This window comes from Nocardia albiluteola (assembly GCF_018860155.1).
Classification (GTDB): Bacteria; Actinomycetota; Actinomycetes; order Mycobacteriales; family Mycobacteriaceae; genus Nocardia; species Nocardia albiluteola.
In genome coordinates, this window is the sequence record NZ_JAHKNI010000022.1 from 1 (window position 1) to 57671 (window position 57671).

Below are 57671 nucleotides of genomic sequence, written 5' to 3' on the forward strand. Positions count from 1 at the left end.
TTCGGTTGACCGGTGAGCTGGATGTGGAGGCGTTGCGGGCGGCGGTGGGCGATGTGCTGGAGCGGCACGAGTCGTTGCGGACGCGGTATCCCGCGGATGGTCTGGGCGGGTTGCCCTATCAGCAGATCCTGCCCGTCGCCGACGCTCTGCCGGGTGGTCTGGTCGTAGAGCCCGCAGCCGACCCGATCGCCCGGATCGGCGCGCTGATATCCACGGGATTCGATGTGACCCAGCAGGTTCCGGTGCGCGCACTGCTGCTGCGGAACGGCCGGGATCACCTGCTGGCGATGGTGGTTCATCACATCGCCGGCGATGCCGAATCGCTTGCCCCGCTGGCGCGCGACCTGGTCACCGCCTACCTCGCCAGAAGTGTGGGCGGCGAACCCGGGTGGGCGCCATTGGAAATCCAGTACGCGGATTACGCGGTGTGGCAGCGCGAGGTGATCGGCGAGGACAGCGACGAGAATTCCGTCGCGGCACGGCAATTGGCGTATTGGCGCGAACGGCTTGCCGGCTTGCCGGCCCGGCTCGCGACCGATCGCCCCCGCCCGGCAGTGGCCTCTCTGCGCGGCGCCAGGACCGTATTCGCCCTGCCGGCGCAGGTGCATTCCGGGCTGATCGACATTGCCCGCGAACACAAGTCGTCGCTGTTCATGGTTGTGCACGCGGCGCTGTCCGCGATGCTGGCCCGGGTCAGCGGCGGCGTGGAGATCGCGGTCGGGACGCCCGTCGCCGGACGTGGTGAACGCGCCCTGGACGACCTGGTCGGCATGTTCGTCAACACTCTCGTGCTGCGCACCACGGTCACCCCGGAAGGGAGCTTCGCCGACCTGGTCGACCAGGCCCGCGAGACCGACCTGTCGGCGTTCGCCAACGCCGACATCCCGTTCGAGCGAGTCGCGGAGGTGGTGACCGGTGGCCGCGCCCACGAGCAGAACTCGCTCTTCCAGGTGATGCTGTCGTTCCAGAATGCGACGCAGCCGGTGCTGGAACTGCCGGGGCTGACCGTGGCGCCCGTCGATACGGACGCGGTGGTGGCCAAGTTCGATCTGCAGGTGATCGTGGAGCCGCAGCGCGCGGCCGACGGCTCGCCGGGCGAACTCGCCGTCGCGCTCAACTACGCCACCGATCTGTTCGACGACACCACGATGCAGGCCCTCGGGCGCGCGCTGGAGGGTGTGTTCGCCGCGGTGGCCGCCGTCCCGGGCGTGCTGATCGGCGAGATAGATCTGCTCGACGCCGGGATAGCGGCCACCCAGCCCGCAGCGGTGATCGAGGCGGAGGCTCCCGACGGCCAGACCGCCGCGGTCGACAGTGCGACCGCCATCTCCCGCGGCACCGCGTTCAGCCAGGCGCTGGCGGCGATCGCGGAGGACGACCCCGACGGTCCGGCAGTGGCCTCGGGTGACGACGAGATCAGCTACGCGACCCTGCAGGCACGCGCGTCCAGGCTGGCGCGGGTGCTGATCGGGCGGGGTTGCGGTCCCGGCACGGGTGTCGCGGTGCGGCTCGGTGGAGGCGTCGATTCGGTCGTCGCGATCTGGGCGATCCTGGCCGCGGGCGCGGCGGTGGTGCCGGACGGCGCGGCCGTTGCGAGCCCGGTGGGCGTCGCGCTCGGCCTGATCTCGGGCCCGGACGATGCCGCCGAGGACACCGCGGCGGCACGCCCGGCCGAATGGCTCCGCCTCGACGACCCGGCGCTCGCCGCCGAGATCGCCGCCGCGTCCCCGCGCCCGGTGACCTACGCGGACCGCACGCGCGATCTGGCCGGCGAGGATCCGGCCTTCCTCGCGGGCGAGACGGTGACCTTCGACGAGCTCGCGGTGCTGGTCAATCGCTGCTGCGCGCGCACCGGGCTGACCTTCGAATCACGCACGCTGCGCCACGGCGGCGCCGGTGACCTGGCCACGGTCGTCGAGGTCGCCGCCGCGGGTGCCGTCGGCGCCACGATCGTGACCACGTCCGCGCCCGCCGGTGAGCTAGCCGACGTCCTGGCGCAGGAATGGGTGACGCACCTGTTCACGGGCCCGGGCGCCACGGCCGAACTAGACGGCGAACCGATCGAGGATCTGCATGCCATCGTGCTCGACGGCGGATCGGCGGCCGTGGTGCTGGACGAATTACCCTGGGTGAATACCGTTGTCGCACTGAGTGATCTGCGGTAAGGCCGGGCGCAGTTCCGGTCGGACCCGACCGCGCGGCATCACCGGCATCCCGCCGCGGTCTGCGGTCGCGCCACCGGGCGCCCGGACGGTCCGTCGACGAGCGAGCACGGATGCGGTTCGGATTCGGGCGAACCTCGTTCACATCCACTGCCGAGGAGCCTGCGGCAGCGGAACAGTACGCTGGTTCGGGCACTCATCGACGACACAGAGGATCCATGGTCAACCTGATCAACCTGGAACAGGTCAGCAAGAGTTTCGGCATCACGCCGCTGCTCGACGACGTCTCGCTCGGTGTGCAGGAGGGGGAGCGGATCGGGGTCGTCGGCCTCAACGGCGGCGGCAAGACGACGCTGCTGGAGGTGCTGACCGGGATCGAGGAGCCCGACGGCGGGCGGGTGAGCCGGGTGAACGGCCTGCGCATGGCGGTGGTCACCCAACGCGGTTCGCTGCCCGCGACCGCCACGGTCGGGGATGTGGTGCTGGCGGGGCTGGCCGATGACCAGATGACCGACGGTGTCGCCGAGCACGAGTGGGCGTCCAACGCGCGCATCCGTAACGTCATCGAGGGCATCGGCATCGCCGATCTCGGCATGGACTCCCCGGTCGAGAACCTGTCCGGCGGCGAGCGCCGCCGCGTCGCGCTCGCCGCCGCCCTGGTGCGCGAGCTGGACCTGCTGGTCCTGGACGAGCCCACGAACCACCTCGATGTCGAGGGCGTGCAGTGGCTGGCCGAGCACCTGCTGGCCCGTCGCAGCGCGCTGGTGGTCGTCACCCACGATCGCTGGTTCCTGGATACCGTCGCCACCCGCACCTGGGAGGTGGTGGGCGGCAAGGTCGAAAGCTACGAGGGCGGCTACAACGATTGGATCTTCGCCCGCGCCGAACGCGCCCGCCAGGCCGATGCCACCGAGGCTCGCCGTCGCAACCTCGCGCGCAAGGAGCTGGCCTGGCTGCGCCGCGGCCCGCAGGCCCGCACCTCCAAGCCGCGGTATCGGGTCGAGGCGGCCGAGGCGCTGATCGCCGACGTGCCCGCCCCGCGCGACACCGTGGAGCTGGCCGCGTTCGCCCGAAAGCGCCTGGGCCGCGTGGTGATCGAGCTCGAGGACCTCACGCTCGCCACTCCCGATGGTCGCGAACTCGTGCACGACCTGACCTGGCGCCTGGCGCCCGGCGAACGCGTCGGCCTGGTCGGGGTGAACGGCTCGGGCAAGACCACCCTGTTGCGCGCGCTGGCCGGTGACGCGGATCCGGCCGTCGGCAAGCGGATCCAGGGCCAGACCATCCGGATCGGCTGGCTGCGCCAGGAACTCGACGACCTGCCCGTGAATATGCGTGTGCTGGAGGCGATCTCCGATGTCGCCGAGCGAATCATGCTCGGCGACAAGGAGGTCAGCGCCGGTCAGATGGCGGAGCGGCTGGGATTTTCGCCCGCCAAGCAGCGCACCCCGGTGCGGGACCTGTCCGGTGGCGAGCGCCGCCGGCTGCAGCTCACCCGGATCCTCATGGCCGAGCCGAATGTGCTGCTGCTCGACGAGCCCACCAACGACCTGGACATCGACACCCTGCAGCAGCTCGAGGACCTGCTCGACGGCTGGGCGGGCACTCTGGTGGTGATCAGCCACGACCGCTACCTGATCGAGCGCATCTGCGACTCCACCTGGGCGCTGTTCGGCGACGGCAAACTCACCAACCTGCCGGGTGGCATCGAGGAGTACCTGCGCAGGCGCGCGGCGCTCGCTGGGGCGGGACGTGCCCCGGCCGCGGGCGGTTCGGCGGCCGCCTCGGCGAATTCGCCCGCCCCCGCGACGGATTCGGCCGCCTACCGGGCCGCCCGCAAGGAGTTCTCCCGCCTGGAACGGGCCCTGGAGAAGCTCACCGAGCGCGAGGAGCGCCTGCACACGGCCCTGGCCGAGGCCGCCACCGATCCGGATCGGCTGGTCACCCTCGGCGTCGAGCTCAAACAGGTGCAGGCGGAGAAGGACTCCACCGAGGAGCGCTGGCTCGAGCTCGCCGAAGAGGTCGGCTAGCCAGGCGCTGGTACCTAGATCATGGTGGCGGGAATGGCGTTGACGAGCCCGCCGTCGATCAGAAGGTCCTGCCCGTTGACGTAGCTCGCCTCGTCCGAGAGCAGAAATGCCACGGCGGCGGCGACCTCCTCGGCCGTGCCGACCCGGCCCGCCGCCACGAGAGTGCCTGCCGCGTCATGCGCCTGTTCGGACACCTCCGCCCGGTACGCGGGGGTGTCGATGTAGCCGGGACTCACCGAGTTGACTCGAATTCGCCGGGGCGCCAGCTCTGCGGCGAAGGTCCGCGCCAGATTGTGCACGGCCGCCTTGCTCGCCGAGTAGAGAGCGGTGGCGGGCGCGCCGCGATGCACCGCGAAGGACGCGTTGATCACCACCGCGGCCCGATCCGGCAGCAGCGGAAGCGATTTCTGGATGGTGAAGTAGACGCTCTTGAAGTTGGCGTCCACGACTCGATAGAACTCGGTCTCGGTGACGGTATCGGCGGGCTGGAACGCGCCGATACCGGCGTTCGCGAAGACCGCATCCAACCGGCCGAAACGCTCCCGGACCATCTCGAACAGCGCGTCCAGATCGGCGAGATCGGTGGCATCGCCCGCAATTCCGGCAGCGCCCTCGCCGAGCTGCGCGGCCGCGTCGTCCAGCCGGACCCTGTCGCGGCCGGTGATGATCACCCGGGCGCCCTCGGCCCGCAGCCGCCGCGCCGTGGCCAGCCCCATCCCGCTGGTACCGCCGGTGACGAGGGCGATCTTGCCGTCGAATCGAGAATTGTTGTGCGTCATGCTTTCAGCCTGCCGACGCTCGCACGCGGCAAACAGAGCGGACTTATCGTGGGTGTGGCACCACCCGGCTCAGGCCAGCCGGGGTGCGGCCAGGCGCAGGCGTCGCAGACCGTCCAGCCGCTCTACGGTCGCGGTCCCGGCGTGCGGGTGATAGAGCACCAGATGCCAGCACGGGTGGTCGGCGACCGTGAGCGTGGTGGCGTCGAAGAACAGTTCCCCGGCTTCGGGATGCCGCAGCGCGTTGATCGCCTGCGCGGCGACGCCGACCTCGTGGCGGTCCCACAGCCGCGCGAATTCGGGACTCAGATCGCGGAGATCGTCTACCACCCTGCGGAATTCGGGATCCTCGGGGGCGCGCGCGGCATCCGCGCGATACGCGGCCACCACCGCCGGCGCCTCGGCCGCCCAGAATTCGCGCATCGCGGTGTAGCACGGGTTGGTGAAGTAGGTGACCAGGCAATTGTTCCCGGTGCCACCGTATCCGAACACGGACCGCGCGGAGTCGTTGAACGCCAGCACATTCCAGTACCGATCTCGCAGCACCGCGGGCCGCGGCTCCCAGGCGTCGAGCACCTGGCGGATCTCCGGGGTAATCGCGGTGGGCGAATCTTCGCCCGGCAGTGGCGGATTCATTCCAGCCAGCACATACAAATGCGCCCGCTCCGGCCCGTCCAGCCGCAGGGCCCGGGCGACAGCATCGAGCACATCGGCCGAGACGCTGATGTCGCGGCCCTGCTCGAGCCACGTGTACCAGGACACTCCGACCCCGGCCGTCAGAGCCACCTCTTCACGCCGCAATCCGGGCGTGCGCCGCCGCCCGGCCGAGGACAGCCCGACGTCCTCGGGCGCGAGCCGGGCGCGCCGGTTTCGCAGGAAGTCGCGGAGTTCTTCGCGCCGTGTGGAGCCGACGGTCACAGCCAGACCTTGGCCACGTCCGAGCCGAAGATCAGCAGGTGGGCGTAGCCGGCGATCAAGCCGAGCGCGCCGCCGTGCACGAACAGCAGCCACTCGTCCTGCTTGATCGCCGCGCGCAGCATGTCCACGAAGTTCTCCGGTGACAGCGCCGCCATCTGCTTGGCGATGTACCGGCTGACCTGGGTGCTCTGCTGGGCGTTGAAGGCCGGATCGGCGAAGGCGACCGGCGCCAGGCTCTTGGCCTTGTCGGCGAAGCTGTCCTGCAAATTCTCGTAGTCGCGGTTGCCGATCATGAATTTGAACGGTGCGCGCACGGGCCCCAGCGCGCGGTCGGTGGCCGGGCGGAGGGTGTCCTCGAGCACCTGCATGGTCCGGTCCGAGCGCGGCCCGTTCAGCAGTTCGTCGCCGACGTTGGCGATCGTGATGATCTGGGTCGCCACCAATTCCGCATAGCCCTCGGTGATTTCGGGCTGGCGCTTGATCAACAGGCCTTGCCGCCACGGGCACCACCATTTCGGCTGGGCCGGGGCGAAGATCATGTTGATGCCGATCCAGTTCACCACCCAGCCGATCACCACCCCACCGATCGGCAGCACCGCCAGCGGCGACCAATGCGTCAGATGCAGGATGGCGACCAGCACCGCACCCATCGGCGCGCCGAAGTAGAAGCCGAAATTCTGCATGAATCGCAGTTCCTTGGCGCCCAGGACCTGAAATACCGTGTTGAGCAGCTGCGGGCGGGTCTGGAAATAGCGGATCACCATCTGCTTGACATCGAGCAGCTGCTCGATGTTGGTGCCCAGCTCGACGGTCAGATCGCGCAGCACCTCGGGAAGTTGCTCGCGCACCCGTTCGTGCACCATCTCCCGGACCGGGGTGGGCAGATTGAACCAGAGCTGGGGATGCTCGCGGCGCGCGATTTCCTCGACGATGTCGCGGATCTGCTCCTCGGCCAGGGTGGTGAGGTGTTCGGCCAGGGCGTCGGGCTCGAGCTCGCGGTAGAAATCGCTGACGCTGCCGAGCTTGGCCAGGCCCTTGTCCACGGCGATGGAGGCCATCTTGTCCGCGCGCGAGGGCACGATGCCCTGCCAGCCCATTCGGCCGTCATACCGCAACAACGGCAGCACCTGAACTCGTTTGGGCAGGAAGTGGAACAGTGATTTCAGCCCCGGCACCGAAATGCCGTGGAAGGCAAGTGGCTTGAACAGCATCAGGACGCCGGTCCAGTTGGTGATGTAGCCGATGATGCCGGTGAACAACGGGATCGTGATCAGTTCCATCAGGATGGACGGCTCGATATGAAAGAAACTGACTAGCACGACACCCTCCTGCCGAACCCGTACCGGTGACCGCCGCCTCACCGGTACCTCAAAGTACCCCGTCGGCATGCTGGACCTTACTGCGAATTTGCGATAAGGATCCACTTTGACGCCGAATGTGGCCCACGGCGCGCCGAGATGAAAGACTTTCGCGCAGAGACCCCAGTCACACCCGCCACGCGGTGGCCTCCCCGGACGCGGGCGCGGCGGCCTCCCGGCGATAATCTGTGGGCGGTTTCGTTCACCTGGCGAGGTTCGGAGAATGACGTGGCAGACGACAGGACCGGACACGAGGTGGTCCGCCCCGGGTCCCGATCCGTGGAGCGCAGCTCGGATGTGGAGCAGCGGCAGATCAGCAACGAGGCGCGGCTGATTCGCGGCGTCTTCCGCGCCGCCGGGCTGGCGGCGGGGACGGCGGTGCGCAGCGGGCAGTGGGCCGTGGGCACCACCTTCGAGGTCACCAAGCAGATCACCCAGGCGGCACTGGACGGCGATTCGTCGGCCGACATCGCCGAACGCACCGGCGCGGCGCTGCAGTCGATCGCCCGCAGTGTGCTGGGGGTCACCGAGGGGTCGGTGCGCGAGATCGTCAGCTACGTGCCCACGTCGAACGGCCATCAGCCGCAGGCGATTACCGGTGGCTATGTGCGCTCGGCGACGATGGACGAGCTGCGGCGGCGCGGCGATGCGCTGCTGGCGCGGTCGGCGGATGTGTATTTCACCGAGGAGGTGCATCCGGCCTACGACCGCATTCTGGATCAGCTCGCCCCCGACGAGGCGCGCATTCTGCGGTTCATGGCGCAGAACGGCCCGCAGCCGTCGGTGGACGTGCGCACCAACCGCCCGCTGGGCATCGGATCCGAACTGGTGGCCGGGGATCTGACCTCGGTGCCCGAACAGGCGGGCGTCCGGTATCCCGACCGCGCGCGGCACTACCTGATCAACCTGAACCGGCTCGGGCTGCTGGCGAACTCCGACGATCCGGTGCTGCTGAGCCGCTACATGGTGCTCGAGGTGCAGCCGATCGTGGAGACCGCCCTCAAGGCCGCCGGACGAGTGCCCAAGATCGTGCGAAAGAGCCTGCGGCTGACCGAATTCGGCGAGGATTTCTGCCGCACCTGCTTCAGCCTGCCCCCCGCCTGACCTCTCCCCATCTCTTCGTGGCTCCCGCAGGGGCCACGCGACAACTGATCTCGCAAGAACATGGGTAACTCACCGGGGACGGGCCCACCGGGAGCGGGCCGTCACCCGCCGGCCCGAGGAGCAAAGCGCGTGGCCAGCAGCGGCACGCTAAAGTCGCGGAGAGGCGGAACAGTAACACATCTCCCAAATCACGGAGAACCGGGTGTTCTGATGGGATTGTTGAGGTATGGATTCCGATGCCGTCTCCGCGATCAGCCGGCTGAAGTTCCGCTACCTGCGGGCGCTGGATACGAAGTCCTGGGACGACTTCGCCGACACGATGATCCCCGACGCGACCGCAACCTACAGTGAATACCTGCAGTTCGAATCCCGCGACGCGTTCCTGGCGTTCATGCGCAACACCCTGGGCCCGCACGTCATCACCGAGCATCGCTGCGACCATCCCGAGATCGACGTCGAGGGCGACACCGCCACCGGCACCTGGTATCTGGCCGACACCGTCCTCATCCCGGGCCACAACATGCTGCTGCGCGGCGCGGCGTTCTACTCCGACCGCTACGTCCTGTGCTCCGACGGCCAGTGGCGCATCTCGCACACCGGCTACGAGCGCACGTACGAGGTGGTCCTGTCCCTCTCCGACCTCCCGAGCCTGCGCCTGACCTCCAGCCGCTGGGGCCTGATCGCCCGCGAACCGGGCATGGAAGGCCAGCCCCCGGACTCCGCGGAAACCATGGGGTGAGGGGTCTTCCACCTCACCCCATGGCAGCGGAGGCCGGCGCATCCTTCCCGGCTGTGCCTAGTCGGCGGTGGCGACCAGGGGCTCGAGGGTGAGTTTCGGCAGTTCCTTCTGGATGTACTGCAGCCGCCACTTGTCGCTGAACAGGGCCAGGATCGCGCCGTCGGTGCGGGTGAAGACCTCCACGCCGCGCTGGCGGTCGAGTTCGGGGGCGGAGTCGGCGTCGGTGCGGCGGGCCAGCTGATAGGGCAGGAAGTCCAGCTGCGTCTCGACGTTGAATTCCGATTGCATGCGGGCGGTGACGACCTCGAACTGCATCGGGCCGACCGCGGCCAGCACAGGGGAGGCGTCGCCACGGCCCTCGTTGCGCAGCACCTGCACCACGCCCTCGGAGTCCAACTGGTCGATGGCCTTGCGGAACTGCTTGTACTTGCCCGCGCTCTGGGCGCGCAGCGTCGCGAAATGCTCGGGCGCGAAGGACGGGATCGGCGGGAATTCCACCTTCTTCTCCACGAACAGCGTGTGCCCGGGGGCCAGCGCGGTCGCGTTCACCAGGCCGACCACATCGCCCGGATAGGCGGTGTCGACCGTGGAGCGCTCGCGGCCGAAGACGGTCAGGGCGTATTTGGTCGCGAAGGGCCGCCCGGTCTGGGCGTGGGTGACGACCATGCCGCGCTCGAACTCGCCGGACACGATGCGCATGAACGCCAGCCGGTCGCGGTGCGCGGTGTCCATCCCGGCCTGCACCTTGAACACCACCGCGCTGAACGGGTCGGTGGTCGTGCGCGCGGAACCGTTCACGTCGTCGCGGGGGCCGGGCGGGGGAGCCAGGGCCATGAGGGTCTCGAGCAGCTGCCGCACCCCGAAGTTCAGCATCGCCGAGGCGTAGATGACCGGCGAGGTCTGCCCGGCCAGGAACATCTCCTGGTCGTGGTCCTGCCCGGTGGCCGAGAGCAGTTCGCTCTCCTCGGCCGCGGTGGTCCATACCTCGCCCTCGCGCGCGGCGGCCTCGTCCACCTCGTACGACTCCTCCGGCGCGATGGTCGCGCCGCCGGCGGTCCGGGTGAAGTGGATGTATTCGGTGGCCGCGCCCTCCTCGCCACGGCGCAGCAGGCCGCGGAAGTCCCCGGCGATGCCGACCGGCAGGAACAGCGGGGTCGGGGTGAGGCCGATGCGCTCGGCGATCTCGTCCAGCAGCTCCAGCGGCGCGCGGCCGGGGCGGTCCCACTTGTTGATGACGGTGATTACCGGGATGCCGCGGTGCCGGCACACCTGGAACAGCTTGAGGGTTTGCGGCTCGAGGCCCTTGGCGGCGTCGATGAGCATGACCGCGGCATCGACGGCGGTCAGCACCCGGTAGGTGTCCTCGGAGAAATCGGAGTGACCGGGGGTGTCCACCAGGTTGATCACGCAGTCGCCGTATTCGAACTGCAGCGCGGTCGAGCTGACGGAGATGCCGCGCGCCTTCTCCATCTCCATCCAGTCCGAGACTGTGGACTTGCGCCCGGCCTTGCCGTGGATGGCGCCCGCCTCGGAGATGACCTTGGCGTGCAGCGCCAGCGCCTCGGTGAGCGTGGACTTGCCCGCGTCGGGGTGGGAGATCACCGCGAAGGTGCGTCGTCGCGCGACTTCCTGCGCCAAGCGCCCGGACGTGGTCGCGCTAGGGGACGGGGAATTCACGGGGGGACGCTCCTTCAGCAGGGTAGGCAACCCCCTCAGCGTACTTGACCGGGGCGGTCCGGCCTGAGCACGCACTTTCCCGGCATTCGCAACATCAAAAGGATCTGCGCGAATCGTTGGGATGGTGCATGATTGGGCCGGGACCGTCGGGCGCTACTCGGCCCAGAGTGTCGGTACCCCGCCCGTGCAGGGCCGTTTCTGATTCGTGCTATCCTCTTCAGGTTGTCTCGGCGAGGGTGTGAGGCACGAAAGTACATCACACCGTGATCGACGCGGCTCGGCTTTCCGGCCGTCCTCGTTCGTATCTTCGCCCGACGAGCAGACCCTTTGCCAGGGCAGTCCCTGGCCAGTTAGGTAAAACCGCCCGGAGAGCCGTAGGAGCCCATCAGTCATGTCCGACGCCAGCCTTCTCGAAGCCACCGTCCGTACCGAGTTCGGCAAGGGTGCCGCCCGCCGCACTCGCCGCGACGGCAATGTTCCCGCCGTGCTGTATGGCCACGGCGAGGCCCCCAAGCATCTGGCGATCAACGCCCAGGCGTTCGCCGCCATCCTGCGTGAGCACGGCACCAACGCCGTGGTGAACCTGGAGATCGAGGGCACCAAGCAGTTCGCGCTGACCAAGTCCGTGGTCGTGCACCCGATCCGCCGCTACATCGAGCACGCCGACCTGCTGATCGTCAAGCGCGGCGAGAAGGTCGTCACCGACGTTTCCGTCGTCGTGAGCGGCGATGCCGCCCCGGGCACCCGGGTCGCCCAGGAGGCCACCACCCTGTCGGTCGAGGCCGATGCGCTGAACATCCCCGAGCAGATCGAGGTGTCGGTCGAGGGCGTCGAGGCGGGCACCCAGATCACCGCCGGTTCCATCGCGCTGCCCAAGGGCGTCGCCCTGGCCGCCGACGCCGACACGCTGATCGTGAACGTCATCGTCGCCGAGGCGGCCGAGGCCGAGGCGGGCGCCGAGGCTGCCGAGGGCGAGAGCGCCGAATAAGACTGCGTTCCACGGTTTTTCGATGGCCGAACTGAGCCCCGCGCTCGTGGTCGGGCTGGGTAATCCCGGATCCGAATACGAGCGCACCCGGCACAACATCGGTTTCATGGTCGCCGACGTGCTCGCCGAGCGCGTCGGCGGCCGTTTCACTGTGCACAAGAAGTCCGGCGCGGATCTGCTCGAGGCCCGGCTCGACGGGCGCAAGATACTGCTGGCCAAGCCGCGCTCGTACATGAATCTTTCGGGCCGCCCGGTCGCCGCCCTGGCCCGGTTCTTCTCGGTGCCGCCGACCGAGGTGATCGCCGTGCACGACGAGCTCGATCTGCCCTTCGGCAGCATCCGCCTCAAGCGCGGCGGCGGCGAGGGCGGCCACAACGGGCTGCGTTCGCTGTCCAGCGCGCTGACCACCAAGGACTATCTGCGGGTGCGCATCGGTATCGGCCGCCCGCCGGGGCGCCAGGATCCGGCCGACTACGTGCTCAAACCGTTCGCGACCGTCGAGCGTAAAGAGCTTCCGGTAGTCGTCGAACAGGCCGCCGACGCGGTCGAACTGCTATTGCGCGTCGGGCTCGAGCCCGCGCAGAATCAGCTGCACTGAGCCCAGACGGAACAACTGATTTCGTAAGAACATGGGTAACTCACCGGGGACGGGCCCACCTCGAGCAGGCCGTCATCCGCCGGCCCGACGAGCAAATCTCCTGGCATGCAACGACACGCTGAAGGCGCGGGGAGGCGGGACAGCGGCTCCGGGCACCGCGTGGAAATATCCGGAAAGTTGCCGGGATAGGCCGGTAAGGCGGATTTCACTTCTCCAGACCTGAGATGATCTGTCCCGTGCAGGATTACACGCAACTTTTCGACAGGGTCCGTGGCACGCTGCTGGGCGGGGCGATCGGCGATGCGCTGGGCTGGCCGATCGAATTTCTTCAGCTGGAGCAGATTCGGGAACGATACGGTCCCGGCGGCGTCGAGGATTTCCTGCCGGGACGCGATCCCGGTGCGCCGCAAGAGATCACCGACGACACCCAGATGACGCTGTTCACCGCCGAGGGGCTGCTGCGGCTGCCGCCGGGAGTCGATCCGGCGCCGGTGCTGCAGCACGCCTACCTGCGCTGGCTGCGGACCCAGCGCGAGGACGGTCCCGGCCCGGCTTCCGACGGCTGGCTGGCGAGCCATCCGTTCCTCTACGCCCGGCGCTCGCCGGGGCAGGCGTGCATGTCCGGCCTGGACCTGCAGGAGCGGGAATATCGCGCTCCCGGGCAGCTCGGCGAGCGCGGCCCGGTCAACTCCGATTCCAAGGGCTGTGGCACGGTGATGCGGTCCGCGCCGTTCGGGCTGGCCGGATTCGGGCCCGACCTCGCGTTCACCATGGCCGCGCGCTGCGCGCAGCTCACCCACGGTCATCCGACGGGCTACCTCGCGGCGGGCGTGTTCGCGGCCCTGATCGATCGCGTGCTGGCCGGGGTGGAGTTGCGAGTTGCGGTGCAGCACACCATCGCTCAGATCGAGGGTGGCCCCGCGTCCGACGAGACCGTGGCGGCGTTGCGCCGCGCGGTCACCGTGGCGGACGAGGGTGAGCCCTCGCCCGAGCGGGTCGAGCAGGTCGGTGCGGGCTGGGTCGCGGAGGAATGCCTTGCGGTAGCGGTGTATTGCGCGCTGGTGGCCGCGCGGACCGCGGATCTGCGTGGAGCGCTGCTGCTTTCGGTCAACCACTCCGGCGACTCCGACTCCACCGGCGCCGTGGCGGGCAATCTCCTCGGCGCCGTCCACGGCCTGTCCGCGTTGCCGATGGCGTGGGCCGGGCGCGTGGAGGGCCGCGACGAACTGGTCCAGGTGGCCGACGATCTGGTCATGAACTTCCATCTCAAGGACCGCACCACCCTGGCCCCCCGCTACCCCATCGACGCCGGGGCGCACAGGTAGGCCCGAGTGGAAGATATCCGCAGGGGCGGCGGGCTGCTGATCGCGTTCCACGTCGCGATGAATGCCCCGCTCGTGGTGGATGCGGGCACCCGGAGAACGGGCTTCCCGGAATCGGTCGAGCAGGTGCGCGACGAGGTCACCCGGATGTGCCTGGGCTATTTGTGCGGTGACCAGCGGTGAGTTCGACTACCCGTGCTGCTTCTCGGCCGTCCAGAACGACGCGCGGTTGCGCAGCGCCGCGAGTTCCGGGGGCAGATCGGGCATGTCCGGCATCGGGCGGTCGTAGGAGGCGAACAGCTCGGGCACAGTGATCCCGCGCACCGTCCAGCCGCGCTCGGCCAGCCAGTCGATCGGGTCCGCGCGCGCGTCGTCGTACCAGAGGTCGAACGGTGCGTCCGAGCCCCACGGGCCGGCCTGCATGCGGGCCTCGATGAACGTGCGGAATCGCTGCAGATCGCCCGGGCCCGCGGGGCCGCTGTGCGCGCCCAGCCGGCTGCCCCCGGCCGACAGCTCATCGATCCGTTCGAACAGCGAATCCTGCGCCACGCCAGGCAGATACGGGAGCAGGCCCTCGGCCAGCCAGGCCGTGGGCGTCGCGGCGTCGAAGCCGGCGGCGGTCAGTGTGGCCGGCCAGTTCTCGCGCAGATCGGCGGCCACGGTCCGCCGGTCGGCCCGGGGCTCGGCGGCGTGGTCGCCCAGCACCTTGTTCTTGAACTCCAGCACCGTATCCCTGTCGATCTCGAAAACGGTGGCGCCGGCCAGCCAGTCGAGGCGGTATGCACGCGCGTCCAGCCCGGCGGCCAGGATCACCGCCTGCCGCACGCCGTGTGCCGCCGCGTCGGTGAAGTAGTCGTCGAAATAGCGGGTGCGCGGGCCCATCATGCGGAGGAAGAAGTCTTGCTCGTCGATTACCGACGGATCGGTCAGGATCTCGGCGAACCGCGGCTCCCCGGCCGCCTCGACGAACCAGCGGGCGAACTCGTCGTGAATCAGCGGGTCGCGCCGCTCGGTCTCGACGGCGCGAAACGTTGCCACGCCCAGCGCGGTGCGTCCGACGCTGCTGACGATGTCCCAGGTATCCCCGTCCGATCGCATGCCAGCCACCTCGCTGTCGATCTTCCCCGTGTCCTCGACGGTACGCCCGATCGCGGTCTCGGGGCAGGTCCGAAGGGCACCGTCAGGCCGGGGCCAGAGCGGCCACCGCCTCGACGAAGCGGTCGAGTTCGTCGGGGGTGACGAAGCAGTGCGGGGAGGCGCGGACCACCGAGTCGAGGCGGCGGGCGGACATGTCCAGCAGCGTGGAGCCGCGGTGGCTGACGGTGACGGTGATGTCCTGTGCCAGTAGGTGATCGCGGATGTCGACCGGTATCGCGCCCTCGATGGTGAACGAGACGATGCCGCCGTGCCGGGTGCCCAGATCCCGCACGGTCACCCCCGGGATCTGCGCCAGCGTCTTGCGCAGCTGCTCGGCGTTCGCCGATATGGCCGCGTAGACGTCGTCGGGGCCCAGCTCGAGCAGGTGCCGCACGGCCGCCCCGAGGCCCAGGCGGGCGGCGACATCGCATTCCCACAGCTCGAAGCGGCTGGCGTCGGCGGCTAGGCGATATTCGTCCGGACGCGTCCACGACGCGCTGTGCAGATCCAGCCGGGTGGGTTCCATGGTCGCGGCCAATTCCGGTCGCACATACAGGAATCCGGTGCCGCGCGGCCCGCGCAGCCACTTTCGCCCGGTCGCGGACAGTGCGTCGACGTCCAATTCGGCGACGTCCAGCGGTACCTGCCCGGCGGACTGGCAGGCATCCAGCAGCACCAGCGCGCCGACCCGATGCGCGATGCGCGCGGCCTCCCCGACCGGGTTGACCAGACCCCCGTTGGTCGGAATGTGTACCAGCGACACCACCTTGACCCGCTCGTCGAGCATCGCTGCCAGCGCGTCCACGTCGAGCTGGCCGGTGTCGTCGCTGGGGATCTGCTCGACGACGGCCCCCGTCGCCTGGGCGCGCTGCAGCGCGGCGATCGCATTGCTGGCATAGTCCGCCCCGGAGATCAGGATCCGGTCCCCGGCCTGCAGGGGGATCGCGTAGAAGAAGTCGGTCCACGCCCGGGTTGCGCTGTCGCTCAGCGCGATAGCCGAGGCGTCGGCGTTGACGAGCGTGGCGATGGCGATCTTGACCGACTCCAGATCGTCCAGGCGCTCGTTCGCGGCGCGATAGCCGCCGATCTCGGCCTCGCGGCGCAGGTGCCCGGTGACCGTGTCGAGCACCGCGCGCGGGGGCAGCGACGATCCGGCGCTGTCCAGGAATACCGGCGTCGGCCAGGTGACGTTGTCGTAGGCCGGGATATCGGCGCGAAGTCGGTTCAGATCCAGCACCTCACCGACGATAGAAGATGACCGCGGGCGGCGGGGCGGCGAACGCACCGATCGGTGGGGGCGGTGTGGATCCTGGCCGATTTGGGCAGGTCAGGGCCTAAAGTTGACCGTTTGTCACCATTTCGTCAGATTCTTTTGTCAGTGGGCGCCGCTACTCTGGTTCGGTCGGCGAAAAAAGGGTCTGGCTCGAGCAGACGTTTATGGCTCGTGCTGCCCACCCACGACACAGCTACAAACGGCACTGCTGCCGCACGGTCGATACGACGGTGCGGCGGAGCGGAGGTTGTCATGGCAGTCACGGCGTTTCGCGCCCTTCTCGGCGCGGGTACCGAATTCAGCTCACGGGCCGCGGCCGAGGCCTATATCGGCGGGGTGTGCTTCAAACAGGGCCCGCCCAGACTCATCGGCGCCGAACTCGAGTGGCTCACCGCATCCGGTGAACCGTCGGCGCCCGCCTCGCGTCCGGAGCTGACGGTGCTCGCGGATGCGCTGGGGTCCTATGCACCGCCGTCTATTTCGCCAGACTCCCCAGCTCTACCACTGCCCGGGGGCAGCCGCGTCACCGTGGAACCCGGCGGGCAGGTCGAACTCTCCAGCGCCCCGTTCGAGTCCGCCGCCGAACTGTGCGAGCGCCTCCGGGCCGATGCCCACCATCTCGAACGACTCCTCGAATCCCGTTCCATTCGGATCCTCTCCGCCGCCGCCGATGGCGTTCGCCCGGCCCGGCGGGTCCTGCAGCTGCCGCGATACCGCGCGATGGAGCGTTCCTTCGCCGCCATCGGCCCGTTCGGCAAGCTCATGATGTGCAATACCGCGGCCACCCAGGTCAGCGTCGATGCCGGCGCCGATCCCGCGGAGGTGGCCGCGCGCTGGACCGCCCTCAATACCATCGGTCCCGCCCTGTTGGCGGCCTTCGCCTGCTCCCCGGATCTGCACGACGCCCCCGCCGGTGCGTGGGCCTCGCAGCGCATGCGGGCCTGGTTGCGACTGGATCACGCCCGGACCAGGCCCCCGGCGCTGGACTGGTCGGATCCGGTCACCGCGTACGCCCGCTGGGTGCTCGACGTGCCGCTGTTGTGCGTGCGCAGACCCGCGGGTGAGGCCGACTGGGCGGCGCCGCCCGAGGCCACCTTCGCCGACTGGCTGTGCGGCGCCCTGGACGACGAGATCGGCCGCCGTCCCGACGCCGCCGACCTCGACTATCACCTGACCACGATGTTTCCACCGGTGCGGGCCGCGGGCCATCTCGAGGTGCGCTACCTCGACGCGCAGCCCGGCGGCGGGTGGACGGTGCCGATCCACGCGATCGATGCACTGATGTCCGCGCCCACGGTCGTCGCCGAGGCGACCGCGCTGGCCGCCCCGGTGGCCGGCTGCTGGCTGGAGGCGGCGCACTACGGCCTGTCCGGCGCCGATATTCGCTCGGCCGCGGTGGACCTGCTGAGCCTGGCCGCGGCGCACGCCTCGGATCCGGGCGCCGAAAGGCAACTCGTCGCCGCGGCACAACGATGTCGCGACGGCCGACCACCCACCGGTGAGGCGCTGCGCCTCACGGATTCGGAGGCGGAAAGGTAATGCGGCACAGCGCATATCGCGATGTGCCGGATTGTCCTCGACACCCGGACCGGAGTCCCGCCGTGCTCCGGCTCACGGGCGGGCCGAGGGCGCCCGCCCCGTTCGCTGCCTCTGTGTGGTGTCGCGGCTGTGCCGTGTGCCGCACGGGCGGCGGCATCCAGCTGCCGCGGCGCCTCGAGACTGCTCGGTCGCGCCGGTGTACCCGCCCGCCGCGCTGTGGGCCGGTGGCCTCGACCCGTGTCAGCCGTATCGAAGCGCCGATCATCTTCGGCGCGAACCACATTGGAGTTCTCCCATGACCGTTCATCTACCCGGTACCGACCATGCCGAGACCGAGCGCCTGCGCGAGCGCATCGCGCAGGTGCTCGTCCGGGCGCGCGATCGGACCGCGACACTCACCGAGTGCCTCGACGAGGCCGAACTGGTGGCCCAGCATTCGCGCCTGATGAGCCCGCTGGTGTGGGATCTGGCGCATATCGGGAATCAGGAGGAATTGTGGCTGGTCCGCGATGTCGGCGGCCGGGAACCGGTGCGCGAGGACATCGATCGGCTCTACGACGCCTTCCAGCATCCGCGGGCGGATCGGCCCGCCCTGCCGCTGCTCGCGCCCACCGAGGCCCGCGCCTACACCGCCACGGTGCGCGAGAAGGTCTGGGATGTGCTGGCGGACAGCGATTTACGGGGCGGCCGGCTGATCGCGGGCGGCTTCGCCTTCGGGATGATCGCCCAGCACGAGCAGCAGCACGACGAGACGATGCTGGCCACGCACCAGCTGCGTACGGGACCGGCGGTGCTGGCGGCGCCGCCCGCGCCCATGGCGGCCGTGCCGGTGTCGGGTGAAATCGTCATCCCGGCAGGCGAATTCGTCATGGGCACCTCGACGGACCCGTGGGCCCTGGACAACGAGCGGCCCGCGCACCCGGTCCGGTTGCCCGGCTTCGCGATCGACGCGGCGCCGATCACCAACGCGCAGTATCTGGAGTTCATCGACGACGGCGGATACCACCGTCCGGAATTGTGGTCCGAGCGCGGCTGGGCGCATCGGCGGTCCGCGGACCTGTCCGCACCGCAGTTCTGGGAGCAGGACGGCGGGGGTGCCTGGTGGCGAAGGGTTTTCGGCACGATGACCCGGCTGCGCCCGCGGCAGCCGGTGGTGCACGTGTGCTGGTTCGAGGCCGAGGCGTACGCGAACTGGGCGGGCAAGCGGCTGCCGACCGAGGCCGAATGGGAGAAGGCCGCGCGCTTCGATGCGGCGACCGGGCGCTCGCGCCGCTATCCCTGGGGCGACGCCGATCCCGGCGACGCCACGGCCAATCTCGGGCAGCGGCACCTGGAACCAGCCGATGTCGGCGCCTATCCGGCCGGGGCCTCGCCGGCGGGCGTGCACCAGCTGATCGGCGATGTCTGGGAGTGGACCGCCTCGGGCTTCGAACCGTATCCGGGATTCGAGGCGTTCCCGTACCGCGAATATTCCGAGGTGTTCTTCGGCGGCGACTACCGGGTGCTGCGCGGCGGGAGCTTCGGCGCCGATCAGGTGGCCTGCCGCGGCACCTTCCGCAACTGGGACCATCCGATTCGCCGCCAGATCTTCTCCGGCTTCCGGCTGGCCCGAGACCTGCGATCGGACGAGTGCTGATGTGCCGCCACCTGGGCTATCTCGGGCCTGCCGCGCCGGTCGGCGAGATCCTCACGCGCGGCACGCATTCCCTGCGCAACCAGGCGTGGGAGCCGCAGGACATGCGCGGCGGCGGCACCATCAATGCCGACGGGTTCGGCGTCGCCTGGTGGCTGCGGGACGGTGGCGTCAGCAGATATCGCAACCCCGCGCCGATGTGGACCGACCCCGCGGTGGATGAGGTGCTGCCGCAGCTGCGTTCGACGGCGGTGCTGGCCGCGGTGCGCTCGGCCACCGTCGGTGCGCCCGTCGAACGCAATGCCAACGCCCCGTTCACCCACGGCCGCTGGGCATTCAGTCACAACGGCCGGATTCCGGACTGGCAACCTGCGCTCAGCGAGATCGCCACCGAATTCGGCTCGCCCCCGCTGCTCGAGGCCGAATCCCACACGGACTCAGCCGCGCTCTGGGTAATCGTGCGCGGACTGCTGGAAACTGCTGATACCACAACCGGAGCCCGCGCTGGTGAGGCCGACGGTGCGGAATCCTTCCCGCACAGCGAAAGTCTCGTACCGACAGAGAAAAACGCTGCCAATGGTGCGCATCCGGATGGTCGGTCTGCGGAGGGGGCCGCAACGACTGCTGTCGCGACCGGACCGGGTTCGGTGCAATCCGCCGTTGGTCGGCGCCCCGCGAACCCGGCGGCGAATGATCCCGCGCAGGTGCTGCCACGAGTTATCCGCGCAGTCCTCGCCCGTTCACCCCGATCGCGCCTGAACCTGCTGTTGGGTGACGGCGAAACGCTCTGGGCCACCACCATTCACCACGCACTGTCCGTCCTGGTGACCGACGAGTTCGCGGTGGTGACCTCCGAACCCTACGACGACGATCCGCGCTGGCAGCACATTCCGGACCGGCGGCTGGTGACGCTGCGGCCGGGCCGGTTCTCGATCGTCACGCTCGACTCCGAAGAATCCGAAAGGGCACTGGCATGACCGCACCGATGGTGGACATCCATCTGACCGACCACGACCTGGCCATGGCACTGCGCGCCGATGCCCTGCGCGGGCTGACCTCGAGCCCGAAGACGATGCCGCCCAAGTGGTTCTACGACGCGCGCGGCAGCGAGTTGTTCGAGGCGATCACCGAACTGCCCGAGTACTACCCGACGCGCACCGAGCGCGCCCTGCTCGAGCGGGTGGTCGGCGAGATCGCCCGTACCGCGCAGGCCGAGGTGCTGGTGGAGCTCGGCGCGGGCTCCGCGGCCAAGACCCGCCTGCTGCTCTCGGCCCTGAGCGCTGAGGGGCCATTGAAAACCTATGTGCCGCAGGATGTCTCCGAGTCGGCGTTGCGCGGCGCCGCCGAGCAGATCACCGCCGAGTTCCCGGGCCTGGCGGTGCACGGCGTGGTCAGCGACTTCACCGACACCCTGCACAATCTGCCGGGCGGTGGCAGGCGCATGATCGCCTTCCTCGGCGGCACCATCGGCAATCTGGTGCCCGCCGAGCGCGCCGAATTCCTCTCGAGCGTCGCGCAGGTGCTGGAGCCGAGGGAGCAGTTGCTGCTGGGCGCCGGGCTCGTCATCGATCCGGCGGTACTCGTCCCCGCCTACGACGATGCTGCCGGTGTCACCGCCGAGTTCAACCGGAATGTGTTGCACGTGTTGAACTCCCGGCTGCATGCCGATTTCGATCCGGACGCGTTCGCGCACATCGCGCTGTGGGATGCGCGGAACGAATGGATCGAGATGCGCCTCGAGGCCACCCGGGACATGACCGTTACGGTGGCCGATCTGGATCTGACCGTCGAATTCGCCCGCGGTGAGCAGATGCGCACGGAGATCTCCGCCAAGTTCCGCGTCGACGGGCTCACCGCCGAGCTCGACGCGACCGGATTCCGGGCCGAACAGGTGTGGACCGATCCGCAGCACCGATTCGCGTTGATACTCGCCGAACGTCGCTGACGTTCGTTGCCGCAGAGCCGGCGGCGCCCGCCGGGGGGCGGCGCCGGCTCTGCGCTGTCACGGTGCGCCGAGGGGGGACCGCAGGCCGGTGAACACGCGGCTGATCACCAACTCGATCTGATCGGTGGCGCGATCGATCGGGCCGACCGGCTGGAACAGGTGACTCAGCGTCAGCCGCACCAGGATCTCGACCATCGTTTCCAGGTCCTCATCGGACATGGCGGGCACCTCGTACTGGGCCCGCAAGGCGGCGGTGAGCGCCGTGACCGCCCGGCCGAGCACGGGTTCGGGCTCGGTGACCAAGGCGGGCAGCAGTGTCGTATCGCCGCTGTGACGGCCCGACAGCACCGCCTTGAGCAGGGTGTTGTCCGCGCCGGTGCGCAGGGTGTACTCCGCGGCGCGGGCCATACCGGTGACGGGGTCGTCCGGATGTTCGGCCACCGTGGCCACGATTCCGCTCAGGAAGGTGCCGAGCTCACGCTCGATGAGCGCGTCCGCGAGCGCCTGCCGGGTGCCGATCTCCTTGTACAGCACCGGTCGGCTGATCCCGACGTCCTTGGCGATGCGGGACATGTTCACCGCACCCCACCCCTCGGTACAGACCACGTCACGGGCCGCGTCCAGGGCCCGTTCACGCAGCAGCAGACGCATCTCGGTCTGAAAGTTCGGCGCTTCAGCCATGGGGGCCATCCTACGTCAGCGGTAGATGTGACTCTGTTATTGACAACTCTACCTGAGTTGTATTCACTGGATACACATTCGCTGAAAGTGTAAACGGAGTCTGACATGACGACATCTCGAATCGGGGAATCGGAGCGCTCGGAGGCCGAGCCCCGGCCGTGGCGCGATCGAAAGCGATACCTGTGGCTGCTCGGGCTGGTGGCGCCGACCGCGCTGTTCATCGCGACCGCGCTGGTCTGGGCGTTCAATGAGCTGGGCTGGAACCTCGTGGCGCCGGTCTGGTGGTGGGTCGGCCCCCTCCTGGTCTACGTGGCGCTGCCGCTGCTGGATCTGTTCTTCGGCCCCGACGGCCACAACCCGCCGGAGGAGGTGATGAAGCAGCTGGAGAACGACAAGTACTACCGGTACTGCACCTACGCCTACATTCCGTTCCAGCTGGTCGGCCTCGGCTTCGCCTGCTACCTGTGGACGGCCTCGGACCTGTCCTGGCTGGGCATCCACGGTGGCCTGGGCCTGGTCTCCAAGATCGGGCTGATGTTCAGCGTGGGCGCCATGGGCGGCATCGGTATCAACACCGCCCACGAACTCGGCCACAAGAAGGACGAGCTGGAGCGCTGGCTCTCGAAGATCACGCTGGCGCAGACCGCCTACGGCCACTTCTACATCGAGCACAACCGCGGCCATCACGTGCGGGTGGCGACGCCCGAGGATCCGGCCAGCGCCCGTTTCGGCGAGACGTTCTGGACGTTCCTGCCCCGCAGCGTCTGGGGCAGCCTGTCCTCCTCGTGGGAGCTGGAAAAGGCTCGCCTACATCGAATGGGCAAGAGCCCGTGGACGATTCACAACGACATCCTCAACGCCTGGCTGATGACCGTGGTGCTGTGGGGCGTGCTGGTCGTGATCTTCGGACCGATGGCGCTGCCGTATCTGATCGGGCAGGCCATCTATGGCTTCACGCTGCTGGAGACGGTGAACTACCTCGAGCACTACGGGCTGCTGCGGCAGCGGACCGCGAGCGGCCGGTACGAGCGCTGCACCCCGGTGCACAGCTGGAACTCCGATCACATCGTGACCAACATCTTCCTGTACCACCTGCAGCGGCACAGCGACCATCACGCCAACCCCACGCGCCGGTATCAGACGCTGCGCAGCATGGACGGCGCGCCGAACCTGCCCAGCGGTTACGCCAGCATGATCACGCTTGCGTACTTCCCGCCGCTGTGGCGCCGGGTGATGGACCACCGGGTGCTGGACCACTACGACGGCGACATCACCCGGGTGAACATCCAGCCCCGCAAGCGGGACCGCGTGCTGGCGAAGTACGGAGCGTGCTGATGTCCGCCTATCGCTGCCCGGTCTGCGACTACCTCTACGACGAAAAATCCGGCGCGCCCCGCGAGGGATTCCCGGCCGGCACCCCGTGGTCCGCGGTACCCGACGACTGGTGCTGCCCCGATTGCGGAGTCCGGGAAAAGCTCGACTTCGAAGCCGCCACCACCTGAGGAAAGGACTCCCCGATGAGCATCGACTACAAGCTGTTCCGTTGCCTGCAATGCGGTTTCGAGTACGACGAGGCGCTGGGCTGGCCCGAGGACGGCATCGCGCCCGGCACCCGCTGGGACGACATCCCCGACGACTGGTCCTGCCCGGATTGTGGTGCGGCCAAGTCCGATTTCGAAATGGTCGAGGTCAGCCGGGCATGAGTAGACGGATCGTTATCGCGGGCGCCGGCGTCGCCGGTGCCACCGCGGCCAAGACCCTGCGCGCCGCGGGGTACACCGGCCGGATCGTGCTCGTGGGCGCCGAGCACCACGGACCCTACCGGCGTCCGATGGTGTCGAAGGATCTGCTCGCGAACCCCGACGCCGCCGCCCGCAGCCTGCTGGAATCCGAAGGGTCCTGGGCCGAACGTGATATCGATCTGCGGCTGGCGACCACGGTCGCCGACATCGATACCGACCGCCGCCGCGTCTGGCTGAGCAGCAGCGAGGCGCTCGACTACGACAGCCTGCTGCTGGCGACCGGCGCGCAGGCGCGGCGGCTGGAACACCATCACCATCAGCCGATGCGGGTCCGCACGCTGCGCGGCGTCGCCGACGTCGAACCGCTGCGGGCTGCGATCGCGTCCGGACCGCTGCTCATCGTCGGCGCGGGCCTGGTCGGACTCGAGGTCGCGGCCACCGCGCGCGGGCTCGGCGCGTCCGTGCGCGTTCTGCACGCCGGCTCCGCGCCGCTGGATCGCATTGTGCCACCGCAGATCTCGGACCTGGTGCGGGACTTGCACGCCGAACACGACGTGCTGATCGACAACGATGTGCGCCTGGCGGGACTCGAGCAGATCGACAGCGAGGGTGTCGTCGCGACGGTCGCCGACGGGCGCACCTGGCACGCCTGCTCCGCGCTGGTCGCGATCGGCGCCTCCCCCGACACCGCCCTGGCCCGCACGGCCGGAATCGCTGTGGACAACGGCATTATCGTCGACGAGCAGTTCCGGACCTCGGCCCCGGGAGTCTTCGCCGCCGGCGATTGCGCGAATGTGTTCACCCCGCATCGCGACCGGCACGAGCGCAGCGAACACTGGAACAGTGCCCAGGCCCAGGGCGCCGCCGCCGCGAAAGCGATGCTGGGACAGCCGATCACCGGCATCGACGTGCCGTGGGGCTGGTCCAGTCAGTACGGGCTCAGCCTGCAATTCGCCGGATGGCCGCATCCGCACGACGAACTCGTCGTCCGGGGCTCGATCGAGGCGCGGAACTTCACCGCGTTGGCGCTGACCGACGGTGCGCTCGTCGGCGCGGTCGCGGTCGGGCGCCCGAAGGACATCCGGGCGGCACGGGCACTGATCGCCGCGGGCGCGGTGCGGCCGGGTTCGGAATGGGCCGACGAATCGGTCGACCTCGTCGCCCCGGAGCCGGTCCCGTTGCCCATGCGGGGCTGAGCGTCAACCATCCACGCCCGTAAGCCGTTTCGCCCGCCTGGTGGTTGCCGCCCGAACGCGACGTAGCGTGCGGCGAGCTCCGGCGTCACGCGGCGCCGAATGCCGACCGCGCCGGGATGTCAGTCGCGGATACCGCTCGTGACGGCGGCGATCCACTCCATGACCGGGCGCATGGTCTCCCAGGACTTGCGAATCTCCTTGGCCGCGCGCGGAGTTGGCAGCCAATCCGGCGCGCCGAACTCCCGGCTCACCACCAGGGATTTGTGCCGGAGCAGATCGATGCGCGGGTGGTCGGCCGGATAGCCCTTGGGGCGGGTTTTGAGCTTGTCGCCGCCGACGGTGTACCCGGCGGACGTGACCTTCGCGAGGATCCGCTCCAACTCGTGCCCGCGCACCTCGTCTGCGATCGTGGTGCGTAGCCGCGCGAGCTGATCGGGTGTGGCGGCGTAGATTCCGGCGGCGACGAACAGCCCGGCCGCGCCGATCTGCACGTACCACCCGGCCCCGGGCGCGGCGTGCACCACCGCGCCCTGATGGTCCTTGTAGGGCACCTTGTCCTTGGAAAATCGCACGTCCCGGTACGGCCGGAAGAGCTTGGCCGGGCCGAAATCGGGCTCCAGCTCGGCAATCAGCGCGGCCATCGGCTCGCGCACCGCGGAGTCGTAGACCTGCTTGTGCGCGGTCCAGAACGCCTTGGAATTGTCCGCCTCGAGGTCCTCGTAGAAATCCAGCCCCGCGAGCGGGAATCCCATGAATCCACTCATAAGCAGAACCCTAGCGCGGTGCTGTGACACCTAACGGTGGTGCCGGTGCAGGTGCAGCGACGGCGCGACCCAGAAGATGACGACCAGGCCGACGACCGTGGCCGCCACCGAGGCCAGCGCGGCCCACTTGCCCAGGCGTTCGCCGCGGCGATGACCGATCGCACCCAGCACCAGACCGATCAGGCCCAACGGCCAGATGCACGAGACGAGGGTGATCGCGGCGCAGACGAAGCCGACCACCGAGAACACCGAGAACGGCTTTCGGGTGGCGGGCGCCTCGGGCTCGACCGGCGGGCACCGGCACGGAACCGGGTCGGGGCCGAGACGTTTCCAGCTGCCGGACGTCTCGTCCTCGGGCGGATGCGGGGGGTGCGGACCGGGAGTCGGCTGTTCGTCCGGACCCTGCCGGGCTCCCGGATACTTCCAACTGCCGGGATCGTCGGAGAACTCGGGTCCCATGACACGTCCCCCTTCGCTGTCGATGTTCCCGTGCAACGTACTGGTTACCACGACAGCGGCGTTCGCGCGCGGCGACGGGCCCTCGGGGTCGGTGGGCCGGTGAGTCGGGCGGTCGCAGGGGCGGTGAGCGGGGTCAGTCGCGCGGCTCGTCGACGACTTCCATGGCTGCGAGCTCGGCCGGACGGTCGTCCTCGGCGCGCTGCTCGTCCCGGCGGCGGCGCTTGGTCCACGACTGTTCGAGATCGGCGGTGATGCCCTGGCGGCCGTCGTCCTGGTGGTAACCGATGACCAGATTTCCCGGAGGGTCGGCGATATAGCGCTCGTACTCGCGGACCTCGTCGGCCTGCTCGTCGTCGCCCAGGTCGTAGTCCAGGTCCGGCTCGGCCTCGTCCATCTCGAGGACCTCGTCGATCAGCGGATCCTGTTCCTGCTCCGGGGTCATGTTTCACCGCCTCTCCGCAAGAGCGCAACGTCGGTAATTAGCCCCAACGCTACAGCCGAACGTGCACGAAGAGAATGGGTGCGCGGTGTCGATGCGAGTCGTGCCGCGGTGTGCGATCACACCGCGGGCACGGCCCGGTTCTCAGGCGTTGCCGTTGAACAGGCCGGTGACGGACCCGTTCTCGAAGACCTCACGGATGGTGCGGGCCAGCAGCGGAGCAATCGAGAGCACCGTCAGCGAGGGGAACTTCTTGTCCTCGGTGATAGGCAGCGTGTTGGTGACGATGACCTCCTTGGCGCCGCAGGAGGACAGCCGCTCGGCGGCCGGGTGCGACAGCACGCCGTGGGTGGCGGCGATGACGACATCGCCCGCCCCGGCCTCGCGCAGCACGCGCACGGCCTCGGCGATGGTGCCGCCGGTGTCGATCATGTCGTCGATCAGGATGCAGGTGCGGCCCTCGACGTCACCGACGGGGCGGTGCGACTTGACCTGGTTGGGCACCAGCGGGTCGCGGGTCTTGTGGATGAACGCCACCGGGGCGCCGCTGAGCGAATCGGCCCACTTCTCGGCGACCTTGACCCGGCCCGCGTCGGGCGAGACGACGGTGACGTTCTCGGTGCTGTAGTGCGTGCGCACGTACTCCGACAGCTGGATCAGCGCGTGCATGTGATCGACAGGGCCGTCGAAGAAGCCCTGGATCTGGTCGGTGTGCAGATCGACGGTGATGATGCGGTCCGCGCCGGCGGTCTTGAGCAGATCGGCGACCAGGCGGGCGGAGATGGGCTCACGGCCGCGGTGCTTCTTGTCCTGGCGGGCGTAGGGATAGAACGGCAGCACCGAGGTGATTCGCTTGGCCGACCCGCGCTTGAGCGCGTCGATCATGATGAGATGCTCCATCAGCCATTCGTTCAGCGGAGCCGGAAAGCTCTGCAGCACAAAGGCATCCGAGCCGCGCACCGACTCTTCGAACCGGACGAAGATCTCGCCGTTGGCAAAGTCGCGCGCGGTTTGCGGGGTAATGGAGACGTCGAGTTCCTTCGCGACCTGCTCGGCCAACTCGGGGTGAGCGCGCCCCGAGAACAGCATCAGGTTCTTCTGGTTGTCGGTCGAGAACGCGGTCACTCTGTGTTGCCATCCTTTTGCTCGATTGCCTGACTCGCCCTGTCGGCGGCCGCGATTGCCTCGGCCGCGGCCTGCGCTGCAGCAGTTCCGGGACGGTTCCGCTGCACCCAGCCCTCGATATTGCGCTGCGCCCCGCCCGACACGGCCAGGGCACCCGGCGGAACGCTTCTACGCAGCACAGTACCCGCCCCTGAATAGGCTCCGTCACCCACCGTGATCGGCGCGATGAACATGGTGTCGCTGCCGGTGCGGACGTGTGAGCCGATGGTCGTGTGGTGCTTGTGCACGCCGTCGTAATTGACGAACACGCTGGACGCGCCGATGTTGCTGTACTCGCCGATCGTCGCGTCGCCGACGTAGGTCAGGTGCGGCACCTTCGAATGCGCGCCGATGGAGGCGTTCTTGGTCTCGACGAATGCGCCGAGCTTGCCGGAAACCCCGACGACGGTGCCCGGCCGCAGATACGCAAAGGGGCCGATGGCCGAATGGGGACCGATGGTCGCGCCCTCGCCGTGGGTGCGCACCACCCGCGCGCCGTCGCCGACCACCACATCGGTGAGCGTGCTGTCGGGCCCGACCTCGGCATCCTCGCCGATCACCGTGTTGCCCAGCAGTTGGACGCCGGGCCGCAGCACCGCGTCGCGCCCGATCCGCACCCCGACGTCGATCCAGGTGGTGGCGGGGTCGATGACGCCCACCCCGGCCCGCATGTGCCGCTCGACGATGTACCGGTTCATGGTGCGCGCGGCCGCGGCCATCTGCACCCGGTCGTTGACCCCGGTCACCTTGGCCGAATCGATCAGGCGTGCGCCGTGCACCGGATGCCCGGCCTCGCGGGCGAGCTTGAGCACGTCGGTCAGGTACAGCTCGTGCTGGGCATTGGCCGTGGTGAGCCGGGAGACCATCGTGCGCAGCACGGTCACGTCGAAGACGTAGACGCCCGAGTTGACCTCGGTGATCGCGGCCTGCTCGGGGGTGGCGTCGGCGTGCTCGACGATCTCCCGCACGCGCCCCTGCGCGTCGCGCACGATGCGGCCGTAACCGTTGGCGTCGTCGGGCACGAAGGTCAGCACGGTGACCGCGGAGCGCTCGGAATAGCTGCGGTGATCCGCCAGCAGCGCCGAGAGGGTGTGCCCGTCCAGCAGCGGCACGTCGGCGGAGGTGACCAGCAGATCGCCGGTGAAGTCCTCCGGCAGGGATTCCAGGGCGCACTGCACCGCGTGCCCGGTGCCCAGCTGCTGTTCCTGGATGGCCGGGGTGATCTGTCGATTCAGTTCCGCCGCAACGGCATTCACCGCGGCGCCGACCTGTTCGCGGTCGTGGCCGATGACGGGGATCAGGTAGGAGGGGTCGATCTCGTGTGCGGCGTGCAGGGCATGCGCGAGCATGCTGCGGCCGGCCAGCGAATGCAGGACCTTGGGCGTCTTGGACCGCATCCGGGTGCCTGCCCCGGCCGCGAGAACGACGACGGCGGTCTGCTGTGGCATGGATCTCCCTCGGCTGGCGTCGTCGGGCTTCATCGTCGTACGTACACTGTTCGGGCCTGCTCGCCCCGGACGGGGACCAACCATAGTCACCGCGTCCCGCGCTCCGCCGCCAGGACTCGAACCTGGACTAACTGAACCAAAATCAGTGGTGCTGCCATTACACTACGGCGGATTGTCACACCGGCGGATCGTCGAACCCACCGCTGCGCCACGGCATGCGGGATAGATCCTCGCATGCGAGAGCCCGATAGGGCTAGTCAGTCCCGCCTCCCCGAGAATTCAGCCTGCCGATGCAGGCCGCGAGCCTTGCTCGTCGGGCCGGTGGTTGACGGCCCGGTCGGGGTGGGCCCGTCCCCGGTGAGTTGCCCATGGGCTTACGAAATCAGTGCTCTCGCTGGCACATCGTCGCCGGATCGCCTGCGCCGAGAAAGTCGGCGAGTTGTGAAGGCGTACAGCGCGGATACAGGGTACCTGGAACAGCGAACAACTTCGTCTGCAAGAGTTGTCGGAGCAGATCTGATGGATGCGCATGGGAGGTGTTGCGATGACCACCGGTGAGCACGGCCGGTCGGGGCGCCCGCGCATGACCGGGACACAGCGGCGCCAGCAGCTCATCGAGATCGGGCGGGCGCTGTTCGCCGAGCGCGGCTACGACGCCACCTCGATCGAGGAGATCGCGCAGCGCGCGCAGGTGTCCAAACCCGTTGTCTACGAACATTTCGGCGGCAAGGAGGGGCTCTACGCGGTGGTGGTGGACCGCGAGATGTCCTCGCTGCTGGACATGATCACCTCCTCGCTCACCCGCAACCGCTCCCGGGTGCGGCTCGAGCAGGTGGCGCTGGCGTTGCTGACCTACATCGAGGAACGTACCGACGGCTTCCGCATCCTCATGCGAGACCAGCCCGCCGCCGCGGCCGAGGGCACCTACTCGAGCCTGCTGAACGAGGCGGTGAATCAGGTCGCGCACATCCTCGCCGGCGATTTCGAGCGGCGCGGCTTCGACACCAGCCTGGCCACGCTCTACGCGCAGGGGCTGGTCGGCATGGTCGCCACGGCGGCCACCTGGTGGCTGGACGAACGCCAGCCCTCCAAGGAGGTGGTCGCGGCGCATCTGGTCAACCTCTGCTGGAACGGCCTGACCCATCTCGAGGCCGATCCGCAGCTGGCGTCGGAGTGGCCCGACCGGAGCGCCGCGCGGAGGCAGGGTGCAATGGGGCAGGAACTGGACAGTTAACCCAAAATTAGCGACGGAGGCTGGTCTGAATGCTCGATTCCACTGGCGGGCGCCGGTCGGGTGGTACGGTTCACCCATCCTTCAAGTGCTGTTCGAGCTGTGATGTCGGTCAACTTCGGGATGTCGGTCTACTTCGGGATGGCTGGTTTGAGGACAGGCGGATCTGATGGCTAGGCAAGCGCGCGCGGAGATTACGCGCGATTCCGTCCTCGCGGGCGCGGCCGATGTCTTTCTGCGCCTGGGCTACGCGAACGCGAGCCTGAGCGAGATCATCGCGCAGTCGAACGTTACCAAGGGCGCCCTGTATTTCCACTTCGGCTCCAAGGAGGAGCTGGCGCGCGCCGTGGTCGATCAGGGTAACGAGCGACTGGTCAGTGCCTGCCAGGGATTCTTCGATCCGCGCGTGCCCGCGCTCGAGGCGTGCATCGGAATCACCTATGTGGTCGCCGATCTCACGATGAACGACCCGATGGTCGGCGCCATGCTGAAGCTCACCCATCAGATCGGCGACTACCGCGGCGCCACCGGCGACAACATCGCCAAGACCTGGGGCGAGACGCACCGCGTACTGTCCGAGCGCGCCATCGCGCAGGGCGACCTGAAGCCGGATCTGGACCCGGAGACCATCGGCCTGCTGCTGCAGGAGATGACCGCGGGCGTGCACATCACCGCCGTCGGCACCGAGTCCATCGATCAAATGGCCGTGCGCATGGAACGCGTCTGGTACTTCCTGCTGCCCTCGATCGTGCCCGAGGAGAAGGTGGCCTATTTCCGGGAGTTCGCGGCCCGCAGGCTCCGTCGCTACGTGCCCTAGACCGCGGGTGGAACTCCTGTCGGTGGCGGTGACTAGACTCGTTTCGCCGCCCTAACCGCTTAGCTGCGCCAGGAGTCTGTTCATGTCCACCCAACGTCCACCTCTTGCGGGACTGGCCGCGGTGGCCGGCGCCGATGCGGCGCTCGCCCAGGTCGAGAGGCTGATCGGCCGCACGCCCGTGCAGTTGGTGGCGCCCTCGGCGGTGCGGCCGTTCGTGGCCGCGGCGATGGCCGGGCAGCGGCCGCTGGTGGTGGTGACGGCGACGGGGCGTGAGGCCGACGATCTGACGGTGGAGCTGGCCGAGATCGTCGGCGACGGAGTGGCCCTGTTCCCCTCCTGGGAGACGCTGCCGCACGAGCGGCTCTCGCCGAGCGCGGACACGGTGGGGCGCCGGCTGCAGGTGCTGCGGCGCCTGGCGCATCCCGACGACGCGTACTCCACCCCGCTGCGCATCGTGGTCACCACGGTCCGGTCGCTGATGCAGCCGATGGCCTCGGGCCTGGGCGATATCGAGCCGGTGGTGCTGCGCATCGGCGCGGAATTCGATTTCGACGAATTGGCCGAGCGCCTGGTCGAATTCGCCTACGAGCGCGTCGACATGGTCGGTAAGCGCGGCGAGTTCGCGGTGCGCGGTGGCATTCTCGACATCTTCCCGCCCACCGCGGATCATCCCGTCCGCGTGGAGTTCTGGGGCGATGAGATCAGCGAGCTGCGGCCGTTCTCCGTCGCCGATCAGCGCTCGCTGTCCGAGGTCGCGGTGGATGTGGTTGTGGCGCAACCGTGCCGGGAGCTGCTGCTGACTCAGGAGCTGCGCATGCACGCGGCCAAGGTGGCCGCGGAGAATCCGGCCGACGCCGCGCTGGTCGAGATGCTGGACAAGCTGGCCGAGGGCATTCCGGTCGAGGGTATGGAGGCGTTGCTGCCGGTGCTGCGCCCGCAGGGCCTGCAACTGCTGACCGAGGTGCTGCCCGCGGGCACCCATGTGCTGCTGTGCGATCCGGAGAAGATCCGTACCCGCGCCGCGGACCTCGTCCGGACCGGACAGGAATTCCTGGAGGCGTCGTGGACGGCGGCGTCGTTCGGCGGCGCGGCCCCGCTCGGCGCGCACGGGCTGGATCTGGCGGCCTCGGCGTATCGCGGGCTGGATGTCGTGCACGCCAACGCCGACGAGCGCGAGATGCCGTGGTGGACACTGAGTCCGCTGTCGTCGGGAGATCCGGCCGAGGTGGTGCTGCCGGTCATGTCCGCGCCTGCCGCGCGCGGCTCGCAGGAGTTGGTCGCGACGGTGTTCGCCTCGCTGCGGGCGCACGTGACCACGGGCGGGCGCGCGGTGATCGTCGTCGCGGGACACGGTACGGCGCAACGCTTTCTGGAGCGCCTCGGTGAGGCCGAGGTGCCCGCGGCCACGCTGGAGCCCGGCGCGGAGCCGGTGCGCGGGCTGGTCGGGGTGCTGTGCGGGTCGCTGCACGACGGCATCGTGTTCGACGACGCCAAACTGGTAGTCATCGCCGAATCGGATCTGACCGGCAACCGGGTCACCGCGCCCGGCGAGGGCAAGAAGCTGCCCGCGCGCCGCCGCAACCAGGTCGATCCGCTGGCGCTGAGCTCCGGCGACATGGTCGTGCACGATCAGCACGGCATCGGCCGCTTCGTGGAGATGATCGAGCGCACCGTCGGCGGGGCTCGGCGTGAATACCTGGTCATCGAGTACGCGCCCGGCAAGCGCGGCCAGCCCGGCGATCGGCTGTTCGTGCCGATGGATTCGCTGGATCAGCTCTCGCGCTACGTCGGCGGGGAGATGCCGAGCCTGTCCAAGCTCGGCGGTTCGGACTGGACGAATACGAAACGCAAGGCGCGCAAGGCCGTTCGCGAGATCGCCACCGAGCTGGTGCAGCTGTATGCCGCGCGCCAGGCCGCGCCGGGGCACGCCTTCGGCGCCGACAGCCCGTGGCAGCAGGAGATGGAGGACGCGTTCGCGTTCACCGAGACCCACGATCAGCTCACCGCCATAGCCGAGGTCAAGGCGGACATGGAGAAGGCGGTCCCGATGGACCGGGTGATCTGCGGCGACGTCGGCTACGGCAAGACCGAGATCGCGGTGCGCGCGGCGTTCAAGGCGGTGCAGGACGGCAAGCAGGTCGCGGTGCTGGTGCCGACAACCCTGCTGGCGCAACAGCATCTGCAGACCTTCGCCGAGCGCGTCGCCGGATTCCCCGTGACGGTCAAGGGCCTGTCGCGCTTCACCGATCCGGCCGAATCCCGGGAAGTGCTGGAGGGCATGACAACCGGCGAGGTCGACATCGTCGTCGGCACGCACCGCCTGCTGCAGACCGGCGTGCGGTGGAAGGATCTGGGCCTGGTCGTCATCGACGAGGAGCAGCGGTTCGGCGTCGAGCACAAGGAGCACATCAAGGCGCTGCGCACCCATGTCGACATGCTGACCATGTCGGCCACGCCGATTCCGCGCACCCTGGAAATGAGCCTGGCGGGCATCCGCGAGATGTCCACCATCCTCACCCCGCCCGAGGAGCGCCATCCGATCCTTACCTACGTCGGCGCCTACAACGACAAGCAGGTCGCCGCGGCCATCCGCCGCGAGCTGCTGCGCGACGGCCAGGTGTTCTACGTGCACAACCGGGTGTCCTCGATCGACAAGGCGGCCAAGCGGATTCGCGATCTGGTGCCCGAGGCGCGGGTGGCGATCGCGCACGGCCAGATGAACGAGGACACCCTCGAGCGGACCGTGCAGGGCTTCTGGGAGCGCGAGTTCGACGTGCTGATGTGCACGACCATCATCGAGACCGGCCTGGACATCTCCAATGCCAACACGCTGCTCGTGGAACGCGCCGACACCCTCGGCCTGTCGCAGCTGCATCAGCTGCGCGGGCGCGTCGGGCGCAGCCGCGAGCGCGGGTACGCGTACTTCCTGTACCCGCCCGAGAAGCCGCTCACCGAGACCGCCTACGACCGGCTGGCGACCATCTCGCAGAACTCCGATCTCGGCGCGGGCATGGCCGTGGCGATGAAGGACCTCGAGATCCGCGGCGCGGGAAATGTGCTGGGCGCCGAGCAGTCCGGGCATGTGGCCGGGGTCGGCTTCGATCTGTACGTGCGGCTGGTCGGGGAGGCGGTGGAGGCGTATCGCGCCGCGGCCGACGGGAAGCCGATCGTCACCGAGGAGGAGGTCAAGGAGGTTCGCATCGACCTTCCGGTGGATGCGCACATCCCGCCCGACTACATCGGCAGCGACCGGCTGCGCCTCGAGGCTTATCGCAAACTCGCTGCCGCCCAGGATGATTCGGCGCTGGCGAAGGTCGTCGAGGAGCTGGTCGACCGGTACGGCCCGCTGCCGGTGGAGGTCGGGCGCCTGGTGTCCGTCGCCCGGCTGCGGCTGCTGTGCCGCGAATACGGGCTCACGGAGGTCGGCGTCACCGGCACCACGCTGAAGCTGTCCCCGATGCAGCTGCCGGACTCGAAACAGTTGCGGCTCAAGCGTTTGTACCCGGCGGTGACCTACCGCCCGACCACCGGCATCGTGCAGCTGCCGCTGCCGCGCGTGGAGGACAGCGTGGGCGCGGCCCGCGTGCGCGATGTGCAGCTGCTGCAGTTCATCGCGGATCTGCTGCTGGCGCTGGACGGTAAGCCGCAGGGGATGGTGGACCTGCGGGTGGCGACGGAGATGTCGGAGCGGTGAGCGAGGCGGATTCCGCCCGGATGGCGCGCAGCCTTTCCGAGGCCGTCGAGGTGATGGACCGGCTGTGGAATTTCGGCGGCTGGGAGGTCACCCAGACCCACGATTCGCTGCGCCCGTACCTGCTCGAGGAGACCTACGAGCTGCTGGATGCCATCCAGCACGAGGACAGCGAGACCATCCGCGAGGAACTCGGCGACCTGCTGCTGCAGGTGCTGTTCCACTCCCGCATTGCCGAGGCCGCGGGCGAATTCACCGTCGACGACGTCGCCGCGGCCCTGGTCGCCAAACTCGTCCACCGCAGCCCCCACCTGCGCGATGCGCCGATCGACCGGGCCGCCACCCTGCAGGAGAAGATCGCCGCCCAGGAAAAGGCCTGGGAGGAACGCAAAACCAGCGAGAAGGCCCGCCGCTCCTGCCTCGACGGCATCGCCATGGCCCAGCCCGCCCTGGCCCTGGCGGAAAAGATCCTGTCCCGCAGCCGCCGCGCGGGCCTGCCGGACGAGTTGATCCCGGCGGATTTGCGCACGGTTCACCTGGGCGGCGAGGACAGCGCCGAGGAGCGGTTGCGCAAGGCCGCGCTGAGCTTCGCGGCGCAGATCCGCGCCGCCGAGGATGCCGCCGAGGCCGCGCGCGGCGCCCGCCTCCCTCTGTCGGCCACCGATTGGTGCACGTACTGGCCTCGCTGACCCTCTACACTGGCTGTGAGCGGGGATCTGAGCACGCCGTTGGACGGAAAGGGTGGTGAGCCGGTCATGGCGCATGCGTTCGCTTATGACGACGTGGATCCCGAAGCGGCGCTCAAATACGCGGTGCAGATCATGGATGAGCGGGCAGAGGTCGTGGAGGGGCGGTTCGTACTGGTGTCACCGACGTGGGATCACGAGAACCTCGTAGACCTGATTCGAAACCAGCTGTATCAGCGGGTGCGGGAGCTGGGGTGCCGGATGGGTTCCGGCAATCTGGATTTGCCGCGGTCGTCCAATTGGTACGTACCCGACTTGGCGGTGGTTCCGAGCGAGCTTGCCAAGGGCGGTGGTGCGCTCCTTCCCGATCAGACGTTGCTGATCGTCGAAGTAACTTCGAAATCGAACGGTGATACCGACCGTAAGGTCAAGCGCGAGCGATATGCGCAGTATGGCGCGCCGCTCTATCTGCTGGCGGACCGTCAGGAGCGGAGCTGGACCCTATATTCGGACCCGCACGACCTCGGGTTCGCCGAGCAGGACGGCCCGCATCTGTTCGGTACTCCGATCGTGCTACCGGATCCGTTCGGGATCACGGTGGACACCTCCGATTTCTGACATCGGTGAACGGCATGTCCCGACTGCATCGGATCAATTCGGACCCGGGTATCTGCCACGGCAAACCAGTCGTGCAGGGGTTGCGTTATCCAGTCGGGATGCTCCTCGAGCTGCTGGCCGCCGGGATGAGCATTGATGAAATCCTGGCTGACTATCCCGACCTCGAGCGGGACGATGTGCTCGCTGCCCTCGAGTATTCGACGCTTGTCACCGCGAGGCGGACAACAATTCCGTTCAACGCGGAATAAGGTTCTTCGTCGGCTCGCCGAAGGTGGGCGATTCGGTTGGGGCGTAATACTTTTCGCGATAGCGGCCGGGGGTGGTCCCGAACTGCCTCTTGAACGCGTGCGAAAAGGCATAGGGCGTGGCATATCCCACCTGTTCGGCGATCGTGGCCAGGGGTTCACTGGTGTCGCGCAGCGACGCCGCGGCCAGCGTCAGGCGCCACCAGGTCAGATAGCCCATCGGTGGCTGGCCGACGAGTGCGGTGAAGCGGCGGGCCAGGGTGGCGCGGGAGACGGCGGTCTCCGCGGCCAGCCGGTCGGTGGTCCAGGCGGCCGACGGGTCGGTGTGCAGCGCGCGCAGGGCCGCGGCGGTCACCGGATCGTTCAGTGCCGCGGGCCATACGCCGGTCCGATGGTCGTCCATCCACGCGCGGAGCATGTAGATGAGGAGCAGATCGAGCAGGCCGGGCACGGCGATGCAGGACCCGGGGCCGCGCCGGTCCAATTCGCGCCCGAGCAGATCGATGGCCGCGCGCAGCTCGGGGTGTTCGCCGATGCGGGCGGGCAGGTGGATGAGCGCCGGCAGCTCCTCGACGAGGGGATGCTGCCCGCGCCGGTCGAGCCGGTACTTGCCGCAGAGGATCTCGAATCCGGCTGTCCGCGAATCCACTTCGACGATCTCCTCACGCCAGCGCTCGAAGGGGATCGCCCGCGCCGCGGTGGCCGGATCGGCGGGAGAATCGGCGATCACATGCCCGATCCCGTGGGGCAGCAGCACCGCGTCGCCGGGGCCGAGCAGCACCGGATCGCCGCCGTCCGGCAGCACCCAGCAGCTGCCCCGCAGCATGATGTGGAAACCCGCACCGTCGTACGGATCCAGGCGCGTGCACCAGCCGCCGCCGCGGGACCGCAGCCGGTTCGACGACGGTTGCCCCAGGCGCATGGCGGCGATCGCATCGCTGAGTACGTCCATGCGTTGATGATAACTCCGATACTCATCCATGAGACGATCCAGTATTTCTGCGAGCCGAATAAGCATTGATCAGCGCACAGTCGCGTTTTTAAGCTCGAGGACATGGAGAGTTCGAAGAGCATCGTGCTGGGGGATGTCGAGATCTTCCGGGTGATCGAATTGCAGGGCCCGCTGCGGCCGGGCCCGGATCTGGTGCCGGGTATCGACGCGCAGACCTGGCGCGACAATGCGGAGTGGCTGGCGCCGGGGCACTGGGACCCGGGCACCGAACTGACCCTGGGCGCCGTGCAGACCTGGGTGCTGCGCAGCGGCGGCCGCACCATCCTGATCGACACCGGCGTCGGCAACGGGCGCGAGCGGCCCAGCAGCGCGATGTTCCACCAACGGCAGAGCGATTTTCTGGAACGCCTGGAGCGGGCGGGGGTTCGCTCCGAGGACGTGGACATCGTGGTCAACACCCACATCCACGGCGACCACGTCGGCTGGAACACCCGCGACTCCGACGGCGAGTGGATCCCGTCATTTCCCAACGCGCAGTATCTGATTCCGGCCGCCGACGACGCCTACTACGGCCCCGCCGGCGGCTACGCCCACGCCCGCCGCCCCGACGATCGCCTCCTCTACGAGGACAGCATCGCCCCCATCCACCGCGCCGGCCTGTCGACGCTCTGGGACGGCACCCACCGCATCGACGACAACCTCACGCTCGAATCGGCCCCCGGCCACACCCCGGGCTCGGCCGTGGTGCGCCTGGCCTCCGGCCCCGACCGCGCGGTCTTCGTCGGCGACCTGGTCCACACCCCCATGCAACTCCTGCACCCCTCGCACAGCAGCTGCCTGTGCCTGGACCCCCATCAGGCCGCCGCGTCCCGTCACCGCATCCTCGAACGAGCCGCCGATGAACGGGAATTGGTCGTCCCCGCCCACTTCTCCGGCCCCGGCGCGGTGGAAATCCGCCGCACCGGAACGCATTTCACCCTCGGCGAGTGGGCCGCCACCGAGCTACCCCGCTGAACCATCGCGGCTGACTCGTTGGCGCGCGGGAGCCTCGAAGCCGATTCGGCAACCCTCCTTATTAAAGGTTGCGACCGCAGCTACCCGGCGGTCAATGCGGCGATCGAACGACTCGCGGAGGTCGGCATTCTCCGCCAGCTTTCGGTCGGGCGTCGTAACCGAGCCTTCGAGGCCCCGGAGGTCATCGCGGCATTCACCGCCCTGGAGCGGCAACTGGCCAGGCCGGAGGGGGATACGCGCCACTCTCCGGTGGGGCGGCCGGTGCCTCGGCGGCGGTAGGATATCCGCCGCCCTACTCCTCGGCGAGATACCGCTCGACGCTGGCGACCTTCGAGGTCATGCCGTCGGTGATGCCCGGGCGGACGTCGGCCTTGATCACCAGGCTGCAGCGGGGGGAGACGGCCATGACGGCGTCGGTGGCGCGCTTGATCACGGCCATGACCTCGTCCCATTCACCCTCGACAGTGGTGTACATGGCGGTGGTCTCGTTGGGCAAACCGCTGGCGCGCACGACGCGCACGGCCTCGGCGACGGCGCGGCCGACGTCCTCGCCGACGCCGAGCGGGGTGATCGAGAAGGCGGCAATCATGCCCCCACCTCCCTAGCGCTCGGCTCCGGCACGATCGCGGGCGCTGCTGTGCCCATTGTTCGCTCGCTGCGCTCCCTCACGAGTGCGCCTCCGTCTCGGCCAGTTTGCGCAGCGTCGCGACGCGGGATTCCAGATAGCGCAGCTCGGAATCGTCGAGCACGTCGCGCTGGATGCCCGCGGTGATGGCGAACGCCGACTGGTGATGATCGTCGATCACGTCCACGTCGATGTCCACTGCCGCATAGTCGTCGGCGCCGGGCATCGGATCGGCCAGCACGTGGGCCCGCCCGCGCGCGCAGATGGCGACGTTTCCGGCGCCCAGAATCAGCAGCCCCACCTCGCGCCGCGCCCGCAGCCGTGCCAGCGAGCCGCGATCGGACTTGAGGCTCAACAGGATTCGCTTGTCGCCGGCGCGCACCGGCCAGGATACGGGGATGGCGTGCGGGGCCGGATCGGTCGTCACCAGTACCGCGATCGTCTCCTGCGGCCACTCCGGTAGAACGTCCAGTTCGGGATGATCGGTCTGGGACTCTTGACGCTCTCGGGCTCCGGCTGCCATCTTTGCTCACCTCACGGTCGGCTATGCGGCGGGCTGCGCCACGATAGCAGTGTAAGCCGTTGCGCCGCATGCCTGCTGGGTCGCATGTACTTTCCACCGAGTAACGACACGTGCACCCACGCCGGGCGGACCGATTCGCCGAGCGTACCCGTTGGCGTGGATGATCGTCCGGTCCGCTGGTGCCGGTGATACCGAGCGTGCCCGGTAGGGCGCGCGACCGCGGGGAGCCTCGACACGGTGCGCGGCGGATCAGGCCGGGGTGAGCGTGCCGATCGGTAAGTCCCGCGCCCAGTCGGCGGCCTGGTCCTGCGGGCGGGTGGTGGTGGACGCGTCGTGGCGGGCGTGTTCGCCGAACTGGGTGGCGCCCAGGCGGATCAGCCGTTCCGCGCAGATCTCCCCGCCGCGATTGAAGGTGTCGTCGTACACCGTGTCGCCGAGGCCGAAGACCGCGAAACGCAGTCCGGTCAGGTCGGGGAGGCGGTCGTCGAGCTGGGCGAAGAACGGTTCGGCGCCGGTGGGCAGCTCGCCCGAGCCGTAGGTGGAGCAGACGATGAGGCAGGGCCGGTCGAGGTCGAGGTCGTCCACGTCGAAGTCGGACATATCGCGCACGGCTGCCTCGTGATCCGATGCCAGCGCTTCCGCAATCGCCTCCGCGGCGCGCTCGGCGGTACCCATCTCCGTTCCGAACAGGATCGTCAATTTCATATGGTAAGGCTACCCTAAGTCGGTGAGATCCCGACAATTTCGGCTCCGCGGACGTTACCGCCGTGAAAACTGCACCCCACCAGGGCGGTTTCGGATTGACTTCTGGTAGCGCCGGCTGCATCATTCGTAACAGTTCCTCGTCCATATGAGGTCTATCGAGTGACCGGCCGATGTCTGTCCGGTGAATCCCGCCGACACTGCCCTTCGGTTCGCCGAGCGCCGGTGCCGACATCTGCGACAACCACTGTGGCGCACTACCGCGCCCGTCTCCGAGCGAGGTGAGAACGAATGGAAATCCGGTCCTTACGGCTTCGATTGTGGGCTGCCTTCCCGAACAGTCTCACCGAGCGAAGTATTCACTAGCGCGCTGACGCAGCTTCTACCAGCGCGCTCACGGGGTTTGCGAGCCCTCCGTCGTCGTGGCGGAGGGTGTTGTGTGTGTTCGTCTTTCACGGGTGCCGGTGCCCGCGGGTCCGCAGGGGCGGGCCGTCCGGGCCGGACAATGAGGCAGGAGATGGTAATGGTGGAATTCGGTGCGGTCGACATGACCGGCTCGGCCGGTGTGCGCAATCTGGCGGTGTCGGCCGCGGTGGTCGGTGATCTGCGGTATCTGCGAGCCGAGTTCGCGGCGCACGACGTCTCGTACCTGCTGGTGCGGGACTCGGCCCATCGGCTGGTGCTGGCGGTGGACTCGGCCCATCGCACCGCGTTGCGCCGGGTGCTGGGCGCGGCGATGGTCGCCGGTTTTACGTGTAACGAACTGCGTCACAATGTGTTCCGGCTCGGGCGCGATCTCGATCCGGCCCATCATGTCGAGATCGAGCTGTGGGACCACCACGGCGACACGGTCGAATGTCCCCGTCCGAACGCGCTGACTCGCAACGTCTTCGACCTCGCCGATGTGAACCCGACGACGGTGCTGCTGTACGACGCGAGCTGGCCGACCCTGGACGGCATGTTCGCCCCGCATGCCACCGATGTCGGCTTCGACATCGATATCGTCTACTCCTGGGTCGATGGCAGCGATCCCGAATTCCGCGCTCGCCGTGCGGGAATGATGGCGCAGGTGGTCGTCGGGGAGGGAGACGAGGCCGACGCCCGCATCCGCCAGATCGACGAGCTCCGCTATGCGCTGCGCTCGGTGCACAAGAACGCGCCCTGGATTCGCCGCATCTTCATCGCCACCGACTCCGAACTGCCGCAATGGCTCACCGACGATCCGCGGGTGACCGTCGTGCGCGCGGTGGACCACTTCTCCGACACCAGTGGGCTTCCGGTGTTCAACTCGCACGCCATCGAATGTCAGCTCCAGCACATCGAGGGTCTGTCCGAGCACTTCCTGTACTCCAACGACGACATGTTCTTCGCGCGCCCGGTGCGGCCCTCGATGTTCTTCACCCCGGCCGGGATCAGCCGCTTCATCGAGGCGGGCACCCGGATCGGACCGGGCGGAAACAACGAGCGCCGCAGCGGTTTCGAGAACGCCGCCCGGGTGAACCGGCAGCTGCTCACGCGGCGTTTCGGGCCGGTCATCACCCGGCATCTCGAGCACACCCCGGTTCCCCTGCGGCGCAGCGTATTACACGAGATGGAGCAGGTCTTCGGCGAGGACTTCGCGCGCACCCGGGCCAGCCGGTTCCGCGCGGCGACCGACATCTCGGTCACCAATTCGCTCTACCACTACTACGCCCTGCTCACCGGGCGTGCGGTGCCGCAGGAGACGGCCACGATGCGGTACGTCGACACCACCCGCCACGCCGGTTTGGCGCTGCTCGAGGGGCTGAGGAGGAGCCGGAACGCGGACTTCTTCTGTCTCAACGACGGCAGCTTCCCGGAGGTCGCCGAGACCGAACGGGTGCGCGCGGTATCGGAATTCCTGGAGGTGTATTTCCCGGATCCGGCTCCGTGGGAGGAGATTCCGGACGACGATTCGCTCGCGGCACTCGAATCGGGAGCGGCATAAGAGGATTCGCCATCCCCGTGGAGTGACTTCGCCGGAATCGTCGTGCGGCCCGGACCGGCCGGCGGCCTGGTCGTGATGTCCGACCACCTGTGGAGGGTCCCTCCGGGGATCAGCTGATCGATTCGCCGTCCGATTCGGGTGCCGACGCGTCGAGGACCTCAGGAATACGCGATGCCGGAGGAATGATGATCCCCTCCTCGGCCAGCCGCCGCGCGGCCTCCTCGGGGGTGGCCGGCTGTCCGACGGTCGGTCCCTGCGTGAGCGGAACCACCGAATGCACCACGGTGTCGGGATAGACGTGCACGTAGTTGAAGCTCTGCGCCCCGTCCCGGCCGCGCTGCCCGCCGTCGGCCACCGCCAGATCCTGGCTGTAGCACGCGGAAGATGCCACGGACACCGGGATTCCGGCGAACGTCGCGGTGGTCGAGAAGTGCAGATGGCCGGCCAGGATGCTGCGCACGTCGGTGCCGTCCAGCACCTGGGCGAGGCGGCGCTGGTCGCGCAGTTCCACGGTCACCGCGAGATCCTGGATGCAGGGAACCGGGGGGTGGTGCATGGCCAGGATCGTTCCGAAGGGCGCGGGTTCGGCCAATACCGAACGCAGCCAATGCAATTGGTCGGTGGTGAGTTCGCCGTAGTGGTGGCCCGGCACGGTCGTGTCGAGCACGACGACGCGCAGCCCGTCGAACAGGTACACCCGGTCCAGCGGTGCGTCCGAGCCGTCCTCGTCGAGCAACTGTTCGCGCAGCGTGGCGCGGTCGTCGTGGTTGCCGGGCACCCACACGACCGGCACACCGAGTCGGTGCGCGAGCGGCTCGACCAACGCGCGCAGGTCGCGATATGCGGCGATCTCGCCCCGGTCGGTCAGGTCCCCGGTGAACACGATCGCGGTCGGGGTGATCCGGCTGGCCTCGGCCCGGGCGAGCAGTGCGCGCAGGCGCTCCTGCGCGTCGACCGCTCCGTAGAGCCGGCCGTCGGCGACCAGATGGGTGTCGCTGAAGTGAAACAGAACATGGTCCGGTCGCGGGTATTCCGCAACTCTGCTGATGTGCACCGGACTCCTCCTGGCGTACTCGCCCTGGCTCGCGCTCCCTCGTGAGGATATCGAAGCCTTTCTCTACAAAGTGCCCACGGCCGGTGTCCGCATGCTTACACGAAGGTGAGAATTGCGTGTCGATCGCGGCCGATCGGGCGGGCTGACTGCCGCAGGTGCGCCGAGCCTGACGTCGGTACGCTCGGTGGCCGTTCGATCGGTGCGCTAGCTCGAGCTGCTGCCGACCCGTTGCGCAGGAGGGCCGCTTCGCAGCAGCGAACGGGCGTGCAGCAGCGCGAAATACCGGCGCAGCATCAGCGTCGCGGTGGTCGCCAGCCCGGCCGTCAGGCCCAACCAGACGCCCGCCGCACCCAGCCCGGCGGGGAAGGCCAGCAGCAGCGCGACGGGGAGGCCGACCACCCAGTAGCCGACGAGCGAGAGCCGGAATCCGGCGCGGGTGTCGTGCAGGCCGCGCAGCAGGCCGTTGCCGATGTTCTGGGCGGCATCGAAGAACTGCAGCACGATCGCGATCAGCAGCAGGGTGTGGGCGAGTCGGACGGTCTCGCTGTCTTGGCTGGTCAGGAAGGGGTGCAGCACCAGATCGGGCGTCGCGATGTACAGCACCGCGACCAGTGCGACGACCACGGCCGCGTGCCGCAGCGCCAGCCAGGCCAGGCCCCGGGTGCGCCGGAATTCCTCGCGGGCCGCCGCCCGGCTCACCAGGATCGACGCGCCGTGCGAGAGCCCGATCGCCACCTGGAACACGATGTAGACCAGCTGGTAGACGACGTTGTGCGCGGCCAGCGCGGCCGGGCCCAGGGTGCCCATCGCCAGTGCCAGCACCGAGAACAGCCCGGCCTCCGAGCCGTAGGTCAGCGCGATCGGGGTGCCCAGGCGCAGCTCGGCCGCGATCATGGACCGGTGCGCCGGCCACATCCGGATCGGTAGCGTGGGGCCGAGCAGCGCATCGCGCCGCACCATCGCCCAGAACACCACGCAGGTGATCAGGAAGACGAGCGAGGTGGCGACGCCGATCCCGGTCAGGCCCAGCGCGGGCAGCCCCGCCCAGCCGTGCATGAGGGCTAGGGCCGCAACCAGATTCAGCGCCACCGAGCCCAGCGTCACCAGCAGCAATGCCTGCGGGCGCTGCATGCCCACGGTGTACTGGCGGATCGCCTGGAACCACAGGCAGGGCAGCAGGCCCGGGGCCAGGGCCACCAGCATCGGCCGGGCCTGCGCCAGGACGTCGGCGTCCTGGCCGAGCCAGCGCAGCGCCCAGCCCAGGCCGATCAGCACCGCCGCGCCCGCGATGCCCGCGACGGTCGAGATCAGCAGGCTCGCCCGGACGACGTCACGGATATCGTTGTCCGCCCGGGTGTTCCGCTTCTCCGCCCGGCTCACCGCCGTCGCGACCTGATTGCCCGTCGCGGTGATCAGCCCGACACACATGGTGCGAATCTGGTTGAACAGCACCAGCGCCAGCCCACCGGCCGCGACCTGGTCGACCCCGAGCGAACCCATCAGGGCGATATTGGTGGTGGACACCGCAACCTGCGCCAGCTGCGTCATCGCGATGGGGGCCGCGAGTGCCGTCAGCTGTCGCCCGTCGGTGCGGATTGCCCTCCCGCTCACCGCAGTCGACCCCGCGACGTGTTGCGCACCAGGGATGTAAGCGCGCTCGCGGATGTCTTCCAGGCATTCGACCCCATAGGCTCGGGGATCCCGATTCCCATGAGCCCGGCGTGATTTCGGCCGCGATCTCGCGGCCGGATTTCGGCCGAGAGCACGCCGGAACGACCGTTCGGCCGTGTGCTGGACGGCCGGATCGGCTGCACACCCCGGCGCGTGATCGGCTGTTCGCCGACCCGCGAGGTCCGTGGTGCCCCACCGTGGGTGGACTGCGCGCGGCGCCGATGGGCGGGGTTCGGTGCATTCACCGCGCGCCCACCAGGTCTCGGTGGGCGGGGGCGTAGCGGTCGAGCAGGGCGAGGACCTCGAGTTCGGTGGCCTGGTCGAGCAGGTCGCGGTCGCTCATCCAGTCGTCGTCGAAGATCGTGTCGAGGTATTTCTCCCCGCCGTCGCAGACGATGGTCACCACGGTGGAGGCGGCGGGAAACTCCTCGAGGCGGGTCAGGGCGGCGTGCACGGAGCCGCCCGCGGAGCCGCCGATCAGCAGCCCGGTCCTGCGGGCCACGGCGCGGGCGGTGGCGAAGGCGGCCACGTCGGACACCTTCAGGCCCTCGTCCAGCAGTGAGTAGTCGACCGCGGTGCCGACCGTCGCGCCGGGCGGGGTGCCGGTGCCGGACTGCCAGTACGGGCCGCCGGGGCCGCCGAAGGCGATCGAGCCGACCGGCTCCACGCCGATCACCCGCGCCGGGCGGCCCAGTTCGCGCAGCCGTCGCGCGGTGCCGAACAGCGAGCCGCCGGTGCCGACCGCCGATAGCAGGATATCCACCCGGTCCAGGTCTGCCAGCAACTCCTCGGCGACCGCGTAGTAGCCCAGGGCGTTCGCGTCGTTGTTGTGCTGCTCGGTGAAGTAGGCGTCGGGGCGGGCCGCGGCCATCGCCTCGGCCAGATCCTCGCGCGCCGAGGTCGCGAGTGCGTCGTCGTCGCTGTCGGCGACGTATACGAGCTCGGCTCCCATGGCGTGCATCGCGCGCAGTTTGTCCTTGCAGGCGTGGTGGTCGACGACCGCGGTGAAGCGGTAGCCGCGTTCGGCCGCCACCACCGCCAGACCCAGTCCGGTATTACCCGATGTCGATTCGATGATATGCCCGCGATCGTTCAGCAATCCACGGCGCTCGGCGTCGAGCACCATTTCGCGGGCCATCCGGATCTTGGCCGCGCCGGTCGGGTTGAACTGCTCGAGCTTGAGCAGCAGCCGGGTGCCGGTGGCCGTCGACGCCAGCTCGAACAGTGGGGTGTTGCCGATCAGGTCCGTCACGCGCGTGACGAGCGGCATGCGGGTCTCCTCGATGGTGAGTTGTGAGTGACAGGTGGTTCGGGGGTGGCGCGTCGTTCAGAGCGGGCCGGTGTCGAGCCGCCAGCGCATCCGCCCGTCCGGTGTGGACCGCAGCACCACCTTCGGCGGGATCGGCAGCCCGTGGAACGCCGATTCGTTCGAATCCATCTGGTAGCCGGCGGTATTGGGATAGACGAGCAGGTCGCCGATCGTGGCGGCGCGGGGCAGCGGGATGCGCCGCCAGCTGAGCATGTCGGATTCCAGGCAGGTCGCGGCGCCGACGCAGGCCGGGGTGCCGGCGCCGGGCCGGGTGGGCCACAGCACCGGATCCGGGAGGTATTCGCTGTCGAACCACTGCTCGGACAGGCTCAGGCTGGTGCCGTCGACGGTGAGCAGTTGGTACGGATGGCCCTGTGCAGTACGGATTTTCACGCCCTGTACTCGCAGTACCGTGCTTCCCGCGCGATCGAGCAGGGCCCGCCCGGGTTCGATGGCCAGCCGGATCCCGTTCTCGCGCAGCCGCCGTGCCAGCTGAGCATGGTCGAGAACGGCCGCGAGCATGACCGGTCCCGGAGTGTCGCAGTGATAGGGGTAGTAGGTGTCGAAGGACTTGCCCGCATGGAACCGGCCCGGTCCCGCTGCGGCGAGAAAGCCCTGCCACGCCTCCACGCCCACGTAATCCACGGCGAAGCCCCCGCCGATGGAGATGGTCCGCGCCCGATGTCCCCGGGCGCGGGCGGCGAGGCATCGATCGACCAGCGCGGCGGCCAGCTCCGATCGGGGGATCGGATCGTAGCCGGACAGGTGAAAACTGAAGCCCTCCAGCATGATCGGCCCGAGATCGGCGCGGTTCACGGCGGCATCGAGTTCGGCCGGGGTCATCCCGAAGCGGCTGTCCGAGCCGGGTGGCAGCACCCGAAGCAGCACGCGGACCGCGGATCCCAACTCCACCAGGCGATCCAGCTCGCCCGGCTCGTCGACGGCGATCAGCGCCCCGTGCCGCGTGGCGAGCCACAACAGCTCCGGCGACTTCGCCGGACCCGTCACCACCAGATCCTCGCCCCGCACCCCGTTCGCCAGCGCGGCCACGAGCTCGCTCACGCTCGCAACATCTACTCCCGCACCATGATCCGCGCAGGCGCGAACGACGCACGCGGCCTTGTTCGCCTTCTTCCCGTAGAAGATCGCGCCGTCCACTCCCGCCTGCTCGAACACCGCCCGGAACCCGTCGATGTTGCGCCCGACCCGCTCGGGATACATCACATGAAACGGCCTGCCGATCGCGAAGGCCATGTCCCCCAGGAGATCCGGGTCTTCGAGTAGTCGCTGTTCCCACTCGTCCCGGTGTGCGGGCATCGGCGGCGCGGCAATCGCGAGTCGATCGTCCGCGATGGCCGACGTGCCGCCAGGTGCGGCTGCGGCTCGGTTCGCGCCGGGGCTCAATCCCACAGGGCGACCTCCGTTCCCCGGCCCTCGGCGATGGCACGTTCGGCAAGGGCGTGGGCGACCGCGATATCCGTCAGCACCAGGCCGCTGTTGTAGACGAAGATGCGTTCGTCGTCGCGGGTGCGGCCGGGGGAGCGGCGGTTCAGGATCTGCGGCAGTTCGGTATCGACCCGGCGCAGGGTGCCGTCGGGGCCGGCCATATCGGTTCCGGTGAGGGCCATCTGTTCCGCGCTGGTCGCGACGACCCGGTCGGCGTCGGCGAGTGTCGAGGGGGCCAGGCCGTAGCCGACCAGAACTACCGTGGAACCCGGTGCGAGATCGGCGGATTCGAGGGCGACCTTGGTGCCCGGGCCCGCGGTGGCCAGCACCACGTCCGCGCTCGCCGCGGCCTCCCGCGGATCGGCGACGGTCTGCAGTTCCAGCTGCGGGTGGTGGGCCGCGAGGTGGTCGTACACCGCCTTCATGCCCTCGGGGTGGGTGCCGTAGAGCATCAGCCGATTCAGCTGGGGATTGGCGGCGAGCAAGTGCGGCAGCGCATTTCGGCCCTGGGTGCCGGTGCCGATCAGCAGGACGCTGCGGGCCCCGGCCCGCACGGTCTCGCGCACCAGCAGCGCCGACACCGCGGGGGTGCGCAGCGCGCCGACGCGGGCGCAGTCCATCATCGCGATCGGCATGCCGGTCGCGTCGTCGTACAGGGTGATCGTCGTGTAGTAGCGCTTGGTGCTGCGGTCGTGGCTCGGATCGAACTTGTACGAGGTCTTCATCGCCACCACCCGGCGGCGGCCGTCGCGGCCCAGCATGGCGTACGCCACCGACCAGCCGTCCGGATGGGCCACGCTGAGCTTGCGTGGATTGTCCGAATCGCCCGCCGCCAGTGCCAGATACGCCTCCTCGACCGCGCGGACCACCGCGTCGGGGGTGATCGGAACGTCGGCGAGGTCGCTGCGGGACAGTACGCGCAGGGGTGTCGGTCGAGCACTCATGTCGATCCTCGGTTCGCTGGTCGCAGGTGTTCAGTTCAGATCCGGGGCAACGGTCCCCGGCGGCCGGGCGACGGACCGCGCCGAGAACGGGGTGACCGTGTGCTGCCCGTATCCATTCTCCGCCGCCTCGGCCGCCGACCGCCGCCGTTGCGGGAGCCGCACATTCACCCGCTTGAGCCACCGGTCGCTGCCGTCGTACCGCGGGGTGAACGGCACGCGGCCGTGCACGACCGCGTCGTTGTCGACCAGCAGGAGCTCGCCCGGTTCCAATATCGCTGTGCGACAAACTCTTTCGAGCTCGGCTCCGAGATGCTCGTAGGCGCTGCGGAATTCATCGTCCGCGTCGTCGATCGGGGTGTAGGCGGGGTCGTAACGCAGCGTGGGCAGGCCGTCGCGATCGCCGACCGTCGCGACCGGTGCGGTGGGGTAGCGGTGAAAGTCGGTGCCGTAGGAGACATCCGGCAGGATCGGCAGGTGCGCGCGGCCCAGGAGCCGGCGCTGCCGCTCGTCCAGCCGCACCTGCCGTACCGAGGACACCGTGGTGCCCACCCGGTCCGGGTTACGCAGGCAGCCCAGCATGAGCAGATGCGCCCGGCCCGGATGAAAGGCGTCCTCGGTGTGCGGACTCAGCAGCGTGGTGCTGCTCGCGCCCGACTGCTCTTGCTCGTGGCCGGGGGAGGGGACGATGTTGTTGACCAGGCGCCCGCCCTGCTGGCCGCGCCAGCCGAACGGTTCCCCGGCCGCGCGGGCGAGCAGCAGCATCGCGATGTCGAGCTCGAAGCTCGAGCGCCGCTGCTCGGGATCCGCGCTCCATGCGGCGGCCTCCCGCCAGTCGCGCGGGGTGGGGCCGAGCTCGTCGTCGCGCACCGGTAAACCGCTGATGATCGTTGCACCGGCGCTGGTCGCGGGGGGTGCGACCCCGGTCCGCACCGCATCGGGCAGGTCGGTGACCCGCGCGTCGACCAGGTCGATCAGCCGGGGATCGGCAAGGGTGGGGCAGGCCTGTCCGGACGACGAGGCGACGGCATCGATTGTGATGGCAATCTCATGCGCCGTATCGCATACCGCCCTTGCGGCGGCTGCGGGAAGGGTGCGGCGCTCGAGTTCTCCCGAGGGTGTGGAGGTGGGTGTGCCGTGCGGTGGGTGATACGTCTTACGTTCGCAGAGAACGTGTTTCACCAGGTCTTCCCTTCTGCGAGGCATGGTGAAGCAGGTATGGGCCACTCGATCTGCGAAGGTAGTCGCTTCAACATCATTAAGCAAGGCTTACCTAATGAATGCTGGCAGTGATAGAAGATGGGCATCGCACACGGCGCGGTGCGGCGTGCGTCGAGCCCGGGCTCACCTCTGTGAATCCGTCGCAGCCTCCCCGGGGCGCGGATCTTCGTGGTGATGCTCACTCGAGTCCCGGGGCTGTCGAGCCCCGTCGGGCCCGATGATCTGGATGATGGAGTAGTGCGTAAGTCCAGGACCGGTCGTGGCGTGATTCCCGCTGCGCGCGCCGGTTTGCCGGCCGTCGCGGCGCTGGTGTTATCCGGATGTCTCGCGCTGTCGGGATGCGGAAGCTTCGAACACCTCCCGCCGATTCCCGACGGAATTCCGCCCGCCCCCGGCGCCCCGACGCCCGCGATCAACCTCGATGCCCCGGGCCGCACCGCCGAGCAACTGCACGACTGGGCCGCCGCGCGGTCCCGCGCCCTGAGCATCCCGGTGACGGCGCTCGAGGCATACGGCTACGCCGCGGCGGTCATGGCCCGTTCGCACCCGGACTGCGGCATCGGCTGGACCACCGTGGCCGCCATCGCCTACGTGGAGAGCAGGCACGGCAGCCACGGCGGCGCGCACATCGACCCCGGCGGCAACGTCGCCCCGCCCATCCGCGGCATCCCCCTGGACGGATCCCCCGGCGTGGCAAGGATTCTCGACCAGGACGCCACCGCCCGCACCGGCAGCCCGGTCTACGTCCGAGCCATGGGCCCCTTCCAATTCCTCCCCGAAACCTGGCAGCGCTGGGGTGTGGACGCCAACGGCGACGGCATCGCCGACCCCGACAGCATCGACGACGCCTCCCTCACCGCCGCCCGCTACCTCTGCGTCAGCGGCGGCGACCTCACCGCCGCCGCCGGCTGGCAGCGCGCGCTGCTGACCTATAACCAATCCACGACATACATGCTGACGGTCCGCCGTGCGGCGGCGGCCTACGGCGTCGGCCGCCACCCCTGATCAGCACCCTTGATTCGGCCGACGCGCCGACAACCCGACGACCGGCGTGCCCAGCGGCGGCGAAGCCTGTCCGTTCGGCTGGAACTCGCCCGCGAAGCGATGGGCACAAGAAGTAGACCTGCGGTTTTCGGCGCGGCTCGGCGTTCGGGTACCGCTGCGCATTCGACGAAGGAGCAAGCAGCGGTGCCCGAACGGCGCGCCCCTCGGGCGCCGAAAAACAGCCGGAGCGAAGCGGAGGCGATCAAACACAGTAGGCTCGCACCTGCACGGGATCCCGTGCGACCTGCCCATGGACGGCGGTGAGCAGGACCGTTGTTGCAGCCGAAGGAGTGTCGTTTTCGTGGCCATCATCGAACAGGTCGGAGCTCGCGAGATCCTGGATTCGCGCGGTAACCCCACCGTCGAGGTCGAGGTTGCACTCGACGACGGCACGCTCACCCGGGCGGCCGTACCTTCCGGCGCGTCCACCGGCGAGCACGAGGCCGTGGAGCTGCGTGACGGTGGAGACCGCTACGGCGGCAAGGGCGTGCGCAAGGCCGTCGAGGGCGTGCTGGACGAGATCGCACCGGCCGTGATCGGCCTGGACGCGGTCGAGCAGCGCACCGTCGACCAGGTGCTGCTGGATCTGGACGGCACGCCGGACAAGTCCCGGCTGGGCGCGAACGCGCTGCTGGGCGTCTCGCTGGCGGTCGCGCGCGGCGCCGCGGAATCCTCGGGCCTGGAGCTGTTCCGGTACCTGGGCGGTCCGAACGCGCACGTGCTGCCGGTGCCGATGATGAACATCGTCAACGGTGGCGCCCACGCGGACAACAGCATCGACTTCCAGGAATTCATGATCGCCCCGATCGGCGCGCCCACCTTCCGGGAGGCGCTGCGGTGGGGTGCGGAGGTCTACCACGCGCTCAAGTCCGAGCTGAAGAGCAAGGGCCTGTCGACCGGTCTGGGCGACGAGGGCGGCTTCGCCCCCGAGCTGACCGGCGGCACCCGTGAGGCGCTCGACCTGATCGTCGCCTCCATCCAGAAGGCCGGCTACAAGCCCGGCTCCGACGTTGCCGTGGCACTCGACGCGGCGGCCACCGAGTTCTACACCACCGGCCAGGGGTACAAGTTCGAGGGCAGCGTCCGCTCGGCCGACGAGATGGGCAAGTTCTACGCCGAGCTGCTGGCCGCCTACCCGCTGGTCTCCCTCGAAGATCCGCTGGCCGAGGACGACTGGGACGGCTGGGTCGCGCTCACCGACCTGATCGGCGACAAGGTGCAGATCGTCGGCGACGACCTGTTCGTCACCAACCCCGAGCGCCTCGAGGACGGCATCGTCAAGGGTGCGGCCAACGCGCTGCTGGTGAAGGTCAACCAGATCGGCACCCTGACCGAAACCCTGGACGCGGTCGATCTCGCGCACCGCAACGGCTACAAGACCATGATGAGCCACCGCTCGGGCGAGACCGAGGACACCACCATCGCCGACCTGGCGGTCGCGGTGGGCAGCGGCCAGATCAAGACCGGCGCCCCCGCGCGCAGCGAGCGCGTGGCCAAGTACAACCAGCTGCTGCGCATCGAGGACGCGCTGGGCGATTCGGCCCGCTACGCCGGGGACGTTGCGTTCCCGCGCTTTGCCGCCGAGGGGTAGTACCGTCGGATCCGTTGTGGCCGCGGCGCGAACGCCGGATCCCCGGGTGGGATCCGGCCGCGCCGCGGTGTGGATCAGAGGCGATTTCGAGGTGTGAGATGACCGAACGGCGCGGTGCCGGTCCCGGCGGACGTGGTGACCGCCGTTCGTCGCGGTCGGCGAATTCCCGCCCCGAGCGTCAGCGCGCCGCCGCGAGCACGCAGGCCCGCACCGCCGCCGGACAGCGGGCCGGGCAGCGCCGGACCTCGAGCTCCAAGGCCGAATCCGGTGTCGCGGAGAAGAAGTCGGCGCCGCGGTCCACCGGACGGTCCAGATCCCCGCGGGCGCGCGAAGCGAAACCCAAACGCGAGCACCGGATCCTGGGCCTGTCCACCGGCCGCGCGGTGGTGCTGGCGGCGGTGCTGTGCGCGCTGGCGCTGACCCTGGCGGTGCCGACGCGCACCTATCTGAGCCAGCGCGCGGAGGCGACCCAGCTGGCCCAGCAGCGCCGCGACCTCGAGGCCGACGTTGCGCAGCTGCGCGAACGCCGTGCGCAGCAACAGGATCCGAACTACATCAAGTCCGAGGCCCGGGATCGGCTGCGGCTGGTGATGCCCGGCGACACCGCCTACATCGTGCAGGTGCCCGGCATCGAGCAGCCCGCGGTCCCCACCCCGACGGCCGCGCCCCGCAGGCCGGACCCCTGGTACACCCAGCTGTACCGCAGCATGGACAACCCGCAGCCGGCCGCCGCGCCGGCCACGACCGCACCCCCGCCACCACCCACCCCGGAAGGACCGCACCGGTGACCGAGACCCCACCCAGTGACGCCGATCTCGAGATCGTCGCCCGGCAGTTGGGCCGTCTGCCGCGCGGTGTGCTGGCCGTGGCCTATCGCACCCCGGACGGCCAACCGGCCGTGGTGAAGACCGCGCCGCGGCTGCCCGACGGGACCCCGTTCCCCACGCTGTACTATCTCACCGATCCGCGCCTGACCGCGGAGGCGAGCCGCCAGGAGGCCGAGGGCCTGATGCGGCCGATGCAGGAGCGGCTGGCGACGGACCCGGAGCTGGCCGTGGCCTACCGCAAGGCGCACGAGAGCTATCTGTCCGAGCGCAACGAGATCGAATTCCTCACCACGCACACCGATTTCAGCGGCGGTGGCATGCCGGACCGGGTGAAGTGCCTGCATGTGCTGATCGCGCACGCGCTGGCCAAGGGGCCGGGACTGAACCCGCTCGGTGACGAGGCGGTGGCGCTGGCCGCCGACAACGGCCTGCGCGGGACGGCGATTCCGGCCGATTGGCCCGCCTACGCCGATCTCCATCCGGCCGAGTCCTGACAATGCCGACAGCTGACGAGAAGAGGGTGGCGCGATGAGTAACCGGGTGGCCGCGGTGGACTGCGGCACGAATTCGATCCGATTGCTGATCGCGGATGCCGGCGCCGACGGCCGCCTCACCGACGTGCACCGCGAGATGCGGATCGTGCGCCTCGGGCAGGGCGTCGACGCGACCGGGGAGCTGAATCCCGGCGCGATCGAACGTACCCGCGTGGCCCTGCACGACTACGTGGACCTGATGCTCGAGACCGGCGTCACGACCGTGCGCATGGTCGCCACCTCGGCCACCCGCGACGCGCGCAACCGGGACGACTTCTTCGCTATGACTGCAACGGAATTGGGCCGCGTCGTCGAGGGCGCACAGGCCGAGGTGATCACCGGCGACGAGGAGGCGCGGCTCTCGTTCGCCGGTGCGGTCGGGGAATTGTCCAGCGCCGCAGGGCCTTTCGTGGTCGTCGATCTCGGCGGCGGATCCACCGAGGTGGTGCTGGGTGACGCGAGCGGCGTACACGCCGCCTATTCGGCCGATATCGGTTGTGTGCGGATCACCGAGCGCTGCCTGCATTCGAATCCGCCCACACCCGAAGAGGTTGCCGCGGCACGGTTTTTCGCCTCGCAGCGCCTGGCGCAGGCGTTCGGCGTGGTGCCGGTGGAGCGGGCGCACACCTGGGTCGGCGTGGCCGGGACCATGACCACGATAGCCGCCGTCGCGCTGGACCTGCCCGAATACGATTCGGAGAAGGTACATCTGACGCGCATGAGCCTGGATCACCTTCGCGCCGTGTGTCATCGGCTGATCGGCATGGACCACGACCAGCGCGCGGCACTGGGTCCGATGCATCCGGGGCGGGTCGATGTGATCGGCGGGGGAGCGGTGATCGCCGAGGTGCTGGCCGACGAGCTGGCGCGCCGGGCCGGAATCGGTGAACTCATCGTCAGCGAGCACGACATTCTCGACGGAATCGCTTTATCGATCGCCTGATCGGGTCGGGGAACGATTCCGGCGTGCCCGCGGCCGGAATCCACTACGGCGCTGTGGATTACGCGGACGCCCGCCGAACGGCGCCTCGAGATGGCCGGGCGGGACCGGGATGGTGAACCGGGACGGGGTCGTCCGTGCGGTCGCGGCGCGATCGATCCGCCCTCGGATTGCCGGGCATATGGACAAGGTTGTCCGGTAGGTCGCGGAGATGGGGTGTCAGGGGTGCTTTTTCGATGCGTGCCTCGGGTTGTGCGCGTCGGCCGGCCCGGGGCGTCGTGCGCTCGTCGAGCGTGGCGTTTCGCCGTGACGTCCGGTGGTTTCGTTTCCGCAAACGGCCATCCGCGACGGTAGGGATTCGGTATGACGTGTCCGTGTTCCCCGCCTCGAGCCGTGAGCAGGAGATGCGGGCCCGGTACCGGGCGCATCGCCGCCGGATTGTTCCTCAACTACCCTGTCCAGGGGACTCGCGGATATTCGGTGGCAAATGAGTGACGTGAGACACGATCGGGCTGTGCAATCTGATCAGTTGATCTAGATCACAGCGCAAATTAGCCTGGCACACTGCTCTGATTTAGAGCAATGTGATCGGAATTAACGTGTATGTCACATAAACCTGACTACTCTGCCTCCCGGCGGCGGCCCGGCAACCCGGTTCGCTCGAAGTACTGCAACCCAACCCTGGTTGCTGAGAAATTGCGTGCCATGGAAAGGTCGAGCGCATGACACAGGTGGACTACCGGCCCGAACGGGCTACCGAACGGACTACCGAACGAACCCTGTTCGGGCATCCGATCGGGTTGGTGAATCTGTTCGGGGTCGAGCTGTGGGAACGGTTCTCCTACTACGGCATGGTCACGATCCTGGGCTACTACCTGTACTACTCCCTGACACAGGGCGGGTTGGGGCTCGAGAAGACCACCGCCACCGGCATCGTCGGCGCCTACGGCGGCGTGGTGTACATGTCCACGGTGCTGGGCGGCTGGCTGGCGGACCGGGTGCTCGGCATGGAGCGCACCGTGTTCTACGGCGGCGTGGTCGTCATGGCGGGGCATATCGCGCTGGCCGTCCTGCCGGGCCTGTCGGGCGTCGGCGTGGGTCTGATGCTGGTCGCGCTGGGCAGCGGTGCGCTGAAGGCGAACGCGTCCTCGCTGCTGGGCACCCTCTACGAGAAGGGTGATGCGCGCGCCGACGGCGGATTCACGCTGTTCTACCTCGGGGTCAACATCGGTGCCTTCGTCGGCCCGCTGATCACCGGCGTGCTTCAGACCGGCCTCGGATTCCACTACGGCTTCGGGGCCGCCGCAATCGGTATGGCGCTGGGCCTGATTCAGTATGTGGTGTTCCGGCGCAACCTGGGCACGCACGGTCGCATCGTGCCGAATCCTTTGCCGCGCAACCAGATCCCGATCGTGATCGGATTCATCGCCGTGGTGATCGTGGTGATCGCGGTGGCCGCGCTGACCGGGCTGGTGAAGCTGTCCAACGTGTCGTTGTGGACCACCGGCGTCATCGCCTTCGCCGCCATCATCTACTTCACCGTCATGCTGCGGAGCCCGAAGGTCGACGCGCTGGAGAAGACCCGCGTGCGGGCGTTCATTCCGCTGTTCATCGCCAATGCGGTGTTCTGGTCGCTGTTCCAGCAGATCTTCACCGTGCTCGCGGTGTACTCCGACGAGCGGATGAACTGGTCCATCTTCGGCTGGACCGCGCCGTCGAACTGGATCGGCTCGGAGGAGCCGGTGTGGGTGATCGCGCTGTCGCCGCTGTTCGCGATCATGTGGACCCGTCTCGGCGGCCGCGCGCCCAGCACGCCGCGCAAGTTCGCCTACGGCGTCATCGGAATGGGCGCGGCCTTCATGCTTTTCGTGCTGCTGACGGGATTCCACGGCAAGACGGTGCCCGCGCTGCTGGTCTTCTTGATTCTCGGCGCCTTCGCGATCTTCGAGCTGATGCTGTCCCCGATCGGGCTGGCCGTCACGACAAAGCTTGCGCCCGAGGCATTCCGGGCCCAGATGATGGCCCTGTACTTCTTCTCCGTCGGCATCGGCACTTCGATGTCCGGCGTGCTCTCGGACTATTACAGCCCGCACCACGAGGTCGCCTACTTCGGCATCCTCGGCCTGGTCACCATGGCGGTCGGCATCGGCGTCTTCCTCATCGCACCCCGGGTGAGCCGTCTGATGGAGGGCGTCCACTAACTTCCCAAAAGAATTCCGAGACGGACGTACGACTTCGGTACGCTGTCCCGGGAGCCCCCATAGCCCAATTGGCAGAGGCAGCGGACTTAAAATCCGCCCAGTGTCGGTTCGAGTCCGACTGGGGGCACGTACGGCATCCACACATGCCACTCCTGTGCTCTGAGCAGGGGTTTTCCGTCTTCGCGCAATCAGATGGTGAGCTGGGCGATCTCGAACAGCCGGCCACGCATCCATCGGGCGCGTTACTGGTCGAGCAGTTGCGGGCACATTTCGCATCACACCGATGCAAGGACTGCTGCAGAATCCGGTGGAGTCAGGTCAAAGCTCGCGGTTGCGTGCGAGACTCTGTGTATGGCTGCCGATGCTGCACTTCCGCCAGGGTTTCATTCGGTGACACCTCGAATGGTGGTCAACGACCAGCTTGCCGCGGTCGGGTTCCTGCGGACGGTATTCGGAGCCGTCGGCGACGTCGAGCCGAATCGACCGACCGAGGTCCGTATCGGCGACTCGCTGGTCATGGTGTCGGGATCTGGCGAGCGCGAGGTGTTTCCAGCCTTTCTGTATATCTATGTCGATGACCTCGCCGCCACATATCAGCGAGCGCTGACCGCGGGTGCGGTCAGCGTGGAGGCACCGCTCGACACGCCTTATGGTGACCGCCGAGCGATGGTCCGTGACTCGTTCGGCAACGTCTATCAGATCGCGAGTCGGGGCGAGACCACCGTGTGAGG

The 57671-nt window shown here is 68.8% G+C and carries 54 protein-coding genes and 2 tRNA genes (1 of these 56 running past the window's edge); 32 read left to right on the forward strand and 24 right to left on the reverse strand.

From position 1 onward, the window contains the following. Both KO481_RS38740 and KO481_RS38745 read left to right on the forward strand, forming a co-directional pair. A partial coding sequence (locus KO481_RS38740) for a condensation domain-containing protein (protein WP_215923537.1) occupies positions 1-2165 on the forward strand: 2165 nt, incomplete at its 5' end. Between the two features lie 215 nt (positions 2166-2380). Beyond that, positions 2381-4192, forward strand: a complete 1812-nt coding sequence (locus KO481_RS38745) for an ABC-F family ATP-binding cassette domain-containing protein (RefSeq protein WP_215923538.1) — start codon at positions 2381-2383, stop codon at positions 4190-4192. Between the two features lie 14 nt (positions 4193-4206). On the opposite strand, the gene KO481_RS38750 is transcribed toward KO481_RS38745, so the two are convergent. From KO481_RS38750 to KO481_RS38760, 3 genes are all read right to left on the reverse strand, one after another. After that, on the reverse strand, positions 4207-4971 hold the full coding sequence (locus tag KO481_RS38750; protein ID WP_215923539.1) for a glucose 1-dehydrogenase: 765 nt from the start codon (positions 4969-4971) through the stop codon (positions 4207-4209). Between the two features lie 69 nt (positions 4972-5040). Continuing rightward, positions 5041-5886, reverse strand: coding sequence for a helix-turn-helix transcriptional regulator (locus tag KO481_RS38755; protein ID WP_215923540.1), 846 nt, complete (start codon positions 5884-5886; stop codon positions 5041-5043). Continuing rightward, complete coding sequence (locus KO481_RS38760) at positions 5883-7205, reverse strand: DUF445 domain-containing protein (RefSeq protein WP_308166948.1); 1323 nt, start codon at positions 7203-7205, stop codon at positions 5883-5885. The genes KO481_RS38755 and KO481_RS38760 overlap by 4 nt, the downstream gene beginning before the upstream one ends. A 267-nt stretch (positions 7206-7472) precedes the next feature. Between KO481_RS38760 and KO481_RS43720 the strand changes: the two genes are divergently transcribed. Both KO481_RS43720 and KO481_RS38770 read left to right on the forward strand, forming a co-directional pair. After that, positions 7473-8348, forward strand: coding sequence for a DUF4393 domain-containing protein (locus KO481_RS43720; RefSeq protein ID WP_308166949.1), 876 nt, complete (start codon positions 7473-7475; stop codon positions 8346-8348). Positions 8349-8574: 226 nt separating this feature from the next. Continuing rightward, complete coding sequence (locus KO481_RS38770) at positions 8575-9087, forward strand: nuclear transport factor 2 family protein (protein ID WP_215923541.1); 513 nt, start codon at positions 8575-8577, stop codon at positions 9085-9087. A 57-nt stretch (positions 9088-9144) separates the two neighbouring features. Here KO481_RS38770 and KO481_RS38775 read toward each other — a convergent pair whose 3' ends face one another. Then, positions 9145-10782 (reverse strand): peptide chain release factor 3, encoded by a 1638-nt coding sequence (locus tag KO481_RS38775; protein WP_372452183.1) that lies wholly within the window; start codon positions 10780-10782, stop codon positions 9145-9147. 373 nt (positions 10783-11155) lie between these two features. Here KO481_RS38775 and KO481_RS38780 point away from each other — a divergent pair, with 373 nt between their 5' ends. From KO481_RS38780 to KO481_RS38795, 4 genes are all read left to right on the forward strand, one after another. Further along, complete coding sequence (locus KO481_RS38780; RefSeq protein WP_215923543.1) at positions 11156-11752, forward strand: 50S ribosomal protein L25/general stress protein Ctc; 597 nt, start codon at positions 11156-11158, stop codon at positions 11750-11752. 22 nt (positions 11753-11774) lie between these two features. Next, entirely contained in the window at positions 11775-12350 is a 576-nt protein-coding gene (gene pth, locus KO481_RS38785) for an aminoacyl-tRNA hydrolase (protein WP_215923544.1), read from the forward strand. A 236-nt stretch (positions 12351-12586) separates the two neighbouring features. After that, positions 12587-13675, forward strand: coding sequence for an ADP-ribosylglycohydrolase family protein (locus KO481_RS38790; protein ID WP_215923545.1), 1089 nt, complete (start codon positions 12587-12589; stop codon positions 13673-13675). Positions 13676-13681: 6 nt separating this feature from the next. Beyond that, entirely contained in the window at positions 13682-13855 is a 174-nt protein-coding gene (locus tag KO481_RS38795; protein WP_215923546.1) for a hypothetical protein, read from the forward strand. A gap of 6 nt (positions 13856-13861) precedes the next feature. Here the strand turns inward: KO481_RS38795 and KO481_RS38800 are convergent, their stop codons facing one another. Continuing rightward, positions 13862-14770, reverse strand: coding sequence for an SAM-dependent methyltransferase (locus KO481_RS38800; protein WP_215923547.1), 909 nt, complete (start codon positions 14768-14770; stop codon positions 13862-13864). Between the two features lie 82 nt (positions 14771-14852). After that, positions 14853-16046 (reverse strand): aminotransferase class V-fold PLP-dependent enzyme, encoded by a 1194-nt coding sequence (locus tag KO481_RS38805; RefSeq protein ID WP_215923548.1) that lies wholly within the window; start codon positions 16044-16046, stop codon positions 14853-14855. A 288-nt stretch (positions 16047-16334) separates the two neighbouring features. On the opposite strand from KO481_RS38805, the gene egtA reads away from it, so the two are divergent. From egtA to egtD, 4 genes are all read left to right on the forward strand, one after another. Further along, a complete protein-coding gene (egtA, locus tag KO481_RS38810; protein WP_215923549.1) occupies positions 16335-17621 on the forward strand; it encodes an ergothioneine biosynthesis glutamate--cysteine ligase EgtA in 1287 nt (428 codons plus the stop codon). A gap of 295 nt (positions 17622-17916) precedes the next feature. Continuing rightward, on the forward strand, positions 17917-19257 hold the full coding sequence (egtB, locus tag KO481_RS38815; RefSeq protein WP_215923550.1) for an ergothioneine biosynthesis protein EgtB: 1341 nt from the start codon (positions 17917-17919) through the stop codon (positions 19255-19257). Next, entirely contained in the window at positions 19257-20231 is a 975-nt protein-coding gene (locus KO481_RS43725; RefSeq protein ID WP_245402151.1) for a class II glutamine amidotransferase, read from the forward strand. The genes egtB and KO481_RS43725 overlap by 1 nt, the downstream gene beginning before the upstream one ends. After that, positions 20228-21199 carry an L-histidine N(alpha)-methyltransferase gene (egtD, locus tag KO481_RS38825; protein ID WP_215923551.1) on the forward strand — a complete coding sequence of 324 codons (972 nt, stop codon included), beginning with the start codon at positions 20228-20230 and terminating at the stop codon, positions 21197-21199. Before KO481_RS43725 ends, egtD begins: the two co-directional genes overlap by 4 nt. Positions 21200-21256: 57 nt before the next feature. Here egtD and KO481_RS38830 read toward each other — a convergent pair whose 3' ends face one another. Then, positions 21257-21880 (reverse strand): TetR/AcrR family transcriptional regulator, encoded by a 624-nt coding sequence (locus KO481_RS38830; RefSeq protein WP_215923552.1) that lies wholly within the window; start codon positions 21878-21880, stop codon positions 21257-21259. Between the two features lie 105 nt (positions 21881-21985). On the opposite strand from KO481_RS38830, the gene KO481_RS38835 reads away from it, so the two are divergent. The 4 genes from KO481_RS38835 to KO481_RS38850 are packed head-to-tail and all read left to right on the forward strand — an operon-like array spanning position 21986 to position 24818. After that, the gene (locus KO481_RS38835; RefSeq protein ID WP_215923553.1) at positions 21986-23215 is read left to right on the forward strand and encodes an alkane 1-monooxygenase; all 1230 of its coding nucleotides are present in this window, start codon (positions 21986-21988) and stop codon (positions 23213-23215) included. Further along, positions 23215-23382 (forward strand): rubredoxin, encoded by a 168-nt coding sequence (locus tag KO481_RS38840; protein ID WP_215923554.1) that lies wholly within the window; start codon positions 23215-23217, stop codon positions 23380-23382. Before KO481_RS38835 ends, KO481_RS38840 begins: the two co-directional genes overlap by 1 nt. Positions 23383-23397: 15 nt before the next feature. Further along, positions 23398-23583, forward strand: coding sequence for a rubredoxin (locus KO481_RS38845; RefSeq protein ID WP_215923555.1), 186 nt, complete (start codon positions 23398-23400; stop codon positions 23581-23583). Next, positions 23580-24818, forward strand: a complete 1239-nt coding sequence (locus KO481_RS38850) for an NAD(P)/FAD-dependent oxidoreductase (RefSeq protein ID WP_215923556.1) — start codon at positions 23580-23582, stop codon at positions 24816-24818. The genes KO481_RS38845 and KO481_RS38850 overlap by 4 nt, the downstream gene beginning before the upstream one ends. 119 nt (positions 24819-24937) lie before the next feature. Here the strand turns inward: KO481_RS38850 and KO481_RS38855 are convergent, their stop codons facing one another. From KO481_RS38855 to KO481_RS38880, 6 genes are all read right to left on the reverse strand, one after another. After that, entirely contained in the window at positions 24938-25582 is a 645-nt protein-coding gene (locus KO481_RS38855) for a DUF2461 domain-containing protein (RefSeq protein ID WP_215923557.1), read from the reverse strand. Between the two features lie 30 nt (positions 25583-25612). Further along, positions 25613-26041: a hypothetical protein gene (locus KO481_RS38860; RefSeq protein WP_215923558.1), complete on the reverse strand. Its 429-nt coding sequence runs from the start codon at positions 26039-26041 to the stop codon at positions 25613-25615. 133 nt (positions 26042-26174) lie between these two features. After that, on the reverse strand, positions 26175-26483 hold the full coding sequence (locus KO481_RS38865; RefSeq protein WP_245402152.1) for a hypothetical protein: 309 nt from the start codon (positions 26481-26483) through the stop codon (positions 26175-26177). A gap of 141 nt (positions 26484-26624) precedes the next feature. Further along, positions 26625-27605: a ribose-phosphate diphosphokinase gene (locus KO481_RS38870; RefSeq protein ID WP_215923559.1), complete on the reverse strand. Its 981-nt coding sequence runs from the start codon at positions 27603-27605 to the stop codon at positions 26625-26627. After that, the gene (gene glmU / locus KO481_RS38875; RefSeq protein WP_215923560.1) at positions 27602-29092 is read right to left on the reverse strand and encodes a bifunctional UDP-N-acetylglucosamine diphosphorylase/glucosamine-1-phosphate N-acetyltransferase GlmU; all 1491 of its coding nucleotides are present in this window, start codon (positions 29090-29092) and stop codon (positions 27602-27604) included. The genes KO481_RS38870 and glmU overlap by 4 nt, the downstream gene beginning before the upstream one ends. Positions 29093-29193: 101 nt before the next feature. Further along, positions 29194-29264, reverse strand: a tRNA-Gln gene (locus KO481_RS38880). A gap of 411 nt (positions 29265-29675) precedes the next feature. Here KO481_RS38880 and KO481_RS38885 point away from each other — a divergent pair. The 6 genes from KO481_RS38885 to KO481_RS38910 all read left to right on the forward strand — a co-directional run bounded on the left by KO481_RS38885 (position 29676) and on the right by KO481_RS38910 (position 36383). Next, positions 29676-30326, forward strand: coding sequence for a TetR/AcrR family transcriptional regulator (locus KO481_RS38885; RefSeq protein WP_215923635.1), 651 nt, complete (start codon positions 29676-29678; stop codon positions 30324-30326). Between the two features lie 166 nt (positions 30327-30492). Beyond that, on the forward strand, positions 30493-31140 hold the full coding sequence (locus KO481_RS38890) for a TetR family transcriptional regulator (protein WP_215923561.1): 648 nt from the start codon (positions 30493-30495) through the stop codon (positions 31138-31140). Positions 31141-31222: 82 nt separating this feature from the next. Continuing rightward, positions 31223-34834 (forward strand): transcription-repair coupling factor, encoded by a 3612-nt coding sequence (gene mfd, locus KO481_RS38895; RefSeq protein ID WP_215923562.1) that lies wholly within the window; start codon positions 31223-31225, stop codon positions 34832-34834. Between the two features lie 20 nt (positions 34835-34854). Continuing rightward, the gene (locus KO481_RS38900; protein WP_215923636.1) at positions 34855-35520 is read left to right on the forward strand and encodes a nucleoside triphosphate pyrophosphohydrolase; all 666 of its coding nucleotides are present in this window, start codon (positions 34855-34857) and stop codon (positions 35518-35520) included. Positions 35521-35535: 15 nt separating this feature from the next. Next, the gene (locus tag KO481_RS38905) at positions 35536-36135 is read left to right on the forward strand and encodes a Uma2 family endonuclease (protein WP_215923563.1); all 600 of its coding nucleotides are present in this window, start codon (positions 35536-35538) and stop codon (positions 36133-36135) included. 14 nt (positions 36136-36149) lie between these two features. After that, on the forward strand, positions 36150-36383 hold the full coding sequence (locus tag KO481_RS38910) for a DUF433 domain-containing protein (protein WP_215923564.1): 234 nt from the start codon (positions 36150-36152) through the stop codon (positions 36381-36383). Here KO481_RS38910 and KO481_RS38915 read toward each other — a convergent pair. Continuing rightward, positions 36370-37332, reverse strand: coding sequence for an AraC family transcriptional regulator (locus KO481_RS38915; protein ID WP_215923565.1), 963 nt, complete (start codon positions 37330-37332; stop codon positions 36370-36372). The two genes, KO481_RS38910 and KO481_RS38915, sit on opposite strands and share 14 nt — an antisense overlap. 102 nt (positions 37333-37434) lie before the next feature. On the opposite strand from KO481_RS38915, the gene KO481_RS38920 reads away from it, so the two are divergent. Then, a complete protein-coding gene (locus KO481_RS38920; protein WP_215923566.1) occupies positions 37435-38346 on the forward strand; it encodes an MBL fold metallo-hydrolase in 912 nt (303 codons plus the stop codon). A 292-nt stretch (positions 38347-38638) separates the two neighbouring features. On the opposite strand, the gene KO481_RS38925 is transcribed toward KO481_RS38920, so the two are convergent. The 3 genes from KO481_RS38925 to KO481_RS38935 all read right to left on the reverse strand — a co-directional run bounded on the left by KO481_RS38925 (position 38639) and on the right by KO481_RS38935 (position 40199). Next, a complete protein-coding gene (locus KO481_RS38925) occupies positions 38639-38935 on the reverse strand; it encodes an MTH1187 family thiamine-binding protein (protein ID WP_215923567.1) in 297 nt (98 codons plus the stop codon). Positions 38936-39011: 76 nt separating this feature from the next. Beyond that, positions 39012-39494: a hypothetical protein gene (locus tag KO481_RS38930; protein WP_215923568.1), complete on the reverse strand. Its 483-nt coding sequence runs from the start codon at positions 39492-39494 to the stop codon at positions 39012-39014. 249 nt (positions 39495-39743) lie between these two features. Continuing rightward, positions 39744-40199, reverse strand: a complete 456-nt coding sequence (locus tag KO481_RS38935) for a flavodoxin domain-containing protein (RefSeq protein WP_215923569.1) — start codon at positions 40197-40199, stop codon at positions 39744-39746. A gap of 514 nt (positions 40200-40713) precedes the next feature. On the opposite strand from KO481_RS38935, the gene KO481_RS38940 reads away from it, so the two are divergent. Beyond that, complete coding sequence (locus KO481_RS38940; protein ID WP_215923570.1) at positions 40714-42162, forward strand: stealth family protein; 1449 nt, start codon at positions 40714-40716, stop codon at positions 42160-42162. 109 nt (positions 42163-42271) lie between these two features. On the opposite strand, the gene KO481_RS38945 is transcribed toward KO481_RS38940, so the two are convergent. From KO481_RS38945 to KO481_RS44555, 6 genes are all read right to left on the reverse strand, one after another. Next, positions 42272-43216: a metallophosphoesterase gene (locus KO481_RS38945; protein ID WP_215923571.1), complete on the reverse strand. Its 945-nt coding sequence runs from the start codon at positions 43214-43216 to the stop codon at positions 42272-42274. Between the two features lie 204 nt (positions 43217-43420). Further along, positions 43421-44764, reverse strand: coding sequence for an MATE family efflux transporter (locus KO481_RS38950; protein ID WP_215923637.1), 1344 nt, complete (start codon positions 44762-44764; stop codon positions 43421-43423). A gap of 364 nt (positions 44765-45128) precedes the next feature. Further along, positions 45129-46157, reverse strand: coding sequence for a PLP-dependent cysteine synthase family protein (locus KO481_RS38955; RefSeq protein WP_215923572.1), 1029 nt, complete (start codon positions 46155-46157; stop codon positions 45129-45131). Between the two features lie 57 nt (positions 46158-46214). Continuing rightward, positions 46215-47606 (reverse strand): alanine racemase, encoded by a 1392-nt coding sequence (locus KO481_RS38960; protein WP_372452182.1) that lies wholly within the window; start codon positions 47604-47606, stop codon positions 46215-46217. Next, entirely contained in the window at positions 47597-48586 is a 990-nt protein-coding gene (locus KO481_RS38965; RefSeq protein ID WP_215923573.1) for an ornithine cyclodeaminase family protein, read from the reverse strand. Before KO481_RS38965 ends, KO481_RS38960 begins: the two co-directional genes overlap by 10 nt. Before the next feature lie 30 nt (positions 48587-48616). Further along, positions 48617-49765 carry a TauD/TfdA family dioxygenase gene (locus KO481_RS44555; protein WP_308166950.1) on the reverse strand — a complete coding sequence of 383 codons (1149 nt, stop codon included), beginning with the start codon at positions 49763-49765 and terminating at the stop codon, positions 48617-48619. A 276-nt stretch (positions 49766-50041) separates the two neighbouring features. On the opposite strand from KO481_RS44555, the gene KO481_RS38975 reads away from it, so the two are divergent. From KO481_RS38975 to KO481_RS39010, 8 genes are all read left to right on the forward strand, one after another. Next, the gene (locus KO481_RS38975; RefSeq protein WP_308166951.1) at positions 50042-50809 is read left to right on the forward strand and encodes a lytic transglycosylase domain-containing protein; all 768 of its coding nucleotides are present in this window, start codon (positions 50042-50044) and stop codon (positions 50807-50809) included. Positions 50810-51149: 340 nt separating this feature from the next. Further along, positions 51150-52439 (forward strand): phosphopyruvate hydratase, encoded by a 1290-nt coding sequence (eno, locus tag KO481_RS38980; RefSeq protein ID WP_215923576.1) that lies wholly within the window; start codon positions 51150-51152, stop codon positions 52437-52439. Positions 52440-52537: 98 nt separating this feature from the next. Continuing rightward, the gene (locus tag KO481_RS38985) at positions 52538-53227 is read left to right on the forward strand and encodes an FtsB family cell division protein (protein ID WP_215923577.1); all 690 of its coding nucleotides are present in this window, start codon (positions 52538-52540) and stop codon (positions 53225-53227) included. Beyond that, the gene (locus KO481_RS38990; protein WP_215923578.1) at positions 53224-53760 is read left to right on the forward strand and encodes a DUF501 domain-containing protein; all 537 of its coding nucleotides are present in this window, start codon (positions 53224-53226) and stop codon (positions 53758-53760) included. Before KO481_RS38985 ends, KO481_RS38990 begins: the two co-directional genes overlap by 4 nt. A gap of 34 nt (positions 53761-53794) precedes the next feature. Continuing rightward, on the forward strand, positions 53795-54742 hold the full coding sequence (locus tag KO481_RS38995) for a Ppx/GppA phosphatase family protein (RefSeq protein ID WP_215923579.1): 948 nt from the start codon (positions 53795-53797) through the stop codon (positions 54740-54742). A gap of 719 nt (positions 54743-55461) precedes the next feature. Beyond that, a complete protein-coding gene (locus KO481_RS39000) occupies positions 55462-56940 on the forward strand; it encodes a peptide MFS transporter (protein WP_215923580.1) in 1479 nt (492 codons plus the stop codon). A gap of 53 nt (positions 56941-56993) precedes the next feature. Then, positions 56994-57067, forward strand: a tRNA-Leu gene (locus KO481_RS39005). Between the two features lie 263 nt (positions 57068-57330). Beyond that, the gene (locus KO481_RS39010; RefSeq protein ID WP_308166952.1) at positions 57331-57669 is read left to right on the forward strand and encodes a VOC family protein; all 339 of its coding nucleotides are present in this window, start codon (positions 57331-57333) and stop codon (positions 57667-57669) included. Here the strand turns inward: KO481_RS39010 and KO481_RS39015 are convergent. Continuing rightward, positions 57636-57671, reverse strand: the 3' end of a protein-coding gene (locus tag KO481_RS39015) for a sigma-70 family RNA polymerase sigma factor (protein WP_215923581.1). The gene runs 843 nt beyond the window's last position; the window shows 36 of its 879 coding nt (coding positions 844-879); the start codon falls outside the window, past its right edge; the stop codon is at positions 57636-57638. The two genes, KO481_RS39010 and KO481_RS39015, sit on opposite strands and share 34 nt — an antisense overlap.

Bases quoted from the DNA above. Each gene is read 5' to 3' on its own strand.
- KO481_RS38930 (WP_215923568.1), bottom strand. From the start codon at position 39,494: ATGGCAGCCGGAGCCCGAGAGCGTCAAGAGTCCCAGACCGATCATCCC.
- egtA (WP_215923549.1), top strand. From the start codon at position 16,335: ATGGCAGTCACGGCGTTTCGCGCCCTTCTCGGCGCGGGTACCGAATTC.
- KO481_RS38925 (WP_215923567.1), bottom strand. From the start codon at position 38,935: ATGATTGCCGCCTTCTCGATCACCCCGCTCGGCGTCGGCGAGGACGTC.
- KO481_RS38835 (WP_215923553.1), top strand. From the start codon at position 21,986: ATGACGACATCTCGAATCGGGGAATCGGAGCGCTCGGAGGCCGAGCCC.
- KO481_RS38800 (WP_215923547.1), bottom strand. From the start codon at position 14,770: ATGCGATCGGACGGGGATACCTGGGACATCGTCAGCAGCGTCGGACGC.
- mfd (WP_215923562.1), top strand. From the start codon at position 31,223: ATGTCCACCCAACGTCCACCTCTTGCGGGACTGGCCGCGGTGGCCGGC.
- KO481_RS43725 (WP_245402151.1), top strand. From the start codon at position 19,257: ATGTGCCGCCACCTGGGCTATCTCGGGCCTGCCGCGCCGGTCGGCGAG.
- KO481_RS38910 (WP_215923564.1), top strand. From the start codon at position 36,150: ATGTCCCGACTGCATCGGATCAATTCGGACCCGGGTATCTGCCACGGC.
- KO481_RS38750 (WP_215923539.1), bottom strand. From the start codon at position 4,971: ATGACGCACAACAATTCTCGATTCGACGGCAAGATCGCCCTCGTCACC.
- KO481_RS38770 (WP_215923541.1), top strand. From the start codon at position 8,575: ATGGATTCCGATGCCGTCTCCGCGATCAGCCGGCTGAAGTTCCGCTAC.
- KO481_RS38865 (WP_245402152.1), bottom strand. From the start codon at position 26,483: ATGACCCCGGAGCAGGAACAGGATCCGCTGATCGACGAGGTCCTCGAG.
- KO481_RS38995 (WP_215923579.1), top strand. From the start codon at position 53,795: ATGAGTAACCGGGTGGCCGCGGTGGACTGCGGCACGAATTCGATCCGA.
- KO481_RS38860 (WP_215923558.1), bottom strand. From the start codon at position 26,041: ATGGGACCCGAGTTCTCCGACGATCCCGGCAGTTGGAAGTATCCGGGA.
- KO481_RS38745 (WP_215923538.1), top strand. From the start codon at position 2,381: ATGGTCAACCTGATCAACCTGGAACAGGTCAGCAAGAGTTTCGGCATC.
- egtD (WP_215923551.1), top strand. From the start codon at position 20,228: ATGACCGCACCGATGGTGGACATCCATCTGACCGACCACGACCTGGCC.
- KO481_RS38920 (WP_215923566.1), top strand. From the start codon at position 37,435: ATGGAGAGTTCGAAGAGCATCGTGCTGGGGGATGTCGAGATCTTCCGG.
- KO481_RS38890 (WP_215923561.1), top strand. From the start codon at position 30,493: ATGGCTAGGCAAGCGCGCGCGGAGATTACGCGCGATTCCGTCCTCGCG.
- KO481_RS38885 (WP_215923635.1), top strand. From the start codon at position 29,676: ATGACCGGGACACAGCGGCGCCAGCAGCTCATCGAGATCGGGCGGGCG.
- KO481_RS38845 (WP_215923555.1), top strand. From the start codon at position 23,398: ATGAGCATCGACTACAAGCTGTTCCGTTGCCTGCAATGCGGTTTCGAG.
- KO481_RS38850 (WP_215923556.1), top strand. From the start codon at position 23,580: ATGAGTAGACGGATCGTTATCGCGGGCGCCGGCGTCGCCGGTGCCACC.
- pth (WP_215923544.1), top strand. From the start codon at position 11,775: ATGGCCGAACTGAGCCCCGCGCTCGTGGTCGGGCTGGGTAATCCCGGA.
- glmU (WP_215923560.1), bottom strand. From the start codon at position 29,092: ATGCCACAGCAGACCGCCGTCGTCGTTCTCGCGGCCGGGGCAGGCACC.
- KO481_RS39000 (WP_215923580.1), top strand. From the start codon at position 55,462: ATGACACAGGTGGACTACCGGCCCGAACGGGCTACCGAACGGACTACC.
- KO481_RS38965 (WP_215923573.1), bottom strand. From the start codon at position 48,586: ATGAGTGCTCGACCGACACCCCTGCGCGTACTGTCCCGCAGCGACCTC.
- KO481_RS38985 (WP_215923577.1), top strand. From the start codon at position 52,538: ATGACCGAACGGCGCGGTGCCGGTCCCGGCGGACGTGGTGACCGCCGT.
- KO481_RS38840 (WP_215923554.1), top strand. From the start codon at position 23,215: ATGTCCGCCTATCGCTGCCCGGTCTGCGACTACCTCTACGACGAAAAA.
- KO481_RS38935 (WP_215923569.1), bottom strand. From the start codon at position 40,199: ATGAAATTGACGATCCTGTTCGGAACGGAGATGGGTACCGCCGAGCGC.
- egtB (WP_215923550.1), top strand. From the start codon at position 17,917: ATGACCGTTCATCTACCCGGTACCGACCATGCCGAGACCGAGCGCCTG.
- KO481_RS38915 (WP_215923565.1), bottom strand. From the start codon at position 37,332: ATGGACGTACTCAGCGATGCGATCGCCGCCATGCGCCTGGGGCAACCG.
- KO481_RS38900 (WP_215923636.1), top strand. From the start codon at position 34,855: ATGGCGCGCAGCCTTTCCGAGGCCGTCGAGGTGATGGACCGGCTGTGG.
- KO481_RS38855 (WP_215923557.1), bottom strand. From the start codon at position 25,582: ATGAGTGGATTCATGGGATTCCCGCTCGCGGGGCTGGATTTCTACGAG.
- KO481_RS38940 (WP_215923570.1), top strand. From the start codon at position 40,714: ATGGTAATGGTGGAATTCGGTGCGGTCGACATGACCGGCTCGGCCGGT.
- KO481_RS38830 (WP_215923552.1), bottom strand. From the start codon at position 21,880: ATGGCTGAAGCGCCGAACTTTCAGACCGAGATGCGTCTGCTGCTGCGT.
- KO481_RS38780 (WP_215923543.1), top strand. From the start codon at position 11,156: ATGTCCGACGCCAGCCTTCTCGAAGCCACCGTCCGTACCGAGTTCGGC.
- KO481_RS38955 (WP_215923572.1), bottom strand. From the start codon at position 46,157: ATGCCGCTCGTCACGCGCGTGACGGACCTGATCGGCAACACCCCACTG.
- KO481_RS38950 (WP_215923637.1), bottom strand. From the start codon at position 44,764: ATGACGCAGCTGGCGCAGGTTGCGGTGTCCACCACCAATATCGCCCTG.